This is a genomic window from Tardiphaga sp. OK245, from assembly GCF_900108575.1.
GTDB classification, from domain to species: Bacteria; Pseudomonadota; Alphaproteobacteria; order Rhizobiales; family Xanthobacteraceae; genus Tardiphaga; species Tardiphaga robiniae.
Map to the genome: position 1 here is coordinate 680178 of NZ_FNWZ01000003.1, position 56754 is coordinate 736931.

General features: G+C 61.1%; 55 protein-coding genes and 1 riboswitch (1 of these 56 cut by a window edge). Of the genes, 22 read left to right on the plus strand and 33 right to left on the minus strand.

What is annotated here, in order from left to right:
* Positions 1–60: 60 nt before the first annotated feature.
* The 4 genes from BLW80_RS15780 to BLW80_RS15795 all read left to right on the plus strand — a co-directional run bounded on the left by BLW80_RS15780 (position 61) and on the right by BLW80_RS15795 (position 5331).
* Positions 61–708 carry a hydrolase gene (locus BLW80_RS15780; RefSeq protein WP_093758678.1) on the plus strand — a complete coding sequence of 216 codons (648 nt, stop codon included), beginning with the start codon at positions 61–63 and terminating at the stop codon, positions 706–708.
* A 149-nt stretch (positions 709–857) separates the two neighbouring features.
* Positions 858–2258, plus strand: a complete 1401-nt coding sequence (locus BLW80_RS15785) for an alginate export family protein (protein ID WP_093758679.1) — start codon at positions 858–860, stop codon at positions 2256–2258.
* Positions 2259–2299: 41 nt separating this feature from the next.
* Positions 2300–3340, plus strand: a complete 1041-nt coding sequence (locus BLW80_RS15790) for an LLM class flavin-dependent oxidoreductase (protein ID WP_093758680.1) — start codon at positions 2300–2302, stop codon at positions 3338–3340.
* 224 nt (positions 3341–3564) lie between these two features.
* Positions 3565–5331 carry a monovalent cation:proton antiporter-2 (CPA2) family protein gene (locus BLW80_RS15795; RefSeq protein ID WP_349633104.1) on the plus strand — a complete coding sequence of 589 codons (1767 nt, stop codon included), beginning with the start codon at positions 3565–3567 and terminating at the stop codon, positions 5329–5331.
* A 142-nt stretch (positions 5332–5473) separates the two neighbouring features.
* Here the strand turns inward: BLW80_RS15795 and gyrA are convergent, their stop codons facing one another.
* The 3 genes from gyrA to BLW80_RS15810 all read right to left on the minus strand — a co-directional run bounded on the left by gyrA (position 5474) and on the right by BLW80_RS15810 (position 10138).
* The gene (gene gyrA / locus BLW80_RS15800) at positions 5474–8245 is read right to left on the minus strand and encodes a DNA gyrase subunit A (RefSeq protein ID WP_093758682.1); all 2772 of its coding nucleotides are present in this window, start codon (positions 8243–8245) and stop codon (positions 5474–5476) included.
* 205 nt (positions 8246–8450) lie between these two features.
* Positions 8451–8855, minus strand: coding sequence for a DUF2306 domain-containing protein (locus tag BLW80_RS15805; RefSeq protein WP_093758683.1), 405 nt, complete (start codon positions 8853–8855; stop codon positions 8451–8453).
* Between the two features lie 458 nt (positions 8856–9313).
* Positions 9314–10138: a nucleoside/nucleotide kinase family protein gene (locus BLW80_RS15810; protein WP_244528261.1), complete on the minus strand. Its 825-nt coding sequence runs from the start codon at positions 10136–10138 to the stop codon at positions 9314–9316.
* Positions 10139–10366: 228 nt separating this feature from the next.
* On the opposite strand from BLW80_RS15810, the gene BLW80_RS15815 reads away from it, so the two are divergent.
* Positions 10367–11164, plus strand: a complete 798-nt coding sequence (locus tag BLW80_RS15815; RefSeq protein ID WP_089264455.1) for a class I SAM-dependent methyltransferase — start codon at positions 10367–10369, stop codon at positions 11162–11164.
* Positions 11165–11539: 375 nt separating this feature from the next.
* On the opposite strand, the gene BLW80_RS15820 is transcribed toward BLW80_RS15815, so the two are convergent.
* Positions 11540–12046 (minus strand): single-stranded DNA-binding protein, encoded by a 507-nt coding sequence (locus BLW80_RS15820; RefSeq protein ID WP_089264456.1) that lies wholly within the window; start codon positions 12044–12046, stop codon positions 11540–11542.
* Positions 12047–12510: 464 nt separating this feature from the next.
* On the opposite strand from BLW80_RS15820, the gene BLW80_RS15825 reads away from it, so the two are divergent.
* The 3 genes from BLW80_RS15825 to uvrA all read left to right on the plus strand — a co-directional run bounded on the left by BLW80_RS15825 (position 12511) and on the right by uvrA (position 17596).
* On the plus strand, positions 12511–13245 hold the full coding sequence (locus tag BLW80_RS15825) for an outer membrane protein (protein ID WP_093758684.1): 735 nt from the start codon (positions 12511–12513) through the stop codon (positions 13243–13245).
* Between the two features lie 247 nt (positions 13246–13492).
* Positions 13493–14251 carry an outer membrane protein gene (locus tag BLW80_RS15830; protein ID WP_093758685.1) on the plus strand — a complete coding sequence of 253 codons (759 nt, stop codon included), beginning with the start codon at positions 13493–13495 and terminating at the stop codon, positions 14249–14251.
* Between the two features lie 366 nt (positions 14252–14617).
* Entirely contained in the window at positions 14618–17596 is a 2979-nt protein-coding gene (gene uvrA, locus BLW80_RS15835) for an excinuclease ABC subunit UvrA (RefSeq protein WP_093758686.1), read from the plus strand.
* A 61-nt stretch (positions 17597–17657) separates the two neighbouring features.
* Here uvrA and BLW80_RS15840 read toward each other — a convergent pair whose 3' ends face one another.
* The 3 genes from BLW80_RS15840 to BLW80_RS30360 form a co-directional block, all read right to left on the minus strand.
* Positions 17658–17990: a DUF5615 family PIN-like protein gene (locus BLW80_RS15840; protein WP_139285843.1), complete on the minus strand. Its 333-nt coding sequence runs from the start codon at positions 17988–17990 to the stop codon at positions 17658–17660.
* A 3-nt stretch (positions 17991–17993) separates the two neighbouring features.
* Positions 17994–18221 (minus strand): DUF433 domain-containing protein, encoded by a 228-nt coding sequence (locus BLW80_RS15845; RefSeq protein ID WP_093759119.1) that lies wholly within the window; start codon positions 18219–18221, stop codon positions 17994–17996.
* Positions 18222–18299: 78 nt separating this feature from the next.
* Entirely contained in the window at positions 18300–18440 is a 141-nt protein-coding gene (locus BLW80_RS30360) for a hypothetical protein (RefSeq protein ID WP_165826921.1), read from the minus strand.
* A gap of 228 nt (positions 18441–18668) precedes the next feature.
* Between BLW80_RS30360 and BLW80_RS15850 the strand changes: the two genes are divergently transcribed.
* Complete coding sequence (locus tag BLW80_RS15850; protein WP_089264461.1) at positions 18669–19304, plus strand: HAD-IA family hydrolase; 636 nt, start codon at positions 18669–18671, stop codon at positions 19302–19304.
* Positions 19305–19371: 67 nt separating this feature from the next.
* Here BLW80_RS15850 and BLW80_RS15855 read toward each other — a convergent pair whose 3' ends face one another.
* Complete coding sequence (locus BLW80_RS15855; RefSeq protein ID WP_089264717.1) at positions 19372–19776, minus strand: SPW repeat domain-containing protein; 405 nt, start codon at positions 19774–19776, stop codon at positions 19372–19374.
* 284 nt (positions 19777–20060) lie between these two features.
* Between BLW80_RS15855 and BLW80_RS15860 the strand changes: the two genes are divergently transcribed.
* On the plus strand, positions 20061–20345 hold the full coding sequence (locus BLW80_RS15860) for a GNAT family N-acetyltransferase (protein WP_093758688.1): 285 nt from the start codon (positions 20061–20063) through the stop codon (positions 20343–20345).
* Positions 20342–20614, plus strand: coding sequence for a GNAT family N-acetyltransferase (locus BLW80_RS15865; RefSeq protein WP_093758689.1), 273 nt, complete (start codon positions 20342–20344; stop codon positions 20612–20614). The genes BLW80_RS15860 and BLW80_RS15865 overlap by 4 nt, the downstream gene beginning before the upstream one ends.
* A gap of 148 nt (positions 20615–20762) precedes the next feature.
* Here BLW80_RS15865 and BLW80_RS15870 read toward each other — a convergent pair whose 3' ends face one another.
* Both BLW80_RS15870 and BLW80_RS15875 read right to left on the minus strand, forming a co-directional pair.
* A complete protein-coding gene (locus BLW80_RS15870) occupies positions 20763–21554 on the minus strand; it encodes a fumarylacetoacetate hydrolase family protein (RefSeq protein ID WP_093758690.1) in 792 nt (263 codons plus the stop codon).
* Between the two features lie 116 nt (positions 21555–21670).
* A complete protein-coding gene (locus BLW80_RS15875; protein WP_089264465.1) occupies positions 21671–22045 on the minus strand; it encodes a DUF3597 domain-containing protein in 375 nt (124 codons plus the stop codon).
* Positions 22046–22590: 545 nt separating this feature from the next.
* On the opposite strand from BLW80_RS15875, the gene BLW80_RS15880 reads away from it, so the two are divergent.
* Positions 22591–23403 (plus strand): lytic murein transglycosylase, encoded by an 813-nt coding sequence (locus BLW80_RS15880; protein ID WP_093758691.1) that lies wholly within the window; start codon positions 22591–22593, stop codon positions 23401–23403.
* Positions 23404–23464: 61 nt separating this feature from the next.
* On the opposite strand, the gene BLW80_RS15885 is transcribed toward BLW80_RS15880, so the two are convergent.
* Positions 23465–23725 carry a hypothetical protein gene (locus tag BLW80_RS15885; RefSeq protein ID WP_089264718.1) on the minus strand — a complete coding sequence of 87 codons (261 nt, stop codon included), beginning with the start codon at positions 23723–23725 and terminating at the stop codon, positions 23465–23467.
* Positions 23726–24470: 745 nt separating this feature from the next.
* On the opposite strand from BLW80_RS15885, the gene BLW80_RS15890 reads away from it, so the two are divergent.
* The 3 genes from BLW80_RS15890 to BLW80_RS15900 all read left to right on the plus strand — a co-directional run bounded on the left by BLW80_RS15890 (position 24471) and on the right by BLW80_RS15900 (position 27391).
* Positions 24471–24623 carry a DUF1127 domain-containing protein gene (locus BLW80_RS15890; RefSeq protein WP_081421766.1) on the plus strand — a complete coding sequence of 51 codons (153 nt, stop codon included), beginning with the start codon at positions 24471–24473 and terminating at the stop codon, positions 24621–24623.
* 200 nt (positions 24624–24823) lie between these two features.
* The gene (trmFO, locus tag BLW80_RS15895; protein ID WP_093758692.1) at positions 24824–26257 is read left to right on the plus strand and encodes a methylenetetrahydrofolate--tRNA-(uracil(54)-C(5))-methyltransferase (FADH(2)-oxidizing) TrmFO; all 1434 of its coding nucleotides are present in this window, start codon (positions 24824–24826) and stop codon (positions 26255–26257) included.
* Positions 26258–26287: 30 nt separating this feature from the next.
* The gene (locus BLW80_RS15900) at positions 26288–27391 is read left to right on the plus strand and encodes a serine/threonine protein kinase (RefSeq protein WP_093758693.1); all 1104 of its coding nucleotides are present in this window, start codon (positions 26288–26290) and stop codon (positions 27389–27391) included.
* Here the strand turns inward: BLW80_RS15900 and BLW80_RS15905 are convergent.
* Genes BLW80_RS15905 through yajC form a run of 5 tightly spaced genes read right to left on the minus strand, consistent with a single transcriptional unit; the run spans position 27383 to position 31657 of the window.
* The gene (locus tag BLW80_RS15905) at positions 27383–28228 is read right to left on the minus strand and encodes a phytoene/squalene synthase family protein (RefSeq protein ID WP_093758694.1); all 846 of its coding nucleotides are present in this window, start codon (positions 28226–28228) and stop codon (positions 27383–27385) included. The genes BLW80_RS15900 and BLW80_RS15905 overlap by 9 nt on opposite strands.
* Positions 28225–28608, minus strand: coding sequence for an Mth938-like domain-containing protein (locus BLW80_RS15910; RefSeq protein WP_093758695.1), 384 nt, complete (start codon positions 28606–28608; stop codon positions 28225–28227). Before BLW80_RS15910 ends, BLW80_RS15905 begins: the two co-directional genes overlap by 4 nt.
* Position 28609: 1 nt before the next feature.
* A complete protein-coding gene (secF, locus tag BLW80_RS15915) occupies positions 28610–29611 on the minus strand; it encodes a protein translocase subunit SecF (RefSeq protein WP_170849718.1) in 1002 nt (333 codons plus the stop codon).
* Positions 29612–29642: 31 nt separating this feature from the next.
* Positions 29643–31241, minus strand: a complete 1599-nt coding sequence (gene secD / locus BLW80_RS15920; protein WP_093758696.1) for a protein translocase subunit SecD — start codon at positions 31239–31241, stop codon at positions 29643–29645.
* Between the two features lie 44 nt (positions 31242–31285).
* Positions 31286–31657: a preprotein translocase subunit YajC gene (gene yajC / locus BLW80_RS15925; protein WP_093758697.1), complete on the minus strand. Its 372-nt coding sequence runs from the start codon at positions 31655–31657 to the stop codon at positions 31286–31288.
* Between the two features lie 706 nt (positions 31658–32363).
* Here yajC and BLW80_RS15930 point away from each other — a divergent pair.
* The 4 genes from BLW80_RS15930 to BLW80_RS15945 all read left to right on the plus strand — a co-directional run bounded on the left by BLW80_RS15930 (position 32364) and on the right by BLW80_RS15945 (position 35372).
* Entirely contained in the window at positions 32364–32864 is a 501-nt protein-coding gene (locus BLW80_RS15930) for an IS1595 family transposase (protein WP_093758698.1), read from the plus strand.
* A 127-nt stretch (positions 32865–32991) separates the two neighbouring features.
* Positions 32992–33216, plus strand: coding sequence for a hypothetical protein (locus tag BLW80_RS15935; protein WP_093758699.1), 225 nt, complete (start codon positions 32992–32994; stop codon positions 33214–33216).
* 390 nt (positions 33217–33606) lie between these two features.
* Positions 33607–34179 (plus strand): hypothetical protein, encoded by a 573-nt coding sequence (locus BLW80_RS15940; protein WP_093758700.1) that lies wholly within the window; start codon positions 33607–33609, stop codon positions 34177–34179.
* 209 nt (positions 34180–34388) lie between these two features.
* Positions 34389–35372: an ATP-binding protein gene (locus BLW80_RS15945; protein ID WP_093758701.1), complete on the plus strand. Its 984-nt coding sequence runs from the start codon at positions 34389–34391 to the stop codon at positions 35370–35372.
* A 47-nt stretch (positions 35373–35419) separates the two neighbouring features.
* On the opposite strand, the gene metE is transcribed toward BLW80_RS15945, so the two are convergent.
* The 3 genes from metE to BLW80_RS15960 form a co-directional block, all read right to left on the minus strand.
* The gene (gene metE, locus BLW80_RS15950) at positions 35420–37774 is read right to left on the minus strand and encodes a 5-methyltetrahydropteroyltriglutamate--homocysteine S-methyltransferase (RefSeq protein ID WP_170849719.1); all 2355 of its coding nucleotides are present in this window, start codon (positions 37772–37774) and stop codon (positions 35420–35422) included.
* 125 nt (positions 37775–37899) lie between these two features.
* Positions 37900–38111: riboswitch (cobalamin riboswitch) on the minus strand.
* A gap of 168 nt (positions 38112–38279) precedes the next feature.
* A complete protein-coding gene (locus BLW80_RS15955) occupies positions 38280–39683 on the minus strand; it encodes a M23 family metallopeptidase (RefSeq protein ID WP_093758703.1) in 1404 nt (467 codons plus the stop codon).
* Between the two features lie 107 nt (positions 39684–39790).
* Positions 39791–40441, minus strand: coding sequence for a protein-L-isoaspartate(D-aspartate) O-methyltransferase (locus BLW80_RS15960; protein WP_244528263.1), 651 nt, complete (start codon positions 40439–40441; stop codon positions 39791–39793).
* 291 nt (positions 40442–40732) lie between these two features.
* Here BLW80_RS15960 and BLW80_RS15965 point away from each other — a divergent pair, with 291 nt between their 5' ends.
* Positions 40733–41110, plus strand: coding sequence for a response regulator (locus BLW80_RS15965; protein ID WP_093758704.1), 378 nt, complete (start codon positions 40733–40735; stop codon positions 41108–41110).
* Between the two features lie 27 nt (positions 41111–41137).
* Here BLW80_RS15965 and surE read toward each other — a convergent pair whose 3' ends face one another.
* Entirely contained in the window at positions 41138–41905 is a 768-nt protein-coding gene (gene surE / locus BLW80_RS15970) for a 5'/3'-nucleotidase SurE (RefSeq protein ID WP_089264478.1), read from the minus strand.
* A gap of 279 nt (positions 41906–42184) precedes the next feature.
* On the opposite strand from surE, the gene BLW80_RS15975 reads away from it, so the two are divergent.
* Positions 42185–42664, plus strand: a complete 480-nt coding sequence (locus BLW80_RS15975) for a hypothetical protein (RefSeq protein ID WP_170849678.1) — start codon at positions 42185–42187, stop codon at positions 42662–42664.
* A 21-nt stretch (positions 42665–42685) separates the two neighbouring features.
* On the opposite strand, the gene serS is transcribed toward BLW80_RS15975, so the two are convergent.
* From serS to BLW80_RS16030, 11 genes are all read right to left on the minus strand, one after another.
* Complete coding sequence (gene serS, locus BLW80_RS15980; protein WP_093758706.1) at positions 42686–43990, minus strand: serine--tRNA ligase; 1305 nt, start codon at positions 43988–43990, stop codon at positions 42686–42688.
* 78 nt (positions 43991–44068) lie between these two features.
* Entirely contained in the window at positions 44069–44359 is a 291-nt protein-coding gene (locus tag BLW80_RS15985) for a hypothetical protein (protein WP_089264720.1), read from the minus strand.
* A gap of 76 nt (positions 44360–44435) precedes the next feature.
* Positions 44436–45251 carry a twin-arginine translocase subunit TatC gene (gene tatC / locus BLW80_RS15990; protein WP_089264481.1) on the minus strand — a complete coding sequence of 272 codons (816 nt, stop codon included), beginning with the start codon at positions 45249–45251 and terminating at the stop codon, positions 44436–44438.
* Positions 45248–45787 carry a Sec-independent protein translocase protein TatB gene (gene tatB, locus BLW80_RS15995; protein WP_093758707.1) on the minus strand — a complete coding sequence of 180 codons (540 nt, stop codon included), beginning with the start codon at positions 45785–45787 and terminating at the stop codon, positions 45248–45250. Before tatB ends, tatC begins: the two co-directional genes overlap by 4 nt.
* 85 nt (positions 45788–45872) lie before the next feature.
* A complete protein-coding gene (locus BLW80_RS16000) occupies positions 45873–46112 on the minus strand; it encodes a twin-arginine translocase TatA/TatE family subunit (RefSeq protein ID WP_068730798.1) in 240 nt (79 codons plus the stop codon).
* A gap of 141 nt (positions 46113–46253) precedes the next feature.
* The gene (gene scpB / locus BLW80_RS16005) at positions 46254–47360 is read right to left on the minus strand and encodes an SMC-Scp complex subunit ScpB (protein WP_093758708.1); all 1107 of its coding nucleotides are present in this window, start codon (positions 47358–47360) and stop codon (positions 46254–46256) included.
* A 21-nt stretch (positions 47361–47381) separates the two neighbouring features.
* On the minus strand, positions 47382–48209 hold the full coding sequence (locus tag BLW80_RS16010) for a segregation and condensation protein A (RefSeq protein ID WP_093758709.1): 828 nt from the start codon (positions 48207–48209) through the stop codon (positions 47382–47384).
* The gene (nagZ, locus tag BLW80_RS16015) at positions 48206–49231 is read right to left on the minus strand and encodes a beta-N-acetylhexosaminidase (protein ID WP_093758710.1); all 1026 of its coding nucleotides are present in this window, start codon (positions 49229–49231) and stop codon (positions 48206–48208) included. Before nagZ ends, BLW80_RS16010 begins: the two co-directional genes overlap by 4 nt.
* A gap of 46 nt (positions 49232–49277) precedes the next feature.
* Positions 49278–50762: an SPOR domain-containing protein gene (locus tag BLW80_RS16020; protein ID WP_093758711.1), complete on the minus strand. Its 1485-nt coding sequence runs from the start codon at positions 50760–50762 to the stop codon at positions 49278–49280.
* A 105-nt stretch (positions 50763–50867) separates the two neighbouring features.
* Positions 50868–52661 (minus strand): arginine--tRNA ligase, encoded by a 1794-nt coding sequence (argS, locus tag BLW80_RS16025; RefSeq protein WP_093758712.1) that lies wholly within the window; start codon positions 52659–52661, stop codon positions 50868–50870.
* Between the two features lie 158 nt (positions 52662–52819).
* Positions 52820–54034 carry a deoxyguanosinetriphosphate triphosphohydrolase gene (locus BLW80_RS16030; RefSeq protein WP_093758713.1) on the minus strand — a complete coding sequence of 405 codons (1215 nt, stop codon included), beginning with the start codon at positions 54032–54034 and terminating at the stop codon, positions 52820–52822.
* A 100-nt stretch (positions 54035–54134) separates the two neighbouring features.
* On the opposite strand from BLW80_RS16030, the gene erpA reads away from it, so the two are divergent.
* Entirely contained in the window at positions 54135–54482 is a 348-nt protein-coding gene (erpA, locus tag BLW80_RS16035; RefSeq protein WP_093758714.1) for an iron-sulfur cluster insertion protein ErpA, read from the plus strand.
* Between the two features lie 26 nt (positions 54483–54508).
* Here the strand turns inward: erpA and BLW80_RS16040 are convergent, their stop codons facing one another.
* Together BLW80_RS16040 and BLW80_RS16045 are read right to left on the minus strand one after the other, a co-directional pair.
* A complete protein-coding gene (locus BLW80_RS16040) occupies positions 54509–55351 on the minus strand; it encodes an amidohydrolase family protein (protein ID WP_093758715.1) in 843 nt (280 codons plus the stop codon).
* A gap of 9 nt (positions 55352–55360) precedes the next feature.
* A protein-coding gene (locus BLW80_RS16045; protein WP_093758716.1) for an efflux RND transporter permease subunit crosses the window boundary here: on the minus strand, positions 55361–56754 show its final stretch. Its footprint extends 1735 nt past the window's final position; the window shows 1394 of its 3129 coding nt (coding positions 1736–3129); the start codon falls outside the window, past its right edge; it ends in the stop codon at positions 55361–55363.

Below are 56754 nucleotides of genomic sequence, written 5' to 3' on the forward strand. Positions count from 1 at the left end.
TCGCCGTTGGCGCATGTCCCCCAACCCACCTCACTTACAACGGCAGCAGAGGATGTATTCATGACCTTTCGTAATGGCCTTGCGTCGCTTCTTCGTCCCGAAGACTCGGTTCTTGTTCTGATCGACCACCAGCCGTTCCAGATGGCCAACCTGAACAGCCACGAACCGCAGATGGTGATCAACAATACGGTGGGTCTGGCCAAGGCCGCCAAGCTTTTCGGCGTCCCCACGATTCTGACGAGCGTGCTCGTTGAACGTGGCGGCATCCTGTTTCCACAGATCACCGATGTCTTCCCCGGCCAGGAGGTGATCGACCGGACCTGGGTCAACACCTGGCAAGATCCGAAGGTGGTTGACGTGGTGAAAGCGACGGGCCGCAAGCAACTGATCATCGCTGGCCTATGGACCGAAGTCTGCGTCGCGATGCCCACGATCCAGGCTCTCGGCGAGGGCTGGGATGTCACGGTCGTCACGGACGCGTCTGGCGGCATGTCGGTCGAGGCCCACGAGGTCGCGATCCAACGCATGATCCGAGCCGGTGCCAATATGATGACCTGGTTCGCGGTGCTCGCCGAATGGCAGCGCGACTGGGCCCGTCTCGACACGGTGCCCGGACTGACGGACATCATGATACAGCACGGCGGCGGCAGCGGCATCGCCTATGTGTGGGAGCAGCAGCTCCTCAACACGCCGGTGCCGAAGAATTAATTGAGCCAGGGGACGGCGCGACCGTGCGAGCATTGCCCGCTCATCTCGGTCTCGCCGTCCCCCCCTCAGCACAAAAGCAACGGCCGAGCGCAGCGGGAACGAGCTGCGCTGTCCGGTGATCTGACTGCCCCCGTCGATGAAAACGCCTGATGATCAAGTTGAGCTTCGTTCTTGCGGCGACGATCGCCGCGACGACTACAGTCGTACAGGCACAGGTCGGCACTGACGTCGAGCGCGCGCCAACGCTGACGAACGAAAGATATCGCGAGGATTGGTCCTATCTCGAGGATCCATCTAAGCGAACCGGCCGTTGGACTGAGCCCTTCAAATATATCCCGTTGCAGGAGCAAGCGTTGATTTATCTCGCAACTGGCATGGAAGCCCGGTCGCGCTACGAAGGCTATACCAACGTCAATTGGGGATCCGCGCCGAATGACAGTTATATCTGGCACCGTTTCATGCCCTATGCCGACCTTCACGCGGGCAAGGTGCGGTTTTTCACCCAACCCATCTTTTCGGCGATCACCGGCACCAGCCGTCCCGAGCGTCCGGTCGATACGACCGGCGCCGATATGCTTCAGGCATTCGGCGAGATCGAAATGGATGCCGGAGACCGCAGCACGCTGCGGATGTCGGCAGGACGCAAGCTGATGTCGCTGGGCGCTGGCCGCTTCATCGACACCCGCTACGGTCCCAATGTCCCGCAGGCCTTTGACGGTCTCGACGCGATCGTCACCGGACCTGATCGCCAGATGACGCTGTTTTACGCCCGTCCCGTCGACAATTTTCCGGGCGATTTTGATGATCGCATGTCGCGCCAAAAATCCGTCTGGGGCGCCTATGCAACGCAATGGCTGCGGGAGAACAAGTCGGTCGGTGTCGATGTCTATTATCTGGGTTTGCTGGACCGCGATGCGGTTTTCGATCAAGGCCGCGGCAGGGAACTCGCGCATACATTCGGAACGCGAATCTTCGGCGACACCGGCGCCTGGTTCTGGAATGTCGAAGGCGCTCTACAGCGCGGGACTTTCGGAACGCAACGAGTGGAAGCATGGGGTATTGGTGGTGAATTCGGCTATCGCTTCCTCCAGACGCCACTTCAACCCGAACTCCGGTTCATGTCCGATGTTATTTCGGGAGACGGTAACCCGGACGATTCGAAGCTCGGGACGTTCAATCCTCTATTTCCGAGGGGCAAATATTTCGGTGCTCTGTCTCCGGTCGGCCCGCGCAACCTCATTCAGGTCCGGCCGTCGATCACCGTCTATCCGCGCAAAGATGTCGCAGTCTCGCTCACCGGAGCGGCCTATTGGCGACAGAGCACGGCCGACGGGATCTACGGGGTCCCCGGAAATCTCGTGAGAAGCGGCAAAGGCAGCGATGCGCGCTACATCGGACATCAGGTCGAGCTGTCAGTAGCATGGCAGGCTACGGCCGAACTCAATCTGTCTGCATCGCTGAGTGCCTTCGAAGCCGGGCGTTTCATATCGGACACCGGACCCGCACAGACCATAACCCTGATCAGCGTGATGGCGAACTTCCGGTTCTAGCTGTGACACGACCTGATCGACGAATTGAACAAGGAGTTCTCATGGAAATCGGCATCGACAGTTTTGCAGCCATCCTTCCCGATCCGGCGACGGGCAAGCTGCCTTCAGCGACCGATCGCATGGCGGGCCTCCTTGATGAGGTCGAGGTCGCCGACCGGGTTGGGCTCGATGTCTTCGGCATCGGCGAGCACCACCGCGCCGAATTCCTCGATTCCGCGCCCGCGATCATCCTGGCCGCAGCAGCAGCGCGCACCAGCCAGATTCGTTTGACCAGCGCCGTGACAGTGCTGAGCGCCGCTGATCCCGTGCGCGTGTTTCAGGAATTCGCGACTCTCGATCTCATCTCGAAAGGCCGTGCGGAACTCGTCGTTGGTCGTGGCTCGTTTGGCGAAGCCTATCCGCTGTTCGGCATGGACCCGCAGGACTATGACGAACTCTTTGCCGAGAAGCTCGCGCTGTTCCTGAAGCTTGGCGAGACCAAGCATCCGATCTGGAAAGGCCGCTTTCGTGCGGCGCTCGAGGGCCAGGGTGTCTATCCCCGTCCCCATCAGCCGCAGTTGCCGCTCTGGATCGGCGTCGGTGGCACACCGGAATCCTTCGCGCGCGCCGGCACGCTGGGCCTGCCACTGATGGTCGCGATCATCGGCGGCACATTCGCGCGCTTTCGCCCGCTCGTCGATCTCTACCGCGAGGCCGGCAGCCGCGCTGGACACAGTCCCGACAAGCTCAAGGTCGGCGTGCATGCGATGGGCTTTGTCGGCGAGACCGACGCGGCAACCAGGGATGCGTTCTTTCCCGGCTGGGCGCATCTGACGGCGAAGATCGGTCGCGAACGCGGCTGGTCGCCGCCGTCGCGTCAGCAATTCGATGCCATGGCCGGCCCGGAAGGCGCGTTCCTGGTCGGTGCCCCCGCGACGGTTGCTGCCAAGATGCGTCACGCGAGCAAAACCCTCGGTGACGTCTCGCGTATCACCTTCCAGATGAGCACTGCCTCGCTCGAAACCGCCGCGATGAAACGTTCGATCGAACTGTTAGGCAGTGAAGTCGCGCCGATCATTCGGGCAGCGCAATCGAAGGCATGAGAAACGCCCCCCCTTTGATCGTGCAGCACATGACATCGCTCATCACGATCTGAGCCTGACGCGCTGAATTGCCGCACGCATTGCAGCATCGGACAAAGCCGCCAGAGTCATCTAGTGTGCTGCAACGCACTGCGCGAACATGTGCAATCAGTATAAGCACGCCGGATCGAGACGTACGGCCGATAGATGAAAGGGGTGAGATGGCGGACGCTTCCGGTTTTAGCTTGGGACATGTAATTGTCCTGCTGGGTGCGGCCACCGTCGCAGTGCCATTGTTCAAACGATTGGGGCTCGGCTCCGTTCTCGGCTATCTCACCGCGGGTCTCGCCGTGGGGCCGTTCGGCCTCGGCCTTTTCAACGATCCCGAGACCCTGCTCCACACCGCCGAACTCGGCGTCGTCATGTTCCTGTTCATCATCGGGCTGGAGATGCGCCCGTCGAAACTGTGGAAGCTGCGGCGGCAGATCTTTGGCCTCGGCGCAGCACAGGTCATCACCTGCGGCTTTCTGCTCACGCTGGTCGGCATGGCCGCCGGCCTCGCTTTCCCCGTCGCCATGATCGGCGCCATGGGCTTTGTGCTGTCCTCCACCGCCGTCATCATGCAACTGCTGGAGGAACAGGACGAGACTTCCTCGCCCGAAGGCCAGCGCGCCATCGCGATCCTGCTGCTGGAGGATCTCGCCATCGTCCCGCTGCTGGCGCTGGTCGCCATCTGGGGCGCGGCCGAGGCCCCGGCTGCCGCAAATGCAAAACCGATATGGCAGAGTGCCGTCATCGCGCTGGCCGGCCTCGCCGCGCTGCTGGCCGCGGGCCGCTGGCTGCTCGATCCGTTCTTCCGCATCATCGCGCGTGCCGGCGCGCGCGAAGTGCTGACGGCCGCCGCGCTGCTTGTCGTGCTCGGCTCCGCCGTGTTCATGCAGAGCGTCGGCCTGTCGATGGCGATGGGCGCCTTCCTCGCCGGCGTGCTGCTCTCGGAATCGAACTTCCGGCATCAGCTCGAGGCCGACATCGAACCGTTCCGCGGCATCCTGCTCGGCCTGTTCTTCCTCAGCGTCGGCATGTCGCTCGATCTCAGCATCGTCGCCAGTGAATGGATCATGGTGCTGGGCGGCGTCGTGGCCTTCATGATCGTCAAGGCGATCGGCATCTATGTGATCGCGCGCCTCGCAAAGTCTGATCACGCCGCCGCCACCCACCGCGCCGCGCTGTTCGCGCAAGGCGGAGAATTCGCCTTCGTCCTCTATGCGGCAGCGGGGACCGCGGGCATCTTCGACACCCGCGTCTCGGCTGTCATGAGCGCGATCGTCATCCTGTCGATGGCACTGACGCCCATCGTGCTGCTGATCCACGCGCAGATGCGGCAGCGCACGCCTGTCTCCATGGACGGCATCGACAAAGCCGACGGCCTGCGCGGAAAAGTGCTGTTCATCGGCTTCGGCCGCTTCGCGCAGGTGGCGAGCCAGGCCCTGCTGGCGCGCAACATCGAACTGTCGCTGATCGAAACCGATGTGGACATGATCCGCGCCGCCGGCAATTTCGGCTTCAAGATCCACTATGGTGATGGCACCCGCCTCGACGTGCTGCACGCCTCCGGCGCTGGCACCGCTGAAGCGATCCTGATCTGTGTCGACAAACCGGAGGCAGCAGATCACATCGTCGAACTGTGCCGCTTGGAATTTCCGCTGGCCAAACTCTATGTCCGCTCCTACGACCGCGGCCATTCGCTGCGCCTCATTCATGCCGGCGTCGATTTCCAGATCCGCGAGACTTTTGAATCCGCGTTGCTGTTCAGCGAAGCCGTCCTGACCGGCCTCGGCCTCGACGAAGACGAGGCCCGCGAAGCCATCGCCGATGTCCGCGACCGCGACGCGCAACGCGTCGAGCTGGAAGTCATCGGCGGCCTGGAAGCCGGCCGCAAGCTGCTCCGCGGCAATGCCGAAACGCCGGAGCCGAGCCCGTTCTTCAAGACACGGCCGGCGAGTGCGGAGTAGCGGTTCCACGAACGATGTCGAAAATTGGGATGTGAGATCCGAGACCGGCCGACGACGCCGACGATTGTCTCTGCAAGCAAAAAGCCCGCGGCATAACCGCGGGCTTTTTTGATCGACTTGTCGAAGGCGGATGCGGAGAGTCTCAGCCCTCCGCCACCGGCGCACCGTTGCCGTTCTCGCCCTCTTCGCCCTCGCCCGCCTCGCCGATATGCTCGACCGACACGACGTGCTCGTCGTCAGCCGTGTTGAACACGATGACGCCCTGGGTCGAACGGCCGGCGATGCGGATACCTTCCACCGGGCAGCGGATGAGCTGGCCCTTGTCGGTGACCAGCATAATCTGGTCGCTGTCCTCGACCGGGAACGAAGCGATCAGCTTGCCATTACGGTTGTTGACCGACATGGCGACGATGCCCTTACCGCCGCGGCCGGTGGTGCGGTACTCGAACGACGAGGTCCGCTTGCCGTAGCCATTCTCGCTGATGGTCAGTACGAACTGCTCGGACGCCGACATCTCGACATAGCGCTGCTCGCCGAGTTCGATGGCTCCCGTCGCCTCTTCGGTCTCCACGGCAGCCGCCGCTTCGTCCGCGACATCGGCACGCTCCTCGGCGCCGCCGCGACGCACCGCATTGGCACGGCGCAGATAGGCCGCGCGCTCATCCGAATTCGCCTCGAGGTGGCGCAGGATCGTCAGCGAGATCAGCTTGTCGCCGTCCGCGAGAGAGATACCGCGAACGCCCATGGAACTGCGGCCCTGGAACACGCGGACGTCAGTCACCGGGAAACGGATGCACTGGCCGCCGGCAGCGGTCAGCAGCACGTCATCATGTTCGGTGGCGATCTGCACATCGACGATCGCTTCGCCCTCATCAAGCTTCATCGCGATGATGCCGGAGCGCCTGACATCGACGAAGTCAGAGAGCTTGTTGCGGCGGACGTTGCCGCCGGTGGTCGCGAACATCACGTCGAGATCGTTCCACGTCGCCTCGTCCTCAGGCAGCGGCATGATCGTGGTGATGCGTTCGCCCTGCTCCAGCGGCAGGATGTTGATCATCGCCTTGCCGCGGCCGTTTGGCGGCGCGATCGGCAGACGCCAGACCTTTTCCTTGTAGACCTGGCCACGCGACGAGAAGAACAGCACCGGCGTATGGGTCGAGGCCACGAACAGACGCGAGACGAAATCCTCGTCGCGCGTCGCCATGCCGGAGCGGCCCTTGCCGCCGCGGCGCTGCGCCCGATAGGTCGAGAGCGGCACGCGCTTGACGTAGCCATGATGCGACACCGTCACCACCATGTCTTCGCGCTGGATCAGGTCTTCGTCTTCGACCTCGCCTTCCTGTTCCATGATCACGGTCTTGCGCGGCGTCGCGAATTCCAACTTCACCGCGCCGAGTTCGTCCTTGATGATGCCCTGGACGCGCGCGCGCGAACGCAGGATCTCCAGATAGTCCGCAATCTCGACGGCGAGCTTGTCCAGCTCGTCGGAGATTTCTTCGCGGCCCAGAGCTGTCAAGCGAGCCAGTCGCAGATCGAGAATGGCCTTGGCCTGTTCGAAGGACAGCCGCGCGGTACCGTCTTCCTCGAGGCGATGGCGCGGATCGTCGATCAGCATCATCATCGTCGCCACATCCTGCGCCGGCCAGCGGCGCTCCATCAGGATGTCGCGCGCAGTGGTCGGATCCGGCGAGGTCCGGATCACACGAATGACCTCGTCGATATTCGCCACCGCAATGGCCAGGCCGACGAGGATATGCGCGCGGTCGCGCGCCTTGTTGAGCAGGAACTTGGTACGGCGCGTGACGACCTGTTCGCGGAACGCGACGAAGATCGTCAGCAGGTCCTTCAGGTTCATCAGCAACGGCCGGCCGGTGTCGAGCGCCACCATGTTGGCGCCGAAATTGGTCTGCAGCGGCGTGAACTTGTAAAGCTGGTTGAGCACCACCTCCGGCACCGCGTCCCGCTTCAATTCGACGACGACGCGAAAACCGTCGCGGTCGGATTCGTCGCGTAGATCGGAGATGCCTTCGATCTTCTTGTCGCGCACCAGTTCGGCGATGCGCTCCACCATGGTGGCCTTGTTCACCTGGTAGGGAATTTCAGAGACGATGATCGCTTCGCGGTCCTTGCGCGTCGGCTCGATAGAGACCTTGCCGCGCATCACGATGGAGCCGCGGCCGGTGTGATAGGCCGTACGAATCCCGGCGCGGCCGAGAATGATACCACCCGTCGGGAAATCCGGACCTGGGATGATCTTGTTCAGATCGTCAATGGTGAGTGACGGATCATCGATCAGCGCGACGCAGGCGTCGATGACTTCGCCGAGATTGTGCGGCGGGATGTTGGTGGCCATGCCCACGGCGATACCGCCGCCGCCATTGACCAGCAGATTGGGAAACTTGGCGGGCAACACGCGTGGCTCGCGGAACGAGCCGTCGTAGTTGTCCTGATAGTCGACCGTGTCCTTGTCGAGATCGTCGAGCAGCGACTGCGCGATCTTGGTCAGGCGCGACTCGGTATAGCGCATGGCCGCGGCCTGATCGCCATCGACCGAACCGAAATTGCCCTGACCGTCGATCAGCGGCACGCGCATCGAGAAGTCCTGCGCCATGCGGACCATGGCGTCATAGACCGACTGGTCGCCATGCGGATGATATTTACCGATCACGTCGCCGACGGTTCGCGCCGACTTGCGATACGGCTTGTTCCACTCGAAGCCGTTCTCATACATCGCGTAGAGAATGCGGCGATGCACCGGCTTCAAGCCGTCGCGCGCATCCGGCAGCGCACGCGCCACGATCACACTCATGGCGTAATCGAGATACGAACGCTTCATCTCATCGAGGATGGATACGGGACGAATATCCGAGGGGGCCGGTGGCTCCCCAGGCTTCTGGTCTTCGGTGTCGGACAAGGATGATTTCCGGTCAGGTTTTGCTGGGAATCATATAGCGCATCGCGCGGCTTCAAGCCACCCCGCAGACAACGCCCGCGGCTCTATTTTCCTGCTGATTTTTCAAATGCTTACGGGAGCTGTACAGGGCTTGTGAAGTGGCCCCGAATAAGCCAGCCCGAACCCGCCGAATCTTGCGAAAATCATGCGGCCGTCTTGCAGCAATCTAGCGACCGAACACCACGGTGTGCATGACCCGGCCGGGCACAAGGGTGAACACGCCGGCGATCACCAGGGCGCCGGCGAAGATCGAAATCATGGTGATGGCATGCGCCCTGACGCGGTGCCGGCGTGCGGCGACCACTCCGACCACCAGCATCACCGGCGCGATGATCGACAGCAGGTGGATCGGGCTCCAGTCTCGCCACAGCCGGTAGCTATGGCCGTGGATCCCAAACGAACTGATCGCAACGGTGGCGAGCAGGATCACCCAGATCCAGCCGAGCGTCCTGTGTGGCAGCGTGCCCTTGGGCGCGATCAATTGAACGACACCGAGCACGAATGCGACCATGGCCGCAAAAGCATGCAGCGGGATTGGAGCGGCGGCATCAAGCAGCGGCTGCAGCGACATGGTGGCCCTCGCGTTCAGGAGGCAGAGTCAGCTCACCATCGCAGAAATCTTTCCATTGTAAAGATCATATTGCCGCCACGTTGCCGCAGCTAACCGTCCCCTCAAAAAAGCAAAACGCGCTGCGAGCAATCAGCTCACAGCGCGCGATGCAGAAGTTCAGGACGTCCTGACAGCAGATCAGAAGGGTTATATGTGGTTATGGACGTGATGCGTGAGGCGGTCGAGGAGCGCGCCGGTGACCGAGGCTGGATTCCGGGATATCTCCAGGTCGCGCCTGGCGGACGGCTGCACTTTGTTTCGTGCGCGCCTCACGGGCTGATCGTGGCTGAATGGTTGGTTTCGGACGCAAGGCTCTCCGAGACAGGGGACCGCGCTAGTCGAGGCGACCCAAAGTATCCATGCCTCGCTCCGGGCGGACCGGGGCTCGACCACGCAATGATTCAAATCGTGAGCGAGCGTCAGATGCTGCCACCAGGCCCCCGTGCGAAATGTTGAGATCCATCAAGTTCACAGTTGCCAGCTAATCCAGTGGTTTGGCTTTTATCGCCTTGGTCACCCAGGACGGTCTCATTGATATGCTCTCCCAGGACTCGCGTGATGACCTTATCGAAATTGAGGGGGTCGGCACCGTTGACTTGTATCAAGGACCATCCGTCCCGGCGCAAGCACTCGCCGATCTCCCTTGAGATATTGGCCTGCTTCAAGCCCCTGTCCACGCCGAGTTCGAACAGGAGGACTTCGATGAGCGGCTGGTGCGCATGCCGATCCGTAAGACGGCGGCGCAACGTTTCCTGCGGCGCATCGAGCTGGACAAGCAGGTCCGGTCGCGGCAGGAACGCTAGGCAGTCACGAACCACGTCAATGCTTGGAGTTCGCGCCAGCAAAACCAGCGCACACAATGCCTGGATCAGGCCTTCTTCAAAAATGAAGTAACCTTCCGATTCCTGCGCTTTACGCCAAGATTCGCACAGTAGAGCGATGTCGACCTTCATGCGCCATGACCATGTGCGGCTTCGTAGCGGGATTGATGCTAGAAGCCGCGCCGCGACACCGTCCTTCGGCAGGGTCGATAGCAAGACAGGACCGGAGGTGGCAATCTTTCTGCCAATACGCCCAATGCCATGGCGCGTCTCCGGGCCGTCATCCTGGGCCGACGCATATTCAATCAGGCGATAACCGTTCACTGTCTTCAGGTTGATGCCTTCTTGCGCCAGCCCCCGGCAGAGGCCGCGAAGAAGTGTGGTCTTGCCTGCACCAGGCGGCCCAAATAACTCGATGATCATGGTGGAATGCCCAGCGCCTCGGAACAAGCTGTCATTTACCTGCAGGTCAGAGCTTAGCCGGATTACAAACCACACCAACGTTCATTTGAATGACTGTTCGGATCCGCGGACTGCCGCCCGTCGACTAGTCGGATCACGCCTGCCGCTCCGTTCCGGCATCGTGCGAATGCATGAAGACGTCGTCCCGACATCGAGGTTAGCGTCGGCGGACTCGAGGGACATATCCTTATGCTCAACGGAGACACGTTCAGCTATCGCGCGAGCCACCAGTCGGTTGATGTCGTTGCCGACTACGTCAGCACCTTCGAGGTGGGCCATTGCGCGGCATTGTGGCGGGACGTCGAACAGCCCTTGCTCGAAAGCATTCTGCGCCGGCTCGGAGGGCCACAGCGAACAAGCCTCGACTTCGCCTGCGGAACCGGACGCATTGCGAAGGTCGCCGCTCGGTTGTTCGGCTCGGTTGTCGGGGTCGATGTGTCAGAAGCGATGCTTTCGGCAGCTTCGGTGCCAGACAACGTGACGCTGCTATGCGTCGACGTCACCAAGGTTCCTCTCGAACAGACATTTGACGTTGCCACCGCATTTCGGTTCTTCTTGAATGCAGAAGACACGCTTAGGCGCGACGCATTGCGGGCGATCTATCGGCATCTTCGCAACGACGGCGTATTGGTGTGCAATATCCAGCTCAATGCAACGTCACCCATCGGGTCGTTCAGTCGTGTCCTGAACTGGGCATATCCGAGCAGACCTCGACACACCCTGACTTTGTATCAATTTTCAAGCCTGCTGTCGGATGAGGGATTTGAGGTCGTGGAGAGCACGTATTACGGCTATCTCCCGCGACCGGGCCGGTTGTTTCCACATCTCTGCGAGGCGCTGATCGAGCCATTCGAAAAGGCGTGCCGGAGGCTCAAGGTGCCGGGATTATTGGCGGAGAGTTTTATTGTCGCGGCGCGAAAGCGGGAACGCCTGTTTCCTCAGGTGCAGGACCCTCGGCGAATCGTGCAGGCACCAACAACCTCTTGAGGTTCGGGAGCATGATCATCGAGTTCTTTGGCCCGGCAGCCGCAGGAAAGACCACCTTCGCCCACGCGCTGTGCAAGCGGCTCAACGAGCGCGGCCATCATGCGAATGTTGTGCTCAGCTAGCCCAAGGGTCCGGCAGCCCGCTCTCCCTGTCCAAGAGAAGCCCAAACCTCTCGCCGCCCTCCATTACAACGGGCTTTACGCGAAATCGGCTGGCAATGCGTTGATTTATCAAACGAAAGCCCCCCTTGTTTACACAAGCGGGCCCCACAGAATCTGATTCGAGTCTCGTCGGCAATCCGGAAGCTGAAAAACGCTAAGTCATTGAAGAAGCGACGAAAGCGTTTTTTAGTTTACACACAGCTCCAACCAACAGTCAGAACGGGATGTCGTCATCCATGTCGCTGCCGCGGCCACCACCGCCGGCCGGTGCGGCCACGCGGCGCTGCGGCGGAGCGCTCGACTGGCCGCCGCCGAAGCTGTCGCCCATGTCATCGCCGCCGTAACCGCCGCCACCACCCGCGCCACCGCCCTTGCCGTCGAGCATGGTCAGCGTCGAGTTGAAGCCCTGCAGCACGATCTCGGTGGAGTATTTCTCGACACCCTGCGGATCAGTCCATTTGCGGGTCTGCAGCGCGCCTTCGATATAAACCTTGGCGCCCTTCTTCAGATACTGCTCGGCGACCTTGGCGAGACCTTCGCTGAAGATCACGACACGATGCCACTCGGTCTTTTCCTTGCGCTCGCCGGTGCCCTTGTCGCGCCAGGTATCCGAAGTCGCGACGGTCAGGTTGACGACCGGGTTGCCGTTCTGCATCCGGCGGACTTCTGGATCCTTGCCGAGATTGCCGACCAAAATCACCTTGTTGACGCTACCCGCCATGCCACTCTCCTACTCTCGAATCTGAATTGCTGATTGGGCGCCGGCGCAGGCCCTGGCCCGCGCGCAAACGCCGCTGATAATGGGACCCTATACGGTCCGCGCTCCCGCGCAGGCCCCCGCGACGGGGTTATCCACGATCTCTTATATGATCGTCCTCGCATATAGCATGTTCCATTTTTGTTCTCAAGGACACCCCTTGGCGAATTGTTGGGCGACGACGAAGTGCCGAGTCGTCGCTGTCGCGTCCGGGTCGAGCAATAGTGGAACCCGAAGGGAACCGCACCCGGCCAAAATTCATATACCTTTCATTAACTTAGAAACGGCCAAACATCGAAGACGAGTGTGCTATTTGGGTGACGGACTTTTTGGCAGACTTGCGTATATTTCGATCACTGAATTGCATTTGGCGCTTGCGCCGGGACACGAGGCTTCGCCGACGCGAAGCAATTTTGGGGAGAATTCACATGAAGAAGTTTCTGTTGGGCACCGTTGCCCTGATCGCTTTGGGCGCTTCGGTTCCGGCAATGGCCGCTGACCTGGCCGCTCGTCCCTACACCAAGGCTCCGGCCTATGTTCCCGCCCCGATCTACAACTGGACCGGCTTCTACATCGGCGGTCACGTCGGCGGCGCCTTCAACGGTTCGAACGGCTTCGGCGGCACTTCCGACAATTCGGATGGCCGTTTCCTCGGCGGTGTGCAGATCGGTTATGACTACCAGTTCGCTCCGAACTGGGTGTTCGGCATCGAAGGTCAGTACAGCTGGGTTGGTTCGAACAACACCAACGTCGCTTTCCTCACCACGCCCGGCGTCACCTACAACCTGAACCAGAAGGGCCTCGCCTCGGTCACCGGTCGCATCGGTTACACCTGGGGTCCGGCACTGCTCTACGTGAAGGGCGGCTATGCTTACTCCGACTACAGCGAATCGCTGGTCACGACCGTTGGCGCCGTTCCGGTTGCCTTCGCAGCTGGCACCAAGCATGACGGTTACACCGTCGGCGCCGGCCTCGAATACCTGTTCACCCAGAACTGGTCGGGCAAGGTTGAGTACCAGTACTACGACTTCGGCAAGACCACCTTCGCTGCTCCGTCGCCGGTTGGCATCGTCGGCCTGTCGTCCCGCAACGACGAGCACACCGTCAAGGCTGGCCTGAACTACCGCTTCAACTGGGGTGGCCCGGTTGTCGCCAAGTACTGAGCTTCGCGCCTGATTTCAGCCTCGTGACTACGGAAAGGCCGGCGGAAACGCCGGCCTTTTTCGTATGGCTGGAAGCCCGGCTTCCGGAGAGATAAGAGCTAACCATCGCTGCGGTTGAATACTACCCACGACTGTAGCGTGCGAATTTTCGCGCAACTATTGCGTTTGTTTTTCTCCGTTGCAAGGAAGGCACAGCCTGATCGCCTGAACCGCGCTAGAGTTGAAACACTCACAAGGGGAGCATGCCATGAAGAAAATTCTGCTCGCATCCGCCGCCCTCGCTGTTCTCGGCTCGGCAACGTCCGCTTCTGCGGCCGATCTCGCGGCACGGCCCTACACCAAGGCGCCTCCGATGATCGCCGTCGTCTATGACTGGACCGGTTTCTATATCGGCGGCAACGGCGGTTGGGGAACGAGCCGCAAATGCTGGGACACGACCCAGGTTCTCGGTGCCGCACTGGCCTTCAGCGAGGGATGCCATGACGCAAGCGGCGGCACGGCTGGCGGTCAGATCGGCTATCGCTGGCAGAGCGCTGCTTGGGTGTTCGGTCTGGAAGCACAGGGCAACTGGGCAGACTTCAAGGGCTCGAATGTCAGCCAGCTCGTACTCGGTACGACCGGCAACCGGTCCAAGATCGAAGCCTTCGGCCTGTTCACTGGCCAGATCGGTTACGCCTGGAACAACACCCTTCTTTACGTGAAGGGCGGCGCTGCCGTGACGAGCGACAAGTATCAGGGCTACACCGTGGGAACCAACGTCGTATTCGATAACGCCAAGGAAACCCGCTGGGGCGGTACGGTTGGCGTTGGCCTGGAATATGGCTTCACGCCAAACTGGTCCTTCGCGGTCGAATACGACCATCTGTTCATGGAGACCAGCAGCAACAGCTTCACCGCTGTGACACTTCCTGTGACCTCGCGTATCGATCGCATCAGCCAGGACGTCGACGTCGTCACCGCCCGCATCAACTACAAGTGGGGCGGCCCTGTCATCGCCAAGTACTGAGACAAGTACTGAGACAAGTACTGAGACAAGTACTGAGAACTGCGACCGCCTTCCCTCATTCCGACAAACTTAGCCCGGCCTCGCGCCGGGCTTTTTGCTGGCACCTCGCTCAGCCCTGACGCGCTCCCGATTGGCAGTTCACTGGCATGAGCCCGATACCGGAAGACCTGTCCTGCGCAGGCCGTTCGATTTGCACCCTTGCCTCGCAACCCCTCCGCCAACAAACCGTTGATCGTTGCTGCGGAGCACTGGAAATCCGTCCTCGTTCTTCCTATGTTCCGATGACAATCAATCGGCGTTGATCCCGGCCCGGCCGGCGGTGCGCGCCCGGATGAGCGCGCCTCGCGCGCTGGGGAATTGCCTGTTATGGACGAGATCATCAAGGCGAAGCGGCAGCAGGCCGCCGCGAACATGCGCAGCATCACCATCCGCGGCGCCCGCGAGCACAATCTCAAGAATGTCGACCTGACCATCCCGCGCGACAAGCTGGTGGTGTTCACAGGCCTGTCCGGCTCCGGCAAGTCGTCCCTCGCCTTCGACACGATCTATGCCGAAGGCCAGCGCCGTTACGTGGAGTCGCTGTCGGCTTACGCCCGGCAATTCCTCGAGATGATGCAGAAGCCGGATGTCGACCAGATCGACGGGTTGTCGCCGGCCATCTCCATCGAGCAGAAGACCACCTCGAAGAACCCACGTTCGACCGTCGGCACCGTCACCGAGATCTACGACTATATGCGCCTGCTGTGGGCGCGCGTCGGCATTCCCTATTCGCCGGCAACCGGCCTGCCGATCGAAAGCCAGACGGTGTCGATGATGGTCGACCGCGTGCTGGCGCTGCCGGAAGGCACGCGTCTGTACCTGCTGGCGCCGGTGGTGCGCGGCCGCAAGGGCGAGTATCGCAAGGAACTCGCCGAATATCTCAAGAAGGGTTTTCAGCGCGTCAAGATCGACGGCACCTTCCATGAACTCGCTGAAGCACCCGTACTCGACAAGAAGTTTCCGCATGACATCGACGTCGTCGTCGATCGCATCGTTGTCAGACCGGATATCGGCCAGCGCCTCGCGGAAAGTTTCGAGACGGCACTGAAGCTCGCCGAAGGTCTTGCGGTCATCGAATATGCCGACGCGCCTGCCGCCCCCGCGGACGACAAGAAATCCGACAAGAAGGTCGCGAAGATTCACGACAAGACCGGTGCCGAGCGCATCCTGTTTTCCGAGAAGTTCGCCTGTCCGGTCTCCGGCTTCACCATCCCCGAGATCGAACCCAGACTGTTTTCGTTCAACAACCCCTACGGCGCCTGTCCGAAATGCGGCGGCCTCGGCGTCGAGCAGACCATCGATGCCGATCTCGTCATTCCCGACAAGGAGCTGACGCTGCGCAAGGGCGCCATCGCGCCATGGGCGAAGTCGTCGTCGCCTTATTACGTGCAGACGCTGACGGCGCTCGGCAAGTTCTACAAATTCACGCTCGACACCAAGTGGAAGGACCTACCGAAGAAGACGCAGAATGCCATCCTGCACGGCTCCGGCGATGACGAGATCAAGTTCTCCTATGAAGACGGCGTGCGCTCCTACGACACCAAGAAGCCGTTCGAGGGCGTCGTCACCAATATCGACCGCCGCTTCCGCGAGACCGAGAGCGAATGGGCGCGCGAAGAACTCGGCAAGTATTTTTCCGACGTGCCCTGCGATGCCTGCGAGGGTTATCGACTGAAGCCCGAAGCGCTCAGTGTGAAGATCGGCGGCAAGCATATCGGCAACATCTCGGAAATGTCGGTGCGCAAGGCTGGCGACTGGTTCGAGTCCGTGCCGGATCTGCTCAACAAGCAGCAGAACGAGATCGCCGTCCGCATCCTCAAGGAAATCCGCGAGCGCCTCTCCTTCCTGCTCGATGTCGGCCTCAACTATCTCACGCTGGCGCGCTCATCCGGCACGCTGTCCGGCGGCGAGAGCCAGCGTATTCGCCTGGCGTCCCAGATCGGCTCCGGCCTCACCGGCGTGCTCTATGTGCTCGACGAGCCGTCAATCGGCCTGCATCAGCGCGACAATGCACGCCTGCTGGATACGCTGCGGCGGCTGCGCGATCTCGGCAATACCGTGATCGTGGTCGAGCATGACGAGGACGCGGTGATCGCGGCCGACTACGTGGTCGATGTCGGCCCCGGCGCGGGTACTCATGGCGGCAACATCGTCGCCCAGGGCACGCCCCAGGAGGTGATGAAGAATCCGAAGTCGCTGACCGGAAAATATCTCACCGGCGAAATGTCGGTGCCGGTGCCGGAGCGTCGTCCGCCGAACCACCGCCGCACCATCAAGGTGATCAATGCGCGTGGCAACAATCTCAAGAACGTCTCGGCGGAAGTGCCGCTCGGTCTGTTTACCGCGGTCACCGGTGTCTCCGGTGGCGGCAAGTCGACGCTGCTGATCGACACGCTCTACAAGGCCATCGCGCGAAAGCTCAACGGCGCCAGCGAAGGCGCCGCGCCGCATGACCGCATCGAGGGTCTGGAGCATATCGACAAGATCATCGAGATCGACCAGTCGCCGATCGGCCGCACGCCGCGTTCCAATCCGGCGACCTATACCGGCGCTTTCACGCCGATCCGCGAATGGTTTGCCGGCCTGCCGGAATCCAAGGCGCGCGGCTACGAGGCCGGCCGCTTCTCGTTCAACGTCAAGGGCGGCCGCTGCGAGGCCTGCCAGGGCGACGGCGTCATCAAGATCGAGATGCACTTCCTGCCCGACGTCTATGTCACCTGCGATACCTGCAAGGGCAAACGCTACAACCGCGAGACGCTCGAAGTTCTGTTCAAGGGCAAGTCGATCGCCGACGTACTCGACATGACCGTGGAAGAAGCCGCCGACTTCTTCAAGGCGGTGCCGCGCGTGCGCGAGACCTTCAAGACGCTACACCGCGTCGGCCTCGACTACATCCATGTCGGCCAGCAGGCGACGACGCTATCCGGCGGCGAAGCGCAGCGCGTCAAGCTCGCCAAGGAGCTGAGCAAGCGTGCCACCGGCCGCACGCTCTACATTCTCGACGAGCCAACCACGGGACTCCACTTCCACGACGTCGCCAAACTGCTGGAAGTGCTGCATGAGCTGGTGGCGCAGGGCAACACGGTGGTGGTGATCGAGCACAATCTTGAAGTGATCAAGACCGCCGACTGGGTCATCGACCTCGGCCCCGAAGGCGGCGACGGCGGCGGTGAAATCGTCGCCTGGGGCCCGCCGGAAGATATCGTCAAGGCACCGCGCAGCTATACGGGCAAGTTTTTGAAACCGGTGCTTGAGAAGGCGGGGAAGCCGAAGAAGCGGAAGGCGACGAGCGAAGCGGCGGAATAGAGGAGCGCGCGATCTATATTTTATCGTGGCGCGGGGTGACGATCACATCGACGGCGCGCCCTCAAGTCGTAAGCTCTATCACAGCATCTCCGCGCTCAATCGCTTTGATCACCCTCTGCATCGCACGCAAGATTCGAGCGATCAGGGTGCGATTGTTCATGTTGCCGAAGCGGATCCAGAGAATGAATGGGCCGCTCCGCCGTGCAGCACGGAGCATGGCGAAGTCGCGGTCTTTGGTAACGAGTACGGCAGAGCGGGCGACGGCTTCATCCCAGATCATCGCATCGGTGGCGGCCAGCATGCCAAGATCTGCAGTATGGATCGCATCCAACCCACGACCCCGCAGTGCTTCCGCCAGAGCCGGAGGAAGTTGCGTGTCGATAAGGAACAGCAATTGCTACTCCGCGGGGATAACCGGATGATCGGCTTGGCTGGCAGCAAAAGAAAGAACGGCATCGATATCCGCGCTCTCCAGATAAGGGTAATCGATTAGAATTTCCTCGCGCGATTGACCGGCCGAGAGCAAACCAAGCACATCGGATACGGTGATGCGCAGCCCGCGGATACAGGGGCGTCCATGCATGCGGTCGGGATCAATCGTAATTCGCTCCGAGAGGTCGTTCATTTTAAAGAACCTGCCGTAAAGCATCGATAGCTAAGCATAACAAATAAGGCGAGACCTGTCAGTGCCTATCCTTCACGCTCACCTCAGCCCCGTCCCATGACACCTCTGGCACTTCACCACCTTCTCGCCCTTCTTCAGCAGACCCTTGCCTTCGCAGTTCTTGCACTTCTGCTTCTTCTTGGTGTTAGGGCCTTTCTGGTTCGGTCTATCGTCTGCCATAAGGGCCTCCTGCGCGTGATATGAAACGGTAACGACGGGCTTAGCACGCTTGCTTGCGGCTCGTGCATCGTTTCGCCGCGCGGATGCGGGTTGAAAACCGGGTCTGATGGGATCATCCTTGCGACGGGTCGCATATCGGCCACGACTCAGACGAGAACCAGCCCGTGACCGCCACTGCCAAGCATCCAGCCGAGACCGAGAGCCCGGCCACCTCCCCGCCCGCCAGCCATGCCCTATAAGCTCGCCATCTTCGATTTCGACGGCACGCTGTCCGACAGCTTTTCGTGGTTCCTCAGCGTCATCAATTCCGTCGCTGACAAGCACAAGTTTCAGCGCGTCGAACGCGACCGCATCGACGAGTTGCGGAGCGTCGGCGCTGGTGAGCTGATCCGGCTGCTCGGTGTCGCCAAATGGCGGATCCCGTTGATTGCGCGCGACATGCGCAAGCGCAAGGCGCAGCAGATCGACCGCATTTCGCTGTTCCCAGGCGTCGACCGCATGTTCTGTGAATTGAAGGCGCGTGGCATGACGATTGCGATCGTCAGCTCCGATAGCGAGGACAATGTCCGACACGTGCTCGGCGATCTCGATCAGCACGTCGCCTATTTCGCCTGCGGCGCCGGCCTGTTCGGCAAGACGGCGAAATTCCAGCGCATCCTTGAGCTCACCGGCATCTCTGTCGATGACACGATCAGCATCGGCGACGAGATCCGCGATATCGACGCTGCGCGCGAGGCCGGGATCGATTTCGGCGCGGTGACGTGGGGCTATACCAGCGGAGCCGCCCTGAAAGCGCGCACCCCGAATTATGTGTTTTCCCGGATCGACGAGGTGATCGCGACGCTGGCTGTGCCAGGACGCTAACGGCCGGCCACAGACAGACGAAACCCGCCGGCCTCACGACAAGACCGGCGGGCCTGATCGCTTGTTGTCACTGCCCGTGCTGGGCCATTTCTCCATCGCTCAAATCCCAGTCCTGCCACAACTGCAGTGCTGCCAGCAGCACCACGAGACCGCCGAGGCAGGTATGGATGAATCTGAGCATGCCGTCGCCGGAATAACCAAAGAAAAGTGGCGAGGCGATCAGCCACAGACCGAGAATGATCGCGGCCACCTCCTCCCAGCGTTGCAGCGCGACATACTCAAGCTGTGCAAGGCCAAATACCAGGACGCCAACCGCCACCGTGTTAATGATTATGGCGCTGGGGGTCCCCCCGGTATATTGATGACCGTTCTGCGTAGGAAACCAGGGCGAGAGCGCAATCAGAACGCCAAGCGCCATGCCAAACCAGTCTTCCCACGTGCGATGCGTACCGAGAAACCGAGAGTCTGACATCGTGACCTCCTCCAAAAGAGGCATACGTCAGCGGCCGTTGGCATGACACTCCAACTGTCAAACGACCGATCCGGCCGCTTCGGGGCGTATGTCTACAATTGACGTAGGAACCCGCTTTGCCTTTGCAAGGCCACGCCAAAGCCATTTTTCACAGCGCGCAGAACGGCAAAGAGCCCCGCGCGATGAGACGGATTTCCCCTATCAGATGAAGCATGCGGCGGCTGCATTGCACCCGTTTGGAAATGACTGTTACCTTCTCCCGGACACCTGTGAATGGAATGAGAATGAGCAACGCGGTCTATAACAATACTTCGCTTCACCGTTTCGAACTTGCGGTCGACGGCCATATTGCTTTCACCGAATATACCCGGACGTCCGATACCATCACCTTCGTCCACACCGTCGTGCCGCAGGAATTGGGCGGCAGGGGTATCGGCTCACAGCTTGCCCGCGGCGCGCTCGATGCCGTCCGCGCACAGGGATTGAAGGTCGTGGCGCAGTGCCCCTTCATCGCGGCATATATCGCGAAGCATGCGGACTATCAGGATTTGCTGAAAGACGCGGCATGACCGGCGTTCGCGACAACAAGGCGCTCAATCGCTTCGAGCTGGATGTCGGCGACTCCGTCGCCTTTGCGAATTATCGCCGTGCCGGCGATCGCGTCATCATCACGCATACCGAAACGCCACCTGCCCTGCGCGGCCGCGGCATCGCGTCAGAACTGGTCAAGGGCGCGCTCGGATTGATCCGTGCGGATGGGCTGAAGGTCGTGGCGGGTTGTTCGTTCGTAGTGGATTATCTGCGCCAGCATCCGGACTATGCGGACCTGGTCGGCTAGCCACACATAGTCATTCCGGGGCGCGCCACTTGGCGCGACCCCGGAATCTCGAAGTGTTTTGAGTCTTCCTTACATCGGGATTCCGGCTCTGTGCTTAGTCGGCGTCGCCGACTTGCGCACATCCCGGAATGACGAATGGATTGCAAACTCAAACGACCTTGATCGACATGTCCGGCAAGCCCTGGATCTTGCAGAGCAGCACGTCGCCTTTCACGACCGGGCCGACATTCTCCGGTGTGCCGGAATAGATGATGTCGCCAGCCTTCAGCTCGAAGGCGTCCGAGAGTTTCGATATCTGCTCGGCGACGCTCCAGATCATCTTGTCGAGGTCGGAGGTCTGCTTCACGGTGCCATTGACCGCGAGCGAGATCGGACCCTTGGTCATGTGGCCGGTTTTGCTGGCCGGATGGATCGGGCCGATGACTGCGGCGTGGTCAAAACTCTTGCCGATCTCCCATGGCTTCTTCTCGTCGCCCATGGCGCGCTGCAGATCGCGGCGTGTCATGTCGAGTCCGACAGCATAGCCATAGACATGGTCGAGCGCCTTATCCACGGGGATATTGGTGCCGCCGGATTTCAGCGCGGCGACGAGTTCGACCTCGTAATGATAGTTCTTGGTAAGCGACGGATACGGGTGATCGGCGACCTCGCCGATCTTGACGTTCTGGATCGCATCGGTCGGCTTCTGGAAGAAGAACGGCGGCTCGCGCGTCGGGTCCGATCCCATCTCGCGGGAATGCGCTGCGTAGTTGCGGCCGATGCAATAGATGCGGCGCACCGGAAACACGTCCGTCTCGCCGACGATGGGGATCGTCACCGTCGCGACCGAGAATATGCCCTTGGGACCGGCCTGCGCCTGCGCGGCCTCGCCCGCCAGTGCGCTACCAGCCAAGGCAACGGCACCGGTGGTCAGAATCGTTCTGCGGTTGATGGGGTCCATGGCGTTTCTCCTCGTATGTTTTGTTGTTTTCTGGTCTTGTATTTATGCGTGCTGGTATACCACAGCAAAAAGGCCCGCGCGAGCGCGGGCCTTCAACTCCGTCCCAAACGGAAAGTTTAGTGCTTGATGTCGGCCGGCAGCTTGCCACCATTGGCGGCGAGCTTGGTCATCATCTGCTTGTGCAGCCAGATGTTCATGCTGGCGGAATCGCTGGTGTCGCCGGTGTAACCGAGCTCCTTGGCGAGATCCTTGCGGGCCGACAGGCTGGAGTCGATGTCGAGCGCCTTCATCAGGTCGACGATCGAGGTCTTCCATTCCAGCTTTTCGCCCTTGGCCGCCACGGCCTTGTCGAGGATCGCAGCAACGTCAACACTGTCCATCGGCGCGGCGCCTGCGGGAGCCGAACCGCCGGCGGCCGGCGCGGCATCAGGGGATGCAGCACTGGCGCTGGTGCCGAAAATCGCGCCCATGATCTTTCCGAAAATGCTCATATGTCGCTCCCAATAGCTTTCGTGACAGATTGAAGAATTCGTGCCGTGTTTGGTTCCGGCAGCACCAGCCGGTTCATACTTGTATCCGCCCACCACTCGCTTGCCAATGCGACGCGATAGACTGCGGGGAAGAGTCGTTCCAAGCCAACAGCCCAAACCAACCGCCAATCCAGTTGGCAAAGTCCTCGGCACATCGTTTGACCTCGGTAGCAAGGTCCGACTGAATTGAGGCGAAAGCCCGGCCGCTGCATTGCAGCGCTGTGAATGTCGGACGACATTTTCACCGAAGCATGAGCCACGGCGCTAGGTGCTGACCACGCGGCAAGGCTGGCAGTTCATCGTCTTCAATGGCGCAGCGACGAGTAACGTGGACCCGATAGTCTGATCTCGCCCAATGACGGCCTCTCGCAGAATTGCGCGAGAGGCCGTCATGCTGTTCTGATGTCACTGCGCAAGCCTTGTTTTGGCCGTGGTTCACCGGAAGGCTCATCGCGCACTATCGTTCGCGACACACGATTTCATCATCGAATGAGAGCCTTGAGACCATGCGCGCCCTGCTTTGTACGTTCCTGCTTGGTACAGTCCTGATCTCGCCGCTAGCGCCGGCCGTTGCTGCGCCGTCCTGCGGCACCGGCAGTTTCGATGGTTGGCTCGCCGCCTTCAAGACGGAAGCCGTCGGCAAGGGCATTTCGCAGAAGACCGTCGATACGGCACTGACCGGCGTCACCCTCGACAACAGCGTATTGTCGCGCGATCGCGGCCAGCAGGTCTTCAAGCAAAGCTTCGAGGAATTTTCCGGGCGCATGGTGCCACCAAGGCTGCGTCGCGGCAGCGACATGCTGAAGCGTTACGGCTCGGTGCTCGGACGCATCGAACAGCAATATGGCGTGCCCGGTCCGGTGCTGGTGGCGATCTGGGGGTTAGAGACCGACTATGGCGTGAACGTCGGCAAATTCCCTACCATCCGCGCCATCGCGTCGCTCGCATATGATTGTCGACGCGCCGAGATGTTTCGCGGTGAATTGCTCGATGCCCTGCGCATTGTCGACCGCGGCGACCTCGCGCCTGCAGAGATGCATGGCGCCTGGGCCGGCGAAATCGGTCAGACTCAATTCATGCCATCGTCCTACCTGAAATTCGCTGTCGACTTCGACGGCAATGGCCATCGCGACCTGCTGCGCAGCGCGCCCGACGTGCTGGCCTCAACGGCAAACTATCTCGCCAGTTATGGCTGGAAGCGCGATCAGGATTTTGCGCCGGGGACTGCGAACTTCGCGGTCATTCAGCAGTGGAACAAGAGCGAGGTCTATTCGAAGACCATCGCCACTTTCGCCAGTCAGCTCGCCAAAGAACCGTAGACTCGCATGAGATGATGGAAGGGCCGTCCGCTCCTCAGCAAGCGGCCCCTCCCGTGATGTCCTACTTCGTCATGCCAACATGCATGGCCCTGGTCAGATGGACCGCACACACGCCCATCTTGTTGTCGAGCAACGCGGTCTGCGCATCCGTCATTTCCTTGAACGCAACCCACTTCGCATCGCCGTCCGGCATCGCTTCGACGGCGGTTTCGGTTTTCAGCAGGTTGCTGCCGCTGCAGCCTTCCATACGTGCAGCCGAAGCCGGCACCGTAGCGAACACAACAGCAGCCATGGCGGCCGCTCCCAGTAATCTTGTGATCATCTTATTTGTCCTTCGCAACAGAACCGACGCCATTGCCGGATTCTGTAGAAGGAATTGATACGTCCCGCTGCGATCCAGGAAATAACAGCCGCAGTGAATTGAATGTGAGCCGGTTGTGATCGCCACCAAGAACACTCAGCTTTTTGGCGCTTCAGAAATCGAGAGCAACAAACTTACACAAATGTAATTCGCGCGATTTCACTGACGTCGCAGCATCGGCCTTTTGATGTGCCTCGGGAGGCCAACAGCGACCGCGTTTCGCGCAGGACATCGAGTTGCATATGTATTTGCCTTCACGCATGCAGTTTAGAGAAAAGTCGCCCCGCAAGCCTCACGTAAGGATGATTTATTATTCATTCCTAATACTCGTATGCGAATCACGCATAGCGACGCCAGACAGTAACTTACGAGGAACCGCCGAGTGCGCTGGCTGATTGAGGTCAGAAAGGCTTCATCGCGCCGGTTCAGCCGGCGGCATCCGGCTGAGCTTTGGAACACCTCCAAACGCATGATTTAACTGACTAATTAACAGCTAGAATCATTTCTAAAGGTGCCTCAATACGCACTGTGCCCGCAAAATCACCTCCGAGCGCCGAGAGGTTAATCATTCCTTGCGTGAGCTATGCAGTCCTTGACTAGCTGCATCGCAACATCTCGACTGCTGCACTGCGATATTGTCACCTATATTCACTTCAACAGCGAAGCACCTCGCAAGAGATGAATCGCTTAACGAAGGAGAACTCAAATGCTGCTTTCATTCATCCGCATGATCCAGGCGTTCCGCGACTATCAGCGCAACGTTGCCGAACTCTCCCAGCTCAGCGATCGCGAGCTTTCCGACATCGGTCTCGACCGTTCGGACATTCCGCGCGTTGCTTCTGGCGCCTATAACGGCTGATCCGTCAGGACGTTCTATCTGTCCTGCCTGACGTTTCACGGATTGCGCCCGCCTCGCGCGGGCGCAATCGTGGTTCCCTGAAGACATCATCTTCGGCGCCACACGCGTTCGAACCAAAGCGTCTTCAAAGCTTTGGCTAACCGGCCGAATTTCCGCGAAGCGAATTCCACTTCGCGCCGAAACGCGCTACATGCGGGGCCATGACAACAGCCCCAAACCCAGACGACTGCGTCCATGTGATCGGCGCGGGCCTTGCCGGCTCGGAAGCCGCCTGGCAGGTCGCCAATGCCGGCATTCCCGTAATCTTGCACGAGATGCGGCCGCACCAGATGACCGACGCCCATCGCACCGATGGCCTCGCCGAACTGGTCTGCTCCAATTCCTTCCGTTCTGACGACGCGCTCAACAACGCTGTCGGCCTGCTGCACGCCGAGATGCGCAAGCTGGGCTCGCTGATCATGCGCTGCGCCGATGCCAACCAGGTGCCCGCCGGTGGCGCGCTGGCTGTCGACCGCGACGGCTTCTCCGATGCCGTGACCAAGGCACTGAACGACCACCCGCTCATCACCATCGACCGCGCCGAAGTCGCCGGCCTGCCGCCAGCCGACTGGCGCAACGTCATTGTTGCGACAGGGCCATTGACCTCCGCAGCGCTCGCGGACGGCATCCGTGGACTGACCGACGAGAACGCGCTGGCCTTCTTCGATGCCATCGCACCGATCGTTCATAAAGACTCGATCGACATGGAGATCGCCTGGTTCCAGTCGCGCTACGACAAAGTCGGGCCCGGCGGCACCGGCGCCGACTACATCAACTGCCCGATGACCCATGAGCAATATGATGCCTTCATCGATGCGCTGCTGGCGGGCGAAAAGACCGACTTCAAGGAATGGGAAACCAACACGCCCTATTTCGACGGCTGCCTGCCCATCGAAGTGATGGCCGAGCGCGGCCGCGAGACGCTGCGTCACGGCCCGATGAAGCCGGTGGGCCTTACCAACCCCAGGGATCCCCTGGTGAAGCCCTACGCCATCGTGCAGCTGCGCCAGGACAACAAGCTCGGCACGCTCTACAACATCGTCGGTTTCCAGACGAAGCTGAAATACGGCCCGCAGCAGCAAGCATTGCGGATGATCCCCGGCCTGCAGAATGCCGAATTCGCACGGCTTGGCGGCCTGCATCGCAACACCTTCCTGAATTCGCCAAAGCTGCTCGACGAGCAACTCCGCCTGAAGGCGCAACCGCGGCTGCGTTTCGCCGGCCAGATGACCGGCTGCGAAGGCTATGTGGAGTCGGCCAGCGTCGGCCTGATCGCCGGCCTCTATGCCGCGGCCGATGCCAAGCGCCAGTCGCTGGCGCCCCCGCCCGTGACGACGGCGCTGGGCTCGTTGCTCGGCCACATCACCGGCGGCCATATTGAAACCGTCGATGCAGGCCCGCGCTCGTTCCAGCCGATGAACATCAATTTCGGCCTGTTCCCGCCGCTGGCTCAGGCGCCTACCAAGAAGCCCGACGGCTCGCGGCTGCGCGGCAATGAGAAGACCGTTGCCAAGAAGCAGGCGATGAGCGTGCGGGCGCTGGCCGATATGGATGACTGGATTACCGCCAGCCTGCCCGTTGCAGCCGCGGCATGACGCCGGCGATTTGAATTTCAGGATTGTTCGATGAGTTTGCCGCCACAGGACGCCGCTGCGCTGTCCAAGACCTGGACCGAAGGCGTGTTGCTGAAACGCGACGTGTTCTCGACTGTCGAGCGCGGCCGTTATCGCACGTCATCGGGCGAAGTCGATGCGGTGCTGCGCCGGCTCGACCAGGTGCCGTGGTGGTCATATCTGCTGGCGCTGCATCTGTTCACGCGGGAACGCCGCGCACTGACGCTGGCGCGCGATCTGCGCGTCGGGCCTGAATTGCTCTGGGCCGGCGACCGCGCGCTGGTGCGCGGCTTCATCGACGGCGTCGCACTGCATCTCGCCAAGCCGCATCACGACGCGCGTTATTTCAAATCCGCGAAGCTGGCGCTACGCAAGCTGCATCGCATGGGCGTGTGCCACAACGATCTCGCCAAGGAGCAGAACTGGCTGCGCGGCAGCGACGGGCTAGCTTATGTCACCGACTTCCAGCTTGCGGTCTGCTTCAAGTCCCGCAGCCAGTTGTTTCGCATCGCGGCCTATGAAGACCTACGTCATCTCCTGAAGCACAAACGGACTTACGCGCCGGAGCTTCTGACGCCGAAGGAAAAGGCGATTCTGGCGAAGAAGTCGCTGCCGGCACGGATCTGGCTGATGACCGGCAAGAAGGTCTATCGCGCCATCACCCGCGGCATCTTCAACTTCACCGACCGCGAAGGCGGCGGCAAGCGTCTGGTCAACGACGCGCCCCCTCTGCTCGAGATCATCAAACAGAACCCGGCGGTGCGCGACGCGTCGATCGTCGCCTTTGCCGACCGGCGCACTGGCGTCGGGCTCTATGCATTCGTGGAAGCCGATGACGTCGCGCTGGAAACGAAGCTGCAGGGTGAACTGACTGCCGCAAAGGGGGCAAAGCCGCCTGAGCATCTGCAGGTCGTCGCAGCCCTGCCCCGCGACGCCTCCGGCCGCATTCGCACCGAAGTGCTGCAGCTCGTCGCCATGAACCAGGTCGATCTGCTGGAGCCGCTGATGACCAGCGACGCCGATCGCGCGTTCCTGAAGGGCATCCTGGAGTCGCGGAAGAACCTGCGCGACCGTTTCAATTTCGAGACGACAGATCAGAAGCTGACGTCACACTGAGCGCGAGGCGCGCCACAGCGTCCACAGGGTCCGCAAGCGCGATCTGAGGTGGAGTTCGAACGGATCGTGATCCGCTCGGGCCATCTGCGCCAGATCGTGCTTCACCAGCGCCATGGACAGGAACGCTGCGCGCGCAGCCGGCGACACATCGGCGAGCATTCCCTGCGCTGTCGCGAGTTGCTCCTGCGCGCCTGATATCAGCCGATCCAGCGTTGCACTGATGCCTGGCGTCATCTTGCCGGCAAACATCTGATCGGCGCTGCTGCCGTTCTGCAGCAGCATGTCCTGCGGAACGAACAATTGCCGCCGCATCGTGTCGTAGGGCAAACGCGCGATGATCCGCGCGACGCCTTGGGCCAGCCCGGCATGCTCGGCGACATGAGCGCTGGCCTCAGACCCGTCGCCGAGGATCTTTGCCGATGAGAACAGCAAAGTCCCGAGCGTATCGCGAAAGTGGCTCTCGAGCAGCGCGAGATCCGGCATCGGGTCGTTGTAGAGATCGAAGATGTGCACATCGATCAGCTTGGACAGCCTGTCGATGGAAAGATCGTGCGCGCGGATCGCTAGCAATAATTCGACAGCAACGGGGTTCTGTTCGACATCGCCATGACCTGCGCCGGCCAGCATGTCGGTCCACCATTGCAACCGGATCTCGCCAGGCAACGGTTGTTTCACGAGCTCGCGGACGCGGGTAATTTCCGTATTGAACGCATAGAGCGCCAGCAGCGAACGGCGCTTGTCGGCAGGCACGAACAAGGTCGCCGCGTAGCGGTCGAAGTCGTGGCTGCGCACCAACTCCGCGCAGAAAGCCGCGGAGCTCTGATCAGCACCACTCATGGCACCGCGATCAATGCAGCGGCAACGCGGCGGCGCTCGCCCATCATCACGTTATAGGTGCGGATCGCAGGACCGGTTTGCATCGCATCGATCACTACGTGCAGATTGCGCAAGGCATTGCGAAGATCGTTCGGCACAATCCAGACCTCGTTGCCGGTGCCGATGATCAGCGTGTCGATGCCTGCCGCGCCTTCGAACACGCGCCGCAACGAATGGCGGTCGATGTCACTGGCCCTGGTGGCCGACCACGCCCACACCGCATCGGGCAGACACAGGAGCGAACCCTGATGCGACATGGTGTCGAAGTGGAAGCCGCCCTTGCCGTAGGCTTCGATGGCGGCCGAGCGCGGAAGGTGCGGCGCTTCGGGATCGACCGGCATCTCAGGGCTTCGGCTTCGCGGCCGGCTTGTCGGCGTCTTCGCGGTGTTCGCCGACGCCGAGATAGATCAGCAGCGGCGCAGCGATGAAGATCGAGGTGTAGGTGCCGACCAGCACGACGCCGAAGATCATGACGGCGGTGAAGGAGTGGATCGCCTGGCCGCCAAACGCGTAGAGCGCCAGCAGCGCCAGCGTCACGGTGACGTGGGTGATGATCGAACGCGACAGCGTCGAATTGATCGACTCGTTCAGCAGCTCCGGCATCGGCATCTTCTTGTAGCGACGCAGAATCTCGCGAATACGATCGTAGATGACCACGGTGTCATTCAGCGAATAACCGAGAATGGTCAGCAGCGCCGCAATACTGGTGAGATCGAAGTCGACCTGCGTGATCGACATGAAGCCGATCGTCAGCACGATATCGTGGACGTTGGCGATCATGGCGCCCAAGGCGAACTGCCATTCGAAGCGGAACCAGAGATAGATCAGGATGCCCATGATCGCGACGATCAGGCCGAGCATGCCGTAAGCCAGCAATTCGCCGGAGACGCGCGGACCCACCACTTCGACGCGGCGATATTCGACGCTGTCACCGAGGGCTGCACGAACCTTCTGAACGGCGGCCTGCTGCGCGGCATCGCCACCCGGCTGTTCGGCCAGACGGATCAGCACGTCGGCCGCGCCGCCGAACTGCTGCAGCTGCACGTCGCCGAGTTGCAGGGCGGCGAGCGTCGAGCGCATCGCGCTGATATCGGCCGTACCGGATTTGGCCTGGACTTCGAGCAGCGTGCCACCCTTGAAGTCGATGCCGAAATTCAGTCCGTGCGTGAAGAACAGCACGATGGCGAGGATCGACAGCAGCGCCGAGATCGGGAACGAGATGCGGCGGAAGCGCGTGAAATCGAACTTCGTATCGTCGGGGACGATGCGGAGCGACGGCAACAGATCGAAGATCGCCACGATCGACAGAATGACAATCAGCGCGCCCAGACCTGCCAGAACCATTTGTGTCGTTGTCAAAATCTGCTCCGTAAACTCAAATCGGCACGCTGGTCGGCCGCTTCCACCTGACCCAGCCGGCGACGATCAGACGGGTCACGGTGAAGGCCGTGAAAACCGTTGTGATGATGCCAATGCCAAAGGTCACGGCGAAGCCGCGGACCGGTCCGGTGCCGATGTAAAACAGCACCGCAGCGGCGATGAAGGTCGTGATGTTGGAATCCAGAATGGTCGCCAGCGCGCGCTTGAAGCCGGCATCGATCGCCGAAATGGCGGTGCGGCCGGCGCGCAACTCCTCGCGGATGCGCTCATAGATCAGCACGTTCGAGTCCACGGCGATGCCGACCGTCAGCACGATGCCAGCGATGCCGGGCAGCGTCAGCGTGGCGTTGAGCAGCGACAGGATACCGAAAATCATCAGAACGTTGATGGTCACCGCGATATTGGCGAACAGGCCGAACAGGCGGTAGGTCAGCAGCATGAAGACGATGACGAGGATCGACCCGACATAGGCCGCAAGCTCGCCCTTGGCGATCGAGTCGGCGCCGAGGCCGGGGCCAACGGTACGCTCCTCGATGATGCTGAGCGGCGCAGGCAGCGCGCCAGCACGCAGCAGGATCGCGAGATCATTGGCGCCCTGCACCGTGAAGCTGCCGGAGATCTGGCCGGAGCCGCCGGTGATCGGCTCGCGAATGACCGGAGCGGAGACCACTTCGTTATCGAGCACAATGGCGAAGGGCAGATTGACGTTCTTCACCGTGGCATCGGCAAACTTGCGCGCGCCGGACGTGTTGAAACGGAAGGAGACGATCGGCTCGTTGGTGCGCTGATCGAAGCCCGGCTGCGCATCGGTCAGGTCAGCGCCCGAGACCAGCACTTCCTTCTTCACGAGATACGGCGTCTTCGGAGATTGCGAGCTCATCAAGAGTTCGGAGTCCGGCGGCACCCTGCCTTGCGCCTGCTCGGCCGGGAGCGAGGTGTCGACCATGCGGAAGTCGAGCTTCGCCGTCTTGCCCAGCAATTCCTTGAGGCGGGTCGGGTCCTGCAGGCCGGGCACCTGCACCAGGATGCGATCGAGGCCCTGACGCTGGATCAACGGCTCGACGGTGCCGAGTTCGTTGACGCGCCGCTCGACGATCTGGATCGACTGTTCGACCGACTGGCGAATGCGGTCATTGATCGCTGCCGGCGGCACCGAAAGACGGATCAGGCCGTTGCCTGCGTCCGAGACTTCCAGGCTGCGCTGGCCGCTCTGCCCCATCAAGCCGCCGAGCGGCTGTGACAGTTCACGCAGCTTGGTGAGCGCGGTCTGATACTCGGTGTCCTTGGTGATACGGACTTCGACATTGTCGCCGCGAACACCAAGGCCGGTATAGACGATCTTGGCGTCACGCAGTGTGCGGCGGACGTCGTCGCGCACCTGATCGAGCTTGTCCTTCTTGACCGAATTGGCATCGACTTCGAGCAGGATGTGCGAGCCGCCCTGCAAGTCGAGGCCCAGCACCAGATGGCGCTGCGCCCATTTCGGCCAGGTTTTCACGGTAGCTTCGGGGAAGAAATTCGGAACCGCGCACAGGCAGACCACGAGCGCCGTCAGAATGACCGCCAGCGCCTTCCACCGCGTGAAATACAACATCGAGATGATCCGTCAGATTCTTGAAATGGCGACGCGCAGACGCATCAGCTCGCGGCCGCGTCGTCCTTGGCATCAGCCTTGTCCGCCTTTTCCTTGGCGGGCTCACCCTTGGTGCGCACGCCCGAGATCATCGTGCGGAGCTGACGTACGCGAACGCCTTCGGCGAGTTCGAACTCAACCTGCTCGTCATCGACCACCTTGGTGACCTTGCCGACCAGACCGCCCGAGGTGACGATGGTGTCGCCGCGGCGGATGTTCTTCACCATCTCGGCGTGGTCCTTCACCTTCTTCTGCTGCGGACGCAGGATCAGGAAGTACATGATCACGAAGATCAGAGCGAAAGGCAGCAGCGACATCAGCATGCTGTTGGTGTCGCCGCCGGCTGCAGCCTGGGCAAACGCAGGGGTAATGAACATCGGGAAGTCCTCGTAAACGCTGGGGAATAAACCGGCGACGCGTCGGCGTTCGGCCGGTTTGGGTAAATTCGCGCGGACTATAGCGGCCGGCGTCCCAATTGCAACGCCGGTAAACCCTCTGATTTGTCTGCGATTTGTACCGCTTGCGGATGTGTTCCGGGCTCGATATGGGTGCGCGCCGAGGAAAGTCAAAAATGTCAAAGAATTCGACAACTGCGATTTTGTCTCGCTATTTCAATGGCTTCCCAACTCGAATTGTTTCAACAAAATCCCAATAACTTTTGGGGCACAAAATCCCAATGATTCTTGGGCGTAAAGCCGCTGCATAGTGCCGCGCGTCACTTCTCCGATTGGTCAACCGCCGGCGCCGTTGCGCGTTTTTGTCTCAACGACCGCGCCACAAGAGTCTTGTCGCGAGCGAGACATCAACCATTTCTGACGAGACGACAGCGCCTTCACAAATGCCAACGCGGCGCGCTTCGGCTCGCCGCCAAGCAGCACGATAAACAAACACCGGAAATCTTCCCGGAATCAGCAAAAGCAATCTTGTTCGTAGGATTGATGGCTGTCCGGCTCGACCTGCAATAGCGATATAGGCAATCACTTGCGGACCTCCGTAGGCTCAGACGATATTATATACGAGTGTGACCCATTGACTTGGGTCCGTTAAACGCCTAATATTCATTCATTGGATTGGGTGAGTTTGATGACAGTAGAGTTCAAGAGCCTGCACGATCTATTTGAGGCCATGCCCGACGAGATGGCCGCGATAAATTACTTCAAGTCGATCTCCTGGAAGAATGGCGAGCGTTGCCCCTACTGCGGCCACGACAAAGTCTATTCTTTTGCCACGGGTAAGGTCTGGAAATGTGCTGAATGCCGTCAGCGCTTCTCTATCCGCATTGGTACAATTTTCGAGGATAGCAAGATTCCATTGCGTAAGTGGCTGGCTGCGATCTGGCTGATCACGTCCCATCGCAAGGGCATAACGAGCACTCAGATTGCGCGTGATCTGAACGTCACGCAAAAGACGGGATGGTTCATTTTGCACCGCTTGCGTCACGCTGCCCGCACCCGTTCTTTTAATCGTCAACTTCGCGGCACCGTCGAAGTTGACGAGGCTTATTTCGGTGGCAAAGAGAATAAGCACGTGAAGCCCAAGGCGATAGCGAGTGCTAAGTCTAGTTCGCGGCTTGGTGTCGGCTGAAGCCTGCAACCTTTGTACACCCCAATGCCGTGTACATCGCGCTGCATCTTCACGCAGTGAAGGACGGGCGCATGACTAAATTTCTCGGTCGCGTCCAGAGGCGACTCACTTATGAAATGCTCATCGCATGAAAAAGTCGAAGCCCAAAAAATACGATGAAAAATTGTTCATCGGTATGTCATTCAGCGAAGCTGCCGAGCGTTTCGCAGGGGTTGCGCCTGCCGAGATGCACGCCAATATCGAAAAGGCCAAGAAAAAAAAGAAACCGCCGAGAAGCGAACCTCTCGGCGGCAAGGTTGTTAACTCAAATGTCGTTCTCTTACGCAACAGACGTAAGGTAAACAACGTTTGAACGACCAGCGCCGCGACGACGGCGCCAGTGCCCGCATACGTGCTCAATCGAGCCGAAACGAATGCGGTAGTACGGATCAATCCAGATCCTGTTCATATCAAGTGTTCCTTCTTCTAAAGGCACACTTGAGCCGATGAGCAGGAAGTGCTACACCCCGCACTGAAGACCGGGGGGAGCACTTCCCACTTCCATCCAGTCCGGTAGTGCACGGAACACCGAACTGGAACCTGAATATCGGCCCCACACGCGCCAACGTGATGGGGCCGAAGTTCATTCAGGACGACATTAATCTTATACAGTAGTTCCACATTCCGAACAATACCGGTATGTGATGAAATCTTGCGGTTCCCGTACATTCGCGGTACAAGAAGGGAACACAGGAGAACGCCCGTGTCCGACCTTGCCCTTTCGAACGCACAGAAGCGGCGTGACGATCTCGCATCGCGAATTAATCAGCTATCTCAGTCGCTTGAAGACTGTCGAAAAGAGATAGCGTCGATCGACCAGTTCATCGCAGCGTGGCACCACTATGCTGACGGCGGCCAACATTCGCCGAGCATTCCGGTCAATACCCACTATACACAGGGTTCGATGACGCTGAATTCAGTGGTTAATTCGGCGCGGATTATTCCTCCCAAGAATCCGGACAGGGAGACTGTCGGGCGTGCGGCCTGGGACATAATTGTAAAGCGCGGACGCCCCGTGATGCGTGGTGAGTTGTTCAACGAGTTGGGTAAGCGGGGGATACAGATATACGGCAAGGACCCAGAGATGGTCTTCAGCACTATGATGTGGCGAATGCAGGAGCATTTTGTCCGCTTGCCAAAATTTGGGTATTGGAAAAGAAACGAACCGTGGGCGCCCGCAGGATACGTTCCGGGGGCCACAGTGGAAGATGACGGCGAGGATCAGAAGATTTTCCAGAATACCATTTTTGATCCAGCGAGCGTCGCTGACGCTTAAGATCGAGGCACCGCACTAATACAGCGGACCACACATAACAGAATGCTCGACCTCGCGGAGTAACAGCGGTCGCCGAAATGGCGTCGCTTGCGATTACCGGCAGGTCCTATATCAAAGCCCACAAAGTTCGCGGAAATATAGGTACCTGTACGGAGCGTTTTTGAGAAACACTCCGTGGGAAACCATTGAGATCGTTGAGATAAACTGTTTTGTCAAAAAAGCCCAATAAAACAAGCCGCCGCCCTGCCAAAAAGGCCCCTGCGACCCGCACGTCCAAGACCGTCCACACGACCGCGGCAAAACGTCCGCGACCAGCCGCCGCCCCCCAGATCGATGAGCGGATCGCGCTCGCCCTTGAGGCCATTGCCGCCGGCATGGCTGCCGCGGCGCCGAAGTTGTCCAACGCTGATTCTCTGGGCAGCGCCGAAGCCTTTATCTGGCATCCCGACGGCCGCCTTGCGCCGGTGCCGAAGGTCTCGAGGGTCGATATCGGCCTGCTGCAGGGCATCAACCAGCAGGTCGACACCCTGATCGAGAACACCCGGCGTTTCGCCAACGGCCTGCCGGCCAACAATGCGCTGCTTTGGGGCGCGCGCGGCATGGGCAAGTCGTCACTGGTCAAGGCCGCGCATGCCTTGGTCAATGCCAGCAAGTCCGTCGCTGGTCGTCTCAAGCTGGTCGAGATTCATCGCGAGGACATCGAGAGCCTGCCGGCGCTGATGGAACAGATCCGCGCCTCGGATTTCTATTTCATCGTGTTCTGCGATGATCTTTCTTTCGACGGCAACGATGCGTCCTACAAATCGCTGAAAGCCGTATTGGAAGGCGGCATCGAAGGCCGGCCGGACAACGTGATCCTCTATGCGACCTCGAACCGCCGCCATCTTCTGGCGCGCGAGATGATCGAGAACGAACGCTCGACCGCGATCAATCCCGGCGAAGCCGTCGAGGAGAAGGTGTCGCTGTCGGATCGTTTCGGCCTCTGGCTCGGCTTCCACAAATGCAGCCAGGACGAATATCTCGACATGGTGCGCGGCTATTGCAGCCACTATGGCCTCAAGACCGACGCCGCCGAGCTGGAGCGAGACGCATTGGAATGGTCGACCACCCGTGGCTCGCGCTCAGGTCGCGTGGCCTGGCAGTTCGTGCAGGAGCTCGCTGGCCGTCTCGGCGTGAAGCTGGCCACAAAGTAAAGGCAAATGCCGCCCCGTCATGACAACGGAGCGGCAGTCGATTTGTCCTAGACGAGGCTTCGCAACTCGCGTGCTGCCGCGACCATGTTGACGAGCGCAGGCCGCACCTCATCCCATTTGCGGGTCTTCAGCCCGCAATCGGGATTGATCCAGAGCTGGGAGTCCGCCAGCCGCTGCCGTGCAAGCTTGAGCAGATCGACCATATCGCGCGTTTCAGGCACCCGCGGCGAGTGGATGTCATAGACCCCGGGACCTATCTCGTTCGGGTACTTGTAGGTCCTGAACGCATCGAGCAGTTCCATCTTCGAACGTGACGTTTCGATGGAGATCACATCGGCATCCATGGCACCGATCGCATCGATGATGTCGTTGAACTCCGAGTAGCACATATGCGTATGGATCTGCGTGTCATCCCGCACGCCTGACGAACAGATGCGGAAGCTCTCCACGGCCCAATCGAGATAGGACTTCCATTCCGATTTGCGCAGCGGAAGCCCTTCACGGAGTGCCGCTTCGTCGATCTGGATCATGCCGGCCCCAGCCTTCTCCAGATCTGCCACCTCATCGCGGATCGCGAGCGCAATCTGCCGACAGGCAACTTCGCGGGGAATATCGTCGCGCACGAACGACCAGTTCAGGATCGTGACAGGCCCTGTCAGCATAGCCTTCATCGGCCTCTCGGTGAGCGACTGCGAATAGTGCCACCATTCCACGGTCATGGGATGCGGCCGGGACACGTCTCCAAACAAGACAGGAGGCCGCACATAGCGGGAGCCATAGGACTGCACCCAGCCATGCTTGGTGAAGGCGAAGCCGGAAAGTTGCTCGCCAAAATACTGCACCATGTCGTTGCGCTCGAACTCGCCATGCACCAGCACGTCGAGACCGATATTCTCCTGCCAGCGCACTGCCCTCGCCGTTTGGTTTTGCAGGAACGTCTTGTAGGCGGCATCGCTGAGCGTGCCCCTGACATGGGCCCCGCGAGCGTTTCTCACTTCCGCGGTCTGCGGAAACGAGCCGATGGTCGTGGTCGGAAATGCCGGCAGCTTGAAGCGCCGATGCTGCTCGCTCGCGCGCGTGGCAAAATCGCTGCTGCGACGACGCATAGTCGCATCAACAGAAGCGACGCGTTTGGTGACAGCAAGATCGTGGATCTTCGACGATGCGACCCGCGCGGCTGCCGCCGCATCCGACGCAGCGAGCTTTGCGGCGACATCCGCGCGACTACCAGCCAAGGCGGATCCGAGCGCCGCCAGTTCCTCCATTTTCTGAACTGAAAAGGCCAGCCAGCTTCTGACGTCCGGATCGAGCTCGGTCTCAAGGCCGAGATCGATCGGCACATGCAGCAGTGAGCAGGACGGCGCCAGCTCAACGCGATCCCGCCCCAGCAGATCGACCATGGGTTCCAACCCATCGAGCAGACTGGACAGATCGGACCGCCATATATTACGTCCATCGATCACGCCGAGCGAGAGGATCATGTCCTTCCGCGCCTTCGCAGCGACTTCATCGAACTGGTCCTGCGCGCGGACCAGATCGAGATGAAGCCCGGCGACGGGAAGCGACAGGGCCAGATCGAGGTTGTCGCCCAGCTCACCAAAATAGGTGTTCAGCATGATCCTGAGTTGCGGAACCGCTTCGGCAAAAGCCGCATAGGTCTTCTGCAGTGCCTGCCGAGCGGATGCGTCGAGATCGAGCACCAGACACGGCTCATCCAGTTGCACCCACTCGGCGCCGCTGTCGGCCAATTCCCCAAGCACATCAACATAGACGGGCAGCAATCTGTCGAGCAGCGTCACCGGATCGAATGACGCATCCGCACTCTTGGCCAGCTTCAGATAGGTTACAGGCCCAACCAGCACAGGTCGTGTCTGATAGCCCAGCGATCTCGCCTCTTCGTACTCCTTGATCGGCTTGCGCGATGCGAGACTGAACGTCTGATCCGGCGTCAGCTCCGGGACCATGAAATGGTAGTTAGTATCAAACCACTTGGTCATCTCCTGCGCTGGTACGCCTTGCGACGTATCATGCGCGTGAGACCCATGCGTACAGGCCTCGTCATGCGCATCGCCTTGTGATCCACGTGCCATGGCAAAGTAGGTTGCGAAGGAAACGTCTCCGCCCTTCCAACCATAGACCTCAGGAATGGCACCGACCATGACGCTGGTATCGAGCACCTGATCGTAGAAGGAGAAGTCGTTCGACGGCATGACCGTGATCCCGAGCGACTTCTGACGCGCCCAATTTGCGGCACGCAGCCCGACGCCGACATCGATCAGCGCGTTCTCGTCGATTGCACCGGACCAATAGCTTTCCAGCGCCATCTTGAGTTCACGCCGCGGACCGATCCGTGGCGTACCCAATGTAGCAACACGCAGTGAGGAAGTAGATTTGGAAGTGATAGACTTTGACACAGTAGACATGGCTTAACCCCAATGATTGGGGGCAAAAGGCCAAAGTGACACGTCTGGATTCCACGACGGCAGTCGCGGAATCGCAACCGCACCACCGGGACACCCCGCCCGAGGACGTTTATGTTGTCGAGGCAGGTCTCCTGGCTCGCGGGTCAATGCTGCTGTCCGGCCTTCCCAAAACCTTTGCAGGTCTCAGTGACTTTAATGGACAGCGGCTCACCGCTTACAGTTGCGGGGGCAGCTCCGGCCTTGGCTTAACGCCTCACCGGCTTCCCTCTTAGCTTCGGGCAAACCTTCCCGAAGAACCACGACATGTCCACATATGGGCAACATCGCGCGGCAGTCAACCGAGCTTGCGCGCGCAAGCTGCCCACTCGCAGCAGCGCGCTGAAGACTCCGGAGCTGGAGTGGGCCGCAGCCCCGGGATCAAACGCATCAAGCCCGGCACGAGGCCGGGCTTGCTTAAATGCGAACTACACTTCGTGGATTGCGCTTACGCCCCGTTGAGGAACTGCAGCGGATCGACCGGCGACGAGCCCTTGCGGATCTCGAAGTGAAGCTGCGGCGAAGTAACCTCACCGGACTGGCCGGACTTGCCGATCACCTGACCGCGCTTGATGGTCTCGCCACGCTTCACCATCAGCTCACTCGCATGGGCATATGCGGTGACGTAGCCGTTGGAGTGACGAACGAGGACCAGATTGCCGTAACCCTTCAGCTCGTTGCCGGAATAGGCAACGACGCCATCTTCGGCAGCCTTGATCGGCGTGCCTTCCGGCACGGCGACGTTGATGCCGTCGTTGGACTTGCCATTGGTCTTGGCGCCATAGCCTGTGACCACGCGGCCGCGCACCGGCCAACGGAACGTCGGCAAAGCGCCGGTTGCGTCAGCGGCTTTAGTCGGCGATTCCGGCGTGGTTTCTTCAGGCGTCGTCGTGGCACTTGCGAGACGGGCCTTCTGTGCGGGTTCGGCAGAAGCAACACGGGCCACGGCAGCGGACGTGACCGCGCCAGCCGGAGCAGCCGTCACGGCTGCGACGGGCGCAGCGAGCGGCGCGGCTGCAGGAGCTGCATTGGCCGTACGCGCGCCGGGTACCGTGATCTTGGAGCCGAGCTTCAACTGGGCAGTCGGCGCCAGACCATTGGCGCGCGCGAGTTCGGCCACCGGCACGTTGTTCCGGCGCGAGATGCTCATCAGCGTATCGCCGCGATTGACGAAATGCGTGGTCGACGCGCCGACGGCAGGTTTGCTCGGAGCAGCAGCAACGGCCGGAGTTGCCGCGGCGCCCTGGCGCGGAATGATCAGCGACTGGCCGGGCGACAGCGCGCGCGGACCCTTGTAGCCATTGGCCTGCAGGATCGCGGCCGACGAGACGTTGTAGCGCTTCGCCAGACCGTCGAGCGTGTCGCTGGTGCCGACGATGATCGAGGTGCCGCCATCACGGGCAAGGCCGTTGGTCGCTGCAACCGAGCGCGGTGCCGTGGAGCCGGTGGTTTCGATCGGCGCACGTGCGGGCGGCGGCGTATACATACCGTTGCCGCCCCCGCTGACGGGAGCAGCCGATGCAACCGGACGGGCTGTCGGATAGGACTGCGGCGCCGAGATCGGCGGCGGCAAAGGCTGGGATTGATACTGCGGCTGCGGATTATAGGCCGGGCGCTGATATTGCGGCAGCTCCTGGCGCTCGACCGGCGCGCGCGGTGCGCGCTGCGGTACCGAGCCGGTGGTTTCACCTTGCCAGCCAAAGCCACGGGACTGACCTGAGTCAAAATTTGGATTCTGAGATAGCCGTGTCTGCATGTCGGCGCTGCAGCCGGCAAAACCGATAGACATCAGCGCCAGCACCGCGACCTGCGGAGCGCGGCGCGAGTAAAGCAACTCGACAACGCTGGACATTGGTTACTCACTCATACGCAACAAACAACTGAATTGAGTAAACACCGTCTCCGTTACCAAGCCTTTAACCTTGCGACCAACACGTGACAGCCGTTCACGAACTTTTTTCAGAGTTCGCGCGCGATGCCTGGAAGTGCAGGCACGAAACGTACATCCACGAGCTCCTTTCGCTCCAATCCATCCCCGGTTTTGCGGATCCGGACCAGGGTCTGGACGCCATTGTGAGGACCAACCGGCGCAAGCAGAATACCCCCCTCCTCAAGCCGATCGGTCAGCGCCACTGGCACCTCCTCCATGGCGGCGGTCACGACGATCCGGTCAAACGATCCCAAATTGGCAGCCGGATTGAGGCCATCGCCGAGCATGACCTCGATATTGTGGAGACCGAGTGCCTCCAAACGGGTCCGGGCGGCGTCGGCCAGCGTGCGATAGCGCTCGATGCTGAGCACGTCGCGGACAAGTTTTGACAGGATCGCGGCCTGGTAGCCCGATCCCGTGCCGACCTCGAGCACACGGTGACCAGCATTCAATTGCAGCTGTTCGGTCATATAGGCCACCACGAAGGGCTGGCTGATGGTCTGACCGCAGGCAATCGCCAAGGCCGTATCCCGCCAGGCGTGGGCGCGATCGTTCGGCTCGACGAAGCGATCACGCGGAATATCCTCCATTGCGCGCAGCACCAGCCGATCGCTGATCCCACGGCGCCGTAGACCAAGCTGAAAGGTCATCTGTTCGGGCGGCTGTCCGACGGTAATCATGGAAATGCCTCACGCAGCACAGGTTAGAAACACTCTCGATCTAGCAAAGATAGATTGATGTATTTCTGCGATCGGAACCGGGATAGCCTTACGACAACTTTTATTGTTCCGCGCGCGGAACCAGCAACATACCAGCCTGTTATGGGCGGGGCGCTGAAATCCTGATCTTGCTCTATCTGGTACCGAACACGCGACTGCGTCTTTGGGTCACGAAAATGGCAATGCGTCGAGATTGCGTTCAACCCGGGAATTTGCGATTTTGTTCAGAGGATTGGGGCAAGGAAACCGGCCATGACTGCAACGAACCCGCCGGGCGGCTCCGTCTTCCTGGTCGAAGACGAGGTCATGATCCGCATGATGGTCGCCGATATGCTTGAGGAACTCGGCTACAGCGTGGCCGCGGAAGCCGGCGACATCAACGAGGCGATCAGGCTGGCTGGGTCTGCGAAGTTCGACATCGCGATCCTCGACGTCAACGTCAACGGCAAGGTGATTTCGCCGGTCGCCGAAGTGATCGCATCGCGCAACCGCCCGTTCATCTTCGCGACTGGCTACGGCGCGCAAGGCCTGCCGGAAGAATTTCGTGACCGCCCCACGCTGCAGAAGCCGTTCCAGATGGAAACGCTGGCACAGGTGCTGTCCACGACGCTCAAGGGCGTCGCGGTCTAGGCGAGCACCCTCGCCTATCTCGAAACCTCAGCCCAGCGCCTTCGTCAGCGCTTCGGAGAATACATCGTCCGTGCGATCGAGACGCAGCGGCGTGACGGATACATAGCGCGCAGCAAGGGCTGCGAGATCGGTGCCCTCCAGCGGGGCTTCCGCGGCGACGATGCGCTCGAAACCGATCCAGAAATACGGATTGTTGCGGCCATCGCGCCGCTCATCGACGCGCAAAAAGCCCTGATTGCGCTTGCCCTGCCGGGTGACAACGACACCTTTCACCTCGTCGGCCGCGCAGGCCGGGAAGTTGACGTTGATGACGGTGTTCTTCGGCACGCTCGCCTTGATGACCTTGCGCAGCACGTCTGGCCCGAATTTCAGCGCGGTCTCCCATTGCGGATTGTGACGCGTTTCCATCGAGAATTCCTGGCTCAACGCCACCGACGGAATGCCGAGAATGGTGCCCTCGAGCGCACCGGCGATGGTACCGGAATAGACCACGTCCTCGGCGACGTTGCGGCCCTTGTTGACGCCGGACAATACGAGATCCGGCTGCTTGTCTTTCAGGATATGACGCGCGCCCATAATGACACAGTCGGTCGGCGTGCCGCGCACGGCATAGTGCCGGGGGCCGACTTCGCGCAGCCGCAACGGATCGTTCAGCGACAATGAATGCGACACACCGGACTGATCGAGCTCGGGCGCCACCACCCAGACATCATCCGATAATTCCTTGGCAATCTGCTCGATGATCTTCAGGCCGGGGGCGTGAATGCCGTCGTCATTGGTGCAGAGAATGCGCATTCGTGAGGTGCCTTTTCGATCGGGAGGGCCGCTAGCCGGCACCGGTTTTTGCCAGCATGTGCCCGCTTTTGCCACCCCCATTTTGGGCGCTGCTCGTGCGCTACCGGGGCTGTCTCGAAGGCGATTTTTCCCGCGAGCCGGAACATTTCGGCGTCGTCGGGATTTTTAACTCAGGTAGGTGAGTGCCAGTTGCGTCTGAAGCATGCGCGCTCGACCCGGATGGCCTTGGTCGCAGCGCCCCATAGGGCGACGGAGATGGCGAGACAGCTCGAACGGGTGTTGATCATCGGATTGCCGGCGATCGCGGTTGTCGCCCTGACGGGGTGGCTGCTGCTTCCCAGATTGGCCGAGACCAAGCCCGATCTCACCCTCAATACGGCGGTAGTGGCAACTATGCCCGACGAGTTGAGTGAGGAGGACTTTGCCAAACCCACTCCTTCACAACTCGTCAGCGTCCCCGACGCCGCGGAGCTCACCCGTCTCAGCCTCTCCCGCCAATCGTTTCGCCGCGGCGGTCTCGGCTCCAGAGCGCTGATGACTTTCACCGTCCGCAACGCCAACGACTATCCGGTCAAGGACCTCGAAATCGCCTGTGCCTTCCGCAGCCGGGATGGACGCTATGTGACGGAGCGTCGCCGCGTCATCGCGGAGACCGTCAGCACGAAAAGCCGCAAGGCGTTTCCGATGACGCATATGGGCTTTGTCAACATAAAAGCCGAGAAAGCCAAATGCGCGCTGGTGACGGCCAGCCGCGCCTGAACGGCTGGCGCGCGACGACGCCTAGCTGGCCTGAACCACCTTGAGGCCGCCCATATAAGGCTGCAGCACATCCGGAACGGCGATCGAGCCGTCTTCCTGCTGATAGTTTTCCATCACGGCGATCAGCGCGCGACCGACGGCGGTGCCCGAACCATTCAGAGTGTGCACGAAGCGCGGTTTGCCATCCGGCCCGCGCGAGCGCGCATCCATGCGCCGCGCCTGGAAATCGCCGCAGACCGAACAGGACGAAATCTCGCGGTAAGCACCGCCCTCGCCCTGGCCCGGCATCCAGACCTCGATGTCGTAGGTCTTCTGCGCAGCGAAGCCCATATCGCCGGTGCACAGCGTCATCACGCGGTAATGCAGGCCAAGCCGACGCAGCACTTCCTCGGCGCAGGACAGCATGCGCTCATGCTCGTTCTTGCTCTCCTCGGGTGTGGTGATCGAGACCAGTTCAACTTTGGTGAATTGATGCTGGCGGATCATGCCCCGCGTATCGCGGCCGGCAGCGCCAGCCTCGGCACGGAAGCACGGCGTCAGCGCCGTCATACGCAGCGGCAGCTCTTTTTCGTCAAGGATGGATTCACGGACGAGATTCGTCAGCGGGACTTCGGCGGTGGGGATGAGCCAATAGCCCTGTCCCTCATTGCCGATCGCACCGGCGGCGAATTGATCATCGCGAAACTTCGGAAGCTGCGCAGTGCCAAACATCGCATCGTCGCGAACCAAGAGCGGTGGGTTCACTTCGGTGTAGCCATGCTCATTCGTATGCAGATCGAGCATGAACTGCCCGATGGCACGCTCCAGCCGTGCAAGGCCTTTCTTGAGCACGACGAAGCGTGCGCCCGAGAGTTTGACCGCGGCCTCGAAATCCATGAAGCCCAAGGCTTCGCCGATATCGTAATGAGCTTTCGGCGTGAACGCGTAGTTGCGCCCGGCGCCGAAGTGATGACGCTCAACATTGCCGTGTTCGTCGACACCCTCAGGCACTTCGTCGAGCGGAAGGTTCGGGATTTCAGCAAGCGCGACCTTGAGCTTATCCTCGGCGCCCTTCACCGCGGCTTCCATCGCCGGCATCGTCGTCTTGAGCTCGGTGACCTCGGCCATCAGCGCATTGGCGCGCACCTCGTCCTTGGTCTTTTTGGCTTCACCGATTTCCTTCGAGGCTGCATTGCGCCGGGCTTGCGCCTGCTCGGACGCAAGGATCGCGGTCCGGCGCGCTTCATCGATCGCCAGCAGCGATACCGACAGCGGCGCCAGTCCCCGCCGCTTCAGCGCAGCGTCGAAAGCTTCGGGATTGTCGCGGATCGATTTAATGTCGTGCATGACGGGATTCCTGAGCGAAAGCGGCTCTGAGTACCCCGAATAGCCGACATTTGGAACATGAAATGGGCCAGCGGCCCGTTAATGCATGCGCTGGAGAGCCGCCAGTATACCGATGCCAACCGCGACGATGCCGCCAAGACGTAACGTCATCTGCAGTGAAGATTTCTCGATGGCGGCCTGCAAATCATTCCGTGTGGCAAGCAATCTAGACTCCAGGTCCAACTTCACTCCAAGCAAGTCAGATTTCGTCACTAGCTCGGTCATGATGAAATCCCGTGCCGCTTCGGCGTGTGCCTCGGCCTGCTTATCCGCGATCCCCGCTTCGCGGAGACGCTTCGAATAGCCGAGTGTATCAAATGCAAAGGCCACAATCACCTCCCCAGCACAAGACCAAACACAACCCAAAGTAGATTGCCGAGGTTGTGATTGCAAGGAGGCGACGCCCCTACTCCGCCGGCGTCACGTCCGTGCCGGTCCCCGCCGCAGCCTTGGCAGCAGCGGCCTTGGCGGCGTTCTTCTCGACCATGCTGACCGCGATGATCGAACCTTCGTAGAGGATCAGCAGCGGGATCGCGAGGGAGGCCTGGCTGATCACATCGGGCGGCGTCAGCACGGCCGCGATAACGAAAGCGATGACGATGAAGTAGCGGCGCTTTTCGCGCAGCTGCTTCGACGTGAGGATGCCGATGCGGCCAAGCAGTGTCAGGATGACGGGGAGCTGGAAGGCGATTCCGAAGGCGAAGATCAGCGACATCATCAGTGAGAGATATTCGCCTACCTTGGGCAGCAGCGCGATCTGCGCGGTATCGGAGCTTCCAGTCTGCTGCATGCCCAGCGAGAACCGGATCAGCATCGGCAGCACGAGGAAATAGACCAGCAGCGAGCCCAGCGCGAAGAAGAACGGCGTCGCGATCAGGTAAGGCAGAAACGCGCCCTTCTCGTGCTTGTAGAGGCCGGGCGCCACGAACATGTAGATCTGCGCGGCAATTACCGGAAACGAGATGAAGCCGGCGCCAAACATCGCCAGCTTGAGTTGGGTCAGAAAGTACTCCAGCAGCGCGGTGTAGATGAACTTCGAATTCTCTGGGCCGGCGACCCAGACGAACGGCCAGACCAGCACGTTGTAGATCTGCTTGGCGAAGAAGAAGCAGAAGATGAAGGCCACGGCAAATGCGAGCAGCGCCTTGATCAGCCGCGACCGCAGCTCGATCAGGTGATCCATCAAGGGAGCCTTGGAGGCTTCGATATCTTCGGCACTCATGACGCTTTGGCGTCCTTCAGAACATCGGGACTGGCCGCGTCGGGGGCTGCTGCGCCATCATGGGCGGCAGCGGGAGTTTCGACCGGCGACGGCTGCACTTCCCGGGTAATGGCCAGTGGTTCGTTCACTGCAGCAGTTTCCTGCGCATGCGTCTCGGCCTCAACGAAGGTCTCGGGTGTAGGCGGCTCGGGCGTGGTGGGCACGGCCGGAGGCGTGTCGAGATTGTCAGCCTTGTCGATGGCCATATCGACTGAAGAATTGGCGTCACTGACGTCCTTGGTCAGCGAGGTCATGATGTTGTTGGTGGTGAAGCCGGAAGCGACATCCTTCACGTCGTCGAAGGCCTTTTTGACGTCGGCCATTTCGGCTTCGCGCATCGCCTCGTTGAACTGGCCCTGGAATTCCGAGGCCATCTTGCGGGCCTTGCCCATCCACTGCCCGACCATGCGCAGCACGCCGGGCAGTTCTTTCGGGCCGATGGCAATCAGCGCGACGACCGCGATGACGACCAGTTCACTCCACCCGATATCGAACATGAAAAAATCCGCTCACGCGGGGCTGGATGTGCCCGCGTCTCCTTCAATGGCCGCCGCGATCCCCAAGGACAATCCCTTCGGAACCTCAGACAACCTTGCTGCCGACGTCCGTACGGTTGGCGGTCGGCGCCGGCGGGGTCTGGTCGATGGTGCGAACCGGCTCGGTCGGCTTGTCTGCCGGCTTGTCGTCGTCCGCCATGCCCTTCTTGAAGGCCTTGATACCCTGCGCAACGTCGCCCATCAGGTCGGAAATCTTGCCGCGCCCGAACAACAGCAGGACCACTCCGATCACGACGATCCAGTGCCAAATGCTGAGTGAACCCATCCTGCTAACCCTCCAAACACGCGGCCAGTCGCCCAGCCTGATCTGACCGGAACGTAGGCTGCGGGGGTGTCAAAAACAAGGACTTAACCCTCGTGGAATCGCGGATGTCGCGGCGCAATGCCGCGAGCGTTAATGCCGCGATCAGTGCTTGCGGTCGTTGTCCCGGTCGGTTGCGTCCGGCTCAGCGTCATCCGGCCCATCTTCGTCCTGATCGTCCTCGTCAAGCTCGTCGTCTTCCGCGTCGTCGGAATCGTCTTCATCGTCGTCGAGTTCGGCCGTTTCGGGCTCAGCGGTCTCGTCTTCATCCGACTCGGGCTCTGCGACTTCAGCCGCTTCGGCCTCGCCTTGCTCGGGCTCGATCACGTCGAGATCACGCGCTTCAAGTTCCGCGACCTCGGCCGCTTCGCTCTCTGGCTCCACGACATCTGCCGTTTCAGTGAATTCGGCCTTGGCCTCGGCAAATGCCTGGGCCTCACCAGCGTATCCGACAGTCCCGGCTTCGGGTTCCTTGAGCTGCAGTTCGGGGAATTCCGGATCGGGTGCCGACAGCGCCAGTTCCAGTTCGCCGCCCTCCAGCGGATCCTCGTCCTCGCGGAGCGTTGGATCGTCGGACGGATTGGGCACGCTGAAGCCGGACGGCAGCCGCGAATCCAAGAGACCAGTGCCCTTGAGTTCCTCAAGACCCGGCAGATCGCCGAGTGCCTCCAGGCTGAACTGCGACAAGAAGCTCTCGGTGGTGCCGAAAGTCAGCGGCCGGCCCGGCGTCTTGCGACGGCCACGCGGCTTGATCCAGCCGGTTTCCAGCAGCACGTCGAGCGTGCCCTTGGAGGTGATGACGCCGCGAATGTCTTCGATTTCGGCGCGGGTCACCGGCTGGTGATAGGCAACGATGGCGAGCACTTCGATCGCCGCACGCGACAGCTTGCGGGTTTCGGTGGTCTCGCGGGTCATCAGCCAGGACAGGTCACCGGCGGTGCGGAACGTCCATTTGTTGGCGACACGGACCAGATTGACGCCGCGCATGGCGTAATCGGCCTGCAACTGCGCCAGTGCCGCCTTGATATCGACGCCATCCGGCATGCGCTTGGCCAGCGCGGATTGGTCGAGCGGCTCGGTGGATGCGAACAACAGCGCTTCGAGCAGGCGCAATTCTTCTGGGCGCGCCTCCGACTGGACCTCGGTCTGTCCCTCGGACTGCACGATCTGATCCTCGACATCGTCGATGCGTTTCTCGGCGAGGCTTGCCATGTCTGGATCTCCTTCTTCCACTTACTCGGCCGGAACTTCCGGCTCCACCTGCACAGGCTGGGCGATGTGCTTGCGGAAATACAAAGGCGCGAATGCTTCTTTCTGGCTGAGGTCGAGCGTGCCCTCACGGACCAGTTCAAGCGCAGCTGCAAAACTCGAGGCCATCACCGTCGCGCGCTGCGCGGGGTCGGCGACATAGGCCAGCAGATATTCATCGAGACGGCTCCAGTCCTCTGCCATGCCGACCAACCGTTCCAGCGAGGCGCGTGCTTCGCTCAGCGACCATACGGTGCGCTTGGCGAGATGGACGCGCGTCAGCACGCGAGCCTGGCGCTGGGTCGCGTAGGCCGACAGCAGGTCGTAAAGCGTCGCCGTGAAGCGCGGATGCTTCACTTCGGCGATCGACTCGGGAACGCCGCGCGGAAAGATGTCGCGGTTGAGCTGCGGCCGGGTCATCAGCCTGTTCGAGGCTTCGCGGATGGCTTCGAGGCGGCGCAGCCGGTTGGCCAGCGCGGTCGCCATATCCTCGGCGCTCGGGCCTTCGCCCGGCACCGTCGTATCCGGCAGCAGCAGGCGCGACTTCAGGAATGCCAGCCACGCCGCCATCACCAGATAGTCGGCCGCCAGTTCCAGACGGATCTTCCGCGCGGCCTCGATGAACAGCAGATACTGGTCAGCCAGCGCGAGGATCGAAATCTTGTGCAGGTCGACCTTCTGCTGACGTGCGAGCGCGAGCAGCAGGTCGAGCGGGCCTTCGTAACCTTCGACGTCGACGACCAGCGACGGCTCGTCGTCGGGAACGACCTCGGCCGGCAGTCCGGTCTCAAACGACAAAATCTCAGCGCTCATGCACTTGCTCCTGCTCGAGCGATCAAGGCGTCCAGTTCCGCGCGGCCAGCGGCGCGGTCGAACGGCTGCGGCTGACCGCGGGCGGCGATGGCCGCCTTGGCGCGCTCAAGCGCCTTCCCGGCCAGAACCGGGGTCTCGCTGACGACGTCGCGCATCTCGTCCAGCTTGCCGTTGCAATGCAGGACCATGTCGCACCCCGCGCTGACGATCGCCCGCGTGCGTTCCGCGATCGATCCCGCCAGAGCATTCATGGACACGTCATCACTCATCAACAAACCTTGGAACCCGATACTGCCGCGAATCACCTGCTCGATGATTGTCGCAGAAGTCGTGGCCGGTTGGGTGGCGTCCAGAGCGCTAAACACAACATGTGCAGTCATCGCCATCGGCAGGTCGGCTAGCGGACGAAACGCTTCGAAATCAGAGGCTTCGAGCTCACTCTTCGCGTTATCCACGATCGGCAATTTGAAATGGGTATCGGCGGTGGCCCGACCATGGCCGGGAATGTGTTTGAGGACCGGTAGAATGCCACCTTGCGACAGACCGTCGGTCACGGCGCGGGCAATAATCGCGACCTTGCCGGGCTCGCTGCCATAGGCGCGATTGCCGATCACGGCATCAGCGCCCTCCACCGGGACGTCTGCCAGCGGCAGGCAATCAACGGTGATGCCGAGGTCCACAAGGTCACTCGCAATGAGCCGTGAGCTGAGCCAGGCCGCCCTGAGACCTGCTTCCGGGTCGGCGTCGTAGAGCACGCTGAACACCGCGCCGGGCGGATAGACCGGCCAATGCGGCGGTCCCAGACGCTGCACACGCCCGCCTTCTTGGTCGATCAGGACCGGCGCATCGAGATCACCGGTCGTGCCGCGTAAATCTTCTACAAGTCGAGCGACTTGGGCGGGATTATCAATATTCCGCTTAAAGAGAATGAAGCCCCACGGCCGTTCCGCACGCAGAAATGCGCGCTCTTCAGCGGTCAGCTCCAGCCCAGATACACCGGTGATGAATGCGCGTGTGCTCATGGGGCCGATTAGCCCCCATCAACGCCCAGGGTCAAGGAAACGGCCGTTAATTCCTTTGGACGACGCACTGTCCGCCGGCAGATTTCAGGTTCCCGCAGACCTGTGAGGCTTCTTCCTGCGAGCCGAACGGTCCGACCATGGCCCGATAATAGGTCCCCTTGTCGCCAAGGTCGGCCTTCTTGATCAACGGCGCACGCGATCCCAGCACCGAAGGGAACTTGGTCTGCAGGGCACGGAACGACGCCTGCGCATCGCCCTCGGACCGCTGGGACGATACCTGGACCACATAGCCGCCGCCGGAGGCGACTGGGGCCGCCTGCTGGGTCGGGTTGGTCGAGGCTATACGCGAGGGCGCCGGAGGAGCGGCTGCAGCCGGAGGAGCGGCCTGCGGCGACAGTGACATCGGGGCATTGGCTGATGCGTTGGCATTGGTCGCGCGCGGTACCGCAGCGGGCGCGGCTGCAGGAACCGCTGCCGGAGCGGCGATGCGGGCCGGCGCCTGACGCGCGGCCGGCGTGGCCGCAGCGTCGGACTGGTCACCCTTGACGGCAAAAGTACGGATCTTGCGAGGCTCATCGCCCTGCATCGCGCCATTGCCCACCATCGGCTTGTTGGATGGCGAGACGCTGGCTGTCGATGGCGGGTTGGCGTTCTGGTTCAGCGGCGGGAATACCACGCGCGGACCAGCCTTGGTGGCATCCTGCACGTTGACGGGCTGCTCTTCGCGCGACACCAACCGCTCGGGGGCTGTGCCGCCGAGACGATCCTGGATCGGCTTGCCGTCGGCCGCGGCTGTCGCCGACGGCGGGACGATCTTGTTCGGACCGGGCTCGGCCTTGATCACCGGCGGTTCGCCGGTGCGCGCCGATCCCATAAACGTCCGATAGGCGAAGGCAGCACCGGTACCCACTACGGCCAGCGCCAGCACGATGGCGACGGTCGCCATGCCACCGCGGCGCTTCGGCGCCTCTTCCTGCTCGGCATAGCCGTCCTGATAGGCGTAGGGATCGTCCTGATACTGATCGTCGTGCGGATGCTGGGCGTTTGCACCATCGGCGTGGCCATACAACGCATCGTCGTAACGATTGGGGTCATGCGGCGCATGAGGCTGGTCGTACTGGCCCTGATAATCCTGCGCCTGATGATCCGTATGCGCGGCAAATGCCGGCGTCTGATGATAATCGGCTTCCGGCTGCAGATGCTGCAGCTCCTGATGCTGAGCGCCGTAACGCTGCACCGGATGAAGATTCTCGAACTCCTGCTGCTGCGGCTCATGGGCTACCGCACGCTGCATCCACGGCGGCGGGCCGGGCTGCGCGGGTTCTTCCTCATATTCCGGCTCGTCCTGATAGGCCGGTTCAGCCTGGCGCGGCGCGGGCGCCGGGCGGCTGTTGCTCGCAAACGGGTCGGTCTGCCCGATCAGCCGCGCGAGCTCGGCGAGCGGATCGCCCTCGCCCTTCGTCCGCGATTGAGCGTCGCGGCCATAATCGTCATCCGCTGGGAAAGGTCGGTTCTGGTATCGATTAGCCATTGTGATGTCGCATCCCCTTCGGGAAAGCCGCCAACCCGCTTTTCAAACGAAACAGCTGCTATCAAGAACCACCCACAGATCCCCATGTGAGCGGCCGTCCCCTGTCTACCGCATCTCGTCCGGTGCGGTGACGCCGAGAACGGCGAGGCCCGAAGCCAGGACTGAGACGACGCTCTGGACGAGTGCCAATCGCGCTTTGGTAAGTTCTGCATCATTAGTGATAATGAAGCGTAAATGAGGCATATCCCGTCCGCGCGTCCAGAGCGCATGAAATTCGCTGGCGAGATCATACAGATAGAAAGCGATGCGGTGCGGCTCGTGCGCTGTGGCCGCAGATTCTATCATCCGTGGGTACAATGCTAACTGCCGCATCAGGCCCAACTCGGCGATATCGTCGAGCCGCTCCATCACCGCGTCTTTCAGATAGGCAATGCGCGCCTCGGTTTCCAGAGGCAGGTCGGCCAGCATCTCCCGCGCATTGCGGAAGATCGAATGGCCACGGGCATGGCCGTACTGGACGTAGAAAACCGGATTGTCCTTGGACTGCTCGATCACCTTGGCGAGGTCGAAATCCAGCACCGCGTCGTTCTTGCGGAACAGCATCATGAAGCGCACTGCGTCGGAGCCGACCTCGTCGACCACTTCGCGCAGGGTGACAAAATCGCCGGAGCGCTTCGACATCTTCACCGGCTCGCCATTGCGCAACAGCTTCACAAGCTGCACGATCTTGACGTCGAGTTCAGCCTTCCCTGCCGTTACCGCCTTGATCGCCGCCTGCACACGCTTGATATAGCCGCCGTGATCGGCGCCCCAGACGTCGACCATGTTGAGGAAGCCACGGTCGAACTTAGTCTTGTGATAGGCGATATCGGACGCAAAATACGTGTAGCCGCCATCCGACTTCAGCAGCGGACGATCGACATCGTCGCCATAGGCGGTGGCGCGGAACAGGGTCTGCTCGCGGTCTTCGTAATCGTCGATCGGCTTGCCCTTTGGCGGCGGCAACCGGCCGATATAGACGTCACCCTTACCGCGCAGGAATTCGATCGTTGCGCCGACCATGTCGGTACCGCCATCGATCAGCGAACGTTCCGAGAAGAACACTTCATGCGTGATGTTGAGCGCGGCGAGATCGCCGCGGATCATCTCCATCATCATGGAAATGGCCCTGGGCCGCACGATCGGCAGCCACTTGTCTTCGGTCATCTGGTTGAGCGCGCCGGCGTGCTCGGCGGCCAGCGCCTGCCCGACCGGAACCAGATAGTCCCCTGGATAAAGCCCTTCCGGGATTTCGCCGACGGTCTCGCCGAGTGCCTCGCGGTAGCGGAGGAACGCCGAGCGCGCGAGCACGTCGACCTGTGCACCGGCGTCGTTGATGTAGTACTCGCGGGTGACGTCGTAGCCCGCCGTCGATAGCAGGCTCGCCAGCGCATCGCCAAACACGGCGCCGCGGCAATGGCCAACATGCATCGGTCCCGTCGGATTGGCCGAGACGTATTCGACATTCACCTTCTCACCGGCTCCGACCGCGCTCCGGCCATACGAGGCACCGTCGCGCAACACCGCGCGCAGCGCATCGGCCCAGGCAGACGACTTCAGCGTGAGATTGATGAAGCCGGGTCCGGCGACATCCACCGACGTCACCAGATCGTCTTCGCGCAGCTTCGCAGCGATAGCGTCAGCCAGATCGCGCGGCTTGGCTTTCGCCTCTTTCGCCAGCACCATCGCGGCATTGCTCGCCATGTCGCCATGGGATGCATCCTTGGTCGGCTCGACGACGACGCGCGACAGATCGATGCCGGCGGGCAACACGCCTTCACTGACGAGGGCGTTGCAGATCGCGTGAACGCGCGCGAGCACGTTGGCGAACAGATGCGGGGTCGGAACAGTCGAGGCCATGGCGATACGGGAACCAGCTTGCGCCGGAGGATTCCGGCAGGATTGCATCAGGATGGAATAGCGGTTTCGGGGGCGTTCCGCCAATTCTTTGACGGCCGATCCGCCAAGTGGGCAAGGATCGAAATCTGCAGCCCCGAAAGGCACTTAGAGGCTTTCGCCTAACGCAATTCGGGGGTCGAGTCAAAGAGCCGGATATGTTCGGTGATGGCAAAACGATCGGTCATCCCGGCAATGAAATTGCCGATCCGGCGCGCCTGTTCGCCGTCCGATTCCGGCTCGGCGCCTTCAGGGGGCAGCCATTCCGGCGGTAGATCCTCGGGCGCGCGCTGATAGCGTGCGAACAGGTCGGTAACCAGACATTCCGCCTCGACCATCACCCGCATGACACGCTCATGGCGATACATGTGCTGCCAGAGGAAGGCCTTGATCCCAGCCTCGGCTTCTGCTGCGTTAGCACGAAACGCGACGAGCTTGCGCCTGCAGCGGCGAATGTCCTCCGCGGATTTCGGCAACACCGCGGCTAGTCGTTGTTCCGTCTCACCGACGACCGCACCGATCAGATAGGAAATCAGCTCGCGCACCAGTTCGGCACCGCGCCGGCTCTCGTCGAGACCGGGATAGCGCGTGTCGATCTTGGCGATCATGTCTTGCGTCAGCGGCATCGCCTTGAGGTCATCGACGGTGAACAGCCCGGCGCGCAACCCATCGTCGATGTCGTGAGCGTCATAGGCGATATCATCTGCAATCGCCGCAACCTGAGCCTCCATTGACGCGAAGCTCGACAGCTCCAGATCAAAGGTGCGGTCATATTCGGTGATCCCGAATGGCACGCCGTGAGTGGCATAACGTCCGACCGGCGCGCCTAACGCGTCGGTCAGAGGCCCGTTGTGTTTGACGATGCCTTCTAGGGTTTCCCAGGTCAGGTTGAGGCCATCGAACTCGGGATACCGATGCTCCAGCGACGTGACGAGGCGCAGGGTCTGGGCGTTGTGATCGAAGCCGCCATGGGCCTCGAGACAGGCGTCCAGCGCCCGCTCGCCGGCATGGCCGAACGGTGGATGGCCGATGTCATGGGCCAGCGCCAAGGTCTCGGTCAGGTCCTCGTCGAGGCCCAGTTGCCGGGCCACGGCGCGGGCGATCTGCGCCACTTCCAACGTGTGGGTGAGACGGGTGCGGTAATGATCGCCCTCATGGAACACGAAGACCTGGGTCTTGTGCTTGAGCCGGCGAAACGCAGTCGAGTGGATGACCCGGTCGCAATCCCGGCGAAACGCGCTGCGGGTCCGGCTCGGAGCCTCGGAAAACAGCCGTCCGCGGCTGCGATCGGGGTCGCAGGCATAGGGTGCGCGGGGAGCAGCCATTCCGACCGACACGGCGTGTTTATCCTTGATCCAATTGATTCCTGAGCCTGCCGCACTTAACTATGGGGAGCGGCAGATTCAAATGGTTCGAATCCTGCCCGGAGAGCCAGATATGACCGACACTGCAGTCACCGAGGCCCCCCTCACCGTCAGCGCGCGTGCTGCGCGCCGGATCGGCGAGATCCTCAAGACCGAAGGCAACGGCGCCATGCTCCGCGTGTCGGTCGAAGGCGGCGGCTGTTCCGGCTTCCAGTACAAGTTCGACGTCGAGCGCGCCAAGGCGGACGACGACATCCTGATCGAACGTGACAGCGCCGTGGTGCTGGTCGACCCCTCCTCAGCACCGTTCCTGGCCGGCTCCGAACTCGACTTCGTCGATGACCTGATCGGCGCCTCGTTCCGCGTCGTCAATCCGAACGCGACGGCGTCCTGCGGCTGCGGGACCAGCTTCTCGATCTGACCTCTATTCGGCTCATTTAGATCGGTCTATTTCTCGGCAAACAGCGCCCGCGCATTGCCGTGCGCGATCTGTTTAGCGACCGCCGGCGGCAATTGCGCCAGCCATGCACGATAGCCATCCATGATATCGCCATAGCTCGCCCAGCGTTCCGGCACCCAGGTGTCAGAGCCCAGCAGGAAGCGATCGGGGTGGCGCTCGAACAGCACGCGCCATTGCGGGGTCAGTTTGCCTGATCCATCCACAATGCCGCTGCGATAGGATAACTCACCCCAGAGCTTCGGGTATTTTGCCAGCATCGCCGCGACACGGTCCGGCGCGAGGCTAAAGCCGGTATGTGCCCAGATGATCTGCGCACGCGGATTGTGCCGCATCAGAATCTCGACCGCTTCGTCGTCGGCATGGGCGTGCAGATAGAGATTGTTGGCGACGGCGAAGTCGACGGTCTTCTTGACCATCTCGGTATCGGCCGCCTTACCGGTCAGATGGAATTCTCCGACACCGCGATAGTAGCCGCGCTTGAACTCCTCCTGCACGAGATCGAAAATTACGGGATCGTTGAACCAGCTGCCGATATCGGCGCGCACGCGATACGGCCGGATGAACGGCACGACCTGCAAATCGCCTGCCTTGCCACTGGCCTTACCGTCCATCAGCACATGGGTGCCGGTGTTCGGGCGGCTGGTGGCGAGAATCCCGGTGACGCGGTTCTTCCTGAAAACCTCTAGCACTTCGTCGGGCTGGTAATACGGCTTCGGCTCCCAGTTGTAATGCATATGGGCGTCGAAGATTTCGATCCGATCGTCGGAATGCGCCGGCGCAGCAACAAGTGCGGCCAGAAAGGCGGCCGCAGTGAGTGTTCTCACCAGCATTAAGACACCCTATTCCGCCGCCACGACGCGGGGACGATCGTCGTGGTCTTCTTCGTCGAGCTGCGGCTGCAGCTTGCGCTTCAGCTTGCGGTCGATGCGATCGAGATAGATGTAGATGACCGGCGTGATGAACAGCGTCAGCAATTGCGAGACACACAGACCGCCGACCACGGCAACACCAAGCGGCTGACGCAATTCGGCGCCGGCACCGGCACCGAGCGCGATCGGCAGCGTGCCGAAGATGGCCGCGAAAGTGGTCATCATGATCGGGCGGAAACGCAGCAGCGCGGCTTCGCGGATCGCGTGTTCGGCCGAGAGGCCGACGCGGCGACGCTCGAGTGCGAAGTCGACCATCATGATGGCGTTCTTCTTGACGATGCCGACCAGCATGACGATGCCGATCATGGCAATGACCGACATCTCCATCTTGAACAGCATCAAGGTCAGGATGGCGCCGATGCCTGCCGATGGCAGGCCGGAGATGATCGTGATCGGGTGGATGAAGCTCTCATAGAGGATGCCGAGGATCACGAAGGCCGCGAACACGGCGGCGAGGATCAGTACGCCCTGCCCGCGCAATGAATCCTGGAACACCTGCGCCGTGCCGGAGAAGCCGGTGGCGATAGTCACCGGCAGTTTGGAATCCGCCTCGATTTGCGTGATCTGGTCCACCGCATAGCCCAGCGAATAGCCCGGCACGAGGTTGAACGAGATCGTCACCGCCGGCTGCTGACCCTGATGGTTGATCTGCAGCGGCCCGACCGTTGGCACCAGACGCGCGACCGCGCTCAGCGGAATGGTCTGATTGTTCGACGTCTTCATATAGAGCTTGGAGAGGTCGCTCGGATCGATCCGGAACTGCGGCTGTGCTTCCAGAATGATCTGATAGTCGTTGGTCGGCATATAGATGGTGCCGACCTGACGCGAGCCGAATGCATTATAGAGCTGGTTACGAACCTGATCGACGGTCACGCCGTAAACCGCTGCCTTTTCGCGGTCGATATCGACCGTCATTTGCGGGTTCTTGATGTATAGGTCGGTGGTCACATCGAGCAGGCCCGGCACCTTGGCGATGCGGTCGCGCATCTCCGGCGATACGCGATACAGCGTGTCGGTGTCGCTGCCCTGAAGCACGTATTGATACTGGCTCTTCGACGGTCGGCCGCCGATGTTCAGATTCTGGATGCTCTGGAAGAAGGCCTGCAAGCCAGGAACGGCCAACGACTTCTGGCGCAGCCGCGTCATCACCACCTGTGCGGGATCACGATCCTGGCGCGGTTTCAGCGCAACGAACAGACGACCGTAATTCGCCGTCGCATTCGGGCCGCCGGAGCCCACGGTGCTGTTGATGTATTCGACGGCAGGATCGGATTTCAGCAGATCAGCAAGCGCCTGCTGCCGCG

Excerpts from the sequence above, each read along its gene's own strand:
- BLW80_RS15820 (WP_089264456.1), bottom strand. The coding sequence starts at position 12,046 with ATGGCGGGTAGCGTCAACAAGGTGATTTTGGTCGGCAATCTCGGCAAG.
- tatB (WP_093758707.1), bottom strand. The coding sequence starts at position 45,787 with ATGTTCGATATCGGGTGGAGTGAACTGGTCGTCATCGCGGTCGTCGCG.
- BLW80_RS15785 (WP_093758679.1), top strand. The coding sequence starts at position 858 with ATGATCAAGTTGAGCTTCGTTCTTGCGGCGACGATCGCCGCGACGACT.
- BLW80_RS16020 (WP_093758711.1), bottom strand. The coding sequence starts at position 50,762 with ATGGCTAATCGATACCAGAACCGACCTTTCCCAGCGGATGACGATTAT.
- BLW80_RS15885 (WP_089264718.1), bottom strand. The coding sequence starts at position 23,725 with ATGATCACAAGATTACTGGGAGCGGCCGCCATGGCTGCTGTTGTGTTC.
- secD (WP_093758696.1), bottom strand. The coding sequence starts at position 31,241 with ATGTTGTATTTCACGCGGTGGAAGGCGCTGGCGGTCATTCTGACGGCG.
- BLW80_RS30360 (WP_165826921.1), bottom strand. The coding sequence starts at position 18,440 with ATGGCAGACGATAGACCGAACCAGAAAGGCCCTAACACCAAGAAGAAG.
- BLW80_RS15860 (WP_093758688.1), top strand. The coding sequence starts at position 20,061 with ATGAGCAACGCGGTCTATAACAATACTTCGCTTCACCGTTTCGAACTT.
- BLW80_RS15905 (WP_093758694.1), bottom strand. The coding sequence starts at position 28,228 with ATGAGTGGTGCTGATCAGAGCTCCGCGGCTTTCTGCGCGGAGTTGGTG.
- BLW80_RS15910 (WP_093758695.1), bottom strand. The coding sequence starts at position 28,608 with ATGCCGGTCGATCCCGAAGCGCCGCACCTTCCGCGCTCGGCCGCCATC.
- BLW80_RS15890 (WP_081421766.1), top strand. The coding sequence starts at position 24,471 with ATGCTGCTTTCATTCATCCGCATGATCCAGGCGTTCCGCGACTATCAG.
- serS (WP_093758706.1), bottom strand. The coding sequence starts at position 43,990 with ATGCACGACATTAAATCGATCCGCGACAATCCCGAAGCTTTCGACGCT.
- BLW80_RS15830 (WP_093758685.1), top strand. The coding sequence starts at position 13,493 with ATGAAGAAAATTCTGCTCGCATCCGCCGCCCTCGCTGTTCTCGGCTCG.
- BLW80_RS15845 (WP_093759119.1), bottom strand. The coding sequence starts at position 18,221 with ATGAACGACCTCTCGGAGCGAATTACGATTGATCCCGACCGCATGCAT.
- BLW80_RS16040 (WP_093758715.1), bottom strand. The coding sequence starts at position 55,351 with ATGCTGGTGAGAACACTCACTGCGGCCGCCTTTCTGGCCGCACTTGTT.
- BLW80_RS15780 (WP_093758678.1), top strand. The coding sequence starts at position 61 with ATGACCTTTCGTAATGGCCTTGCGTCGCTTCTTCGTCCCGAAGACTCG.
- BLW80_RS15815 (WP_089264455.1), top strand. The coding sequence starts at position 10,367 with ATGCTCAACGGAGACACGTTCAGCTATCGCGCGAGCCACCAGTCGGTT.
- argS (WP_093758712.1), bottom strand. The coding sequence starts at position 52,661 with ATGGCCTCGACTGTTCCGACCCCGCATCTGTTCGCCAACGTGCTCGCG.
- trmFO (WP_093758692.1), top strand. The coding sequence starts at position 24,824 with ATGACAACAGCCCCAAACCCAGACGACTGCGTCCATGTGATCGGCGCG.
- yajC (WP_093758697.1), bottom strand. The coding sequence starts at position 31,657 with ATGTTCATTACCCCTGCGTTTGCCCAGGCTGCAGCCGGCGGCGACACC.
- BLW80_RS15825 (WP_093758684.1), top strand. The coding sequence starts at position 12,511 with ATGAAGAAGTTTCTGTTGGGCACCGTTGCCCTGATCGCTTTGGGCGCT.
- BLW80_RS15855 (WP_089264717.1), bottom strand. The coding sequence starts at position 19,776 with ATGTCAGACTCTCGGTTTCTCGGTACGCATCGCACGTGGGAAGACTGG.
- BLW80_RS15965 (WP_093758704.1), top strand. The coding sequence starts at position 40,733 with ATGACTGCAACGAACCCGCCGGGCGGCTCCGTCTTCCTGGTCGAAGAC.
- BLW80_RS15865 (WP_093758689.1), top strand. The coding sequence starts at position 20,342 with ATGACCGGCGTTCGCGACAACAAGGCGCTCAATCGCTTCGAGCTGGAT.
- BLW80_RS15935 (WP_093758699.1), top strand. The coding sequence starts at position 32,992 with ATGAAAAAGTCGAAGCCCAAAAAATACGATGAAAAATTGTTCATCGGT.
- BLW80_RS15790 (WP_093758680.1), top strand. The coding sequence starts at position 2,300 with ATGGAAATCGGCATCGACAGTTTTGCAGCCATCCTTCCCGATCCGGCG.
- BLW80_RS16000 (WP_068730798.1), bottom strand. The coding sequence starts at position 46,112 with ATGGGTTCACTCAGCATTTGGCACTGGATCGTCGTGATCGGAGTGGTC.
- nagZ (WP_093758710.1), bottom strand. The coding sequence starts at position 49,231 with ATGAGCACACGCGCATTCATCACCGGTGTATCTGGGCTGGAGCTGACC.
- surE (WP_089264478.1), bottom strand. The coding sequence starts at position 41,905 with ATGCGCATTCTCTGCACCAATGACGACGGCATTCACGCCCCCGGCCTG.
- tatC (WP_089264481.1), bottom strand. The coding sequence starts at position 45,251 with ATGAGTGCCGAAGATATCGAAGCCTCCAAGGCTCCCTTGATGGATCAC.
- BLW80_RS15930 (WP_093758698.1), top strand. The coding sequence starts at position 32,364 with ATGACAGTAGAGTTCAAGAGCCTGCACGATCTATTTGAGGCCATGCCC.
- erpA (WP_093758714.1), top strand. The coding sequence starts at position 54,135 with ATGACCGACACTGCAGTCACCGAGGCCCCCCTCACCGTCAGCGCGCGT.
- BLW80_RS15805 (WP_093758683.1), bottom strand. The coding sequence starts at position 8,855 with ATGTCGCTGCAGCCGCTGCTTGATGCCGCCGCTCCAATCCCGCTGCAT.
- BLW80_RS15960 (WP_244528263.1), bottom strand. The coding sequence starts at position 40,441 with ATGATTACCGTCGGACAGCCGCCCGAACAGATGACCTTTCAGCTTGGT.
- uvrA (WP_093758686.1), top strand. The coding sequence starts at position 14,618 with ATGGACGAGATCATCAAGGCGAAGCGGCAGCAGGCCGCCGCGAACATG.
- BLW80_RS15900 (WP_093758693.1), top strand. The coding sequence starts at position 26,288 with ATGAGTTTGCCGCCACAGGACGCCGCTGCGCTGTCCAAGACCTGGACC.
- BLW80_RS15810 (WP_244528261.1), bottom strand. The coding sequence starts at position 10,138 with ATGATCATCGAGTTATTTGGGCCGCCTGGTGCAGGCAAGACCACACTT.
- BLW80_RS15880 (WP_093758691.1), top strand. The coding sequence starts at position 22,591 with ATGCGCGCCCTGCTTTGTACGTTCCTGCTTGGTACAGTCCTGATCTCG.
- BLW80_RS15955 (WP_093758703.1), bottom strand. The coding sequence starts at position 39,683 with ATGTCCAGCGTTGTCGAGTTGCTTTACTCGCGCCGCGCTCCGCAGGTC.
- secF (WP_170849718.1), bottom strand. The coding sequence starts at position 29,611 with ATGGTTCTGGCAGGTCTGGGCGCGCTGATTGTCATTCTGTCGATCGTG.
- BLW80_RS15875 (WP_089264465.1), bottom strand. The coding sequence starts at position 22,045 with ATGAGCATTTTCGGAAAGATCATGGGCGCGATTTTCGGCACCAGCGCC.
- BLW80_RS15850 (WP_089264461.1), top strand. The coding sequence starts at position 18,669 with ATGCCCTATAAGCTCGCCATCTTCGATTTCGACGGCACGCTGTCCGAC.
- scpB (WP_093758708.1), bottom strand. The coding sequence starts at position 47,360 with ATGGCAAGCCTCGCCGAGAAACGCATCGACGATGTCGAGGATCAGATC.
- BLW80_RS16010 (WP_093758709.1), bottom strand. The coding sequence starts at position 48,209 with ATGAGCGCTGAGATTTTGTCGTTTGAGACCGGACTGCCGGCCGAGGTC.
- BLW80_RS15870 (WP_093758690.1), bottom strand. The coding sequence starts at position 21,554 with ATGGACCCCATCAACCGCAGAACGATTCTGACCACCGGTGCCGTTGCC.